This window comes from Tenacibaculum litopenaei, assembly GCF_964514025.1.
Lineage (GTDB): Bacteria > Bacteroidota > Bacteroidia > Flavobacteriales > Flavobacteriaceae > Polaribacter > Polaribacter litopenaei.
Genome location: NZ_CAZEQT010000006.1, coordinates 737660 through 786090, shown reverse-complemented (window position 1 = coordinate 786090; position 48431 = coordinate 737660). Strand labels below are relative to the sequence as shown.

Below are 48431 nucleotides of genomic sequence, written 5' to 3'. Positions count from 1 at the left end.
AAAAACTACTTTACATTAGATTGTGAGGTAGTTTTTTTGTTTTAAGAAGAATAAGCTTTTTTAGCGTTAAAGTTTTGTAAAAGACAATCAAGAGTATAAAGTATACATTCCTTGTCTTTACCAGGTAAGTTATTTAAGTCTATCTAACATAATAGGGGCTTTAAATAAATCAGCGTCTTCATTCTCCCCGCATCTTGACATTTAGCGTTAGTGTAATGGCAAGTTTTAAAAGGAATTTAAATAAGAAACGAGCATATTATTAGCCATTTGTAATGGCAAAATGAGAAGTTATAAGAACTATCTTAATCTTGTAATTGAGGTAGTTTTTTTATGTGGTTTGCAGGAAGAAATAAGCTAAAAATCCCTGAAAATTCGTATTTTTGAGCTGCTATGAAAAGTTGCTATGCCCGCACAAAATTTTTGAAAAATTTGGAAGTTGTTTCTATTCTTATCAAAAACCAAACAGGTTCTTATTTACTAAGAAAATACATAAATGCACTTACCAAGTACGAAAAAAAGACCCAGAGACAGGGAAAGAAGCTTTTCAGTTACCATTATGGGATGCTAGATTGGTAGGTGGTTAATGACAGACCCTGCTGGGCAATACCATTCTCCTTATTTAGGGATGGGTAATAGTCCGGTTAATGGAATAGATTTTGACGGAGGAATTTTTGTGAGAGGCAAAAGGTATTACTGATACGCAATTCGAAAATTGGAAGAATAGAATGAAAAGTATAATAGGAGCAGCTAGATTTAATGATTTGGAAAAATCTAGTGTTCATATAATGGTGCATTTTACAAATGCCCCTATTATGGGAGGTAGTCTACAAGGTAAAACTACAACTGTTTTTGATTATCAAGGTAACGCGTTTTTTGATAATTTAAAAGTAAAAAGTGTACCTATTTTCCATTTCTTCGGGAATGGAAACAATCAAGGTATTGTTGATTTTACACAATTGAGATTCTATTCTAACGAACTTCAAGGTTCAACGATTAAGGTAAAAGGAAAGGAGATTGAAGTAGGTGGTTTTGAAGAAACTTTAAATAAGATAGAAGGCCAAGTTTCGGTAAGTAAAATTGAAATTTGGATTGATTTAACTAAAAATTTTTATACCAACTCACATGAAATTGGACATGCGTATTACTCTATTAAAAACCCTGAAAAAGCTTTTTTATGGAGTATGATAGCGAGTGGTTCAAATTGGTTTAATCAGTCTGGAGCAGGATATTTATTTAATAATCCTTCGGGAATTTCTGCACATAAATTTGAACAAATGACGCCAAGCAGTGATAGAAAAAAATCTTTGAAGCCAACACATTTTTAAAATTATGAGAGTATTTTTAGTTTTATTGTTTTTAGGAATCAATTATAATTATGGTCAGAGTAAAAAAATTGATTCCATAAATGTCAAAATTATAAATAAGAATATTTCAGCTTACAGGTTATATTACTCTAATTATATTGGGTGTCATAAGGAACCCGTTAGATTTTTAAATGAATATTTATTGAATGAAGGTCAAGAGTATGATTTAAAAATTTCTGAGTTAAAATTACCTTATCATACCATTAAAGGTATTACATTATTTAAGATTGAAAATAATTATTATCTACTAAAAAAGAAGAATAGAAAAACAAAAGTGGTTTTTTATGATAATATTTCATACGAGGAGATATTATCTAGAAGGATGTTAGTCGGTTTGGATTATAAAAATAACGAGCTAATTTTTTTTAGTGGTAATGTTTTTAAAACTTGTGTTTTAAATTTATTCGAACTAGATTTAAATGCACCTAATACTTTTACAAAGTATTTAAAAATAAAACTTTTTAATTATGATATTAATAATCTCTATTTTTTAAAAAAAAGAAGAAGATTTATATTTTTTAAAGCCTTTTCTAATAGTTTAAATGAAGATATTATGATAAAAATTAATAAGAAGGATTTTAACGATATTAGAGTCATGTGTAAAGAAAATAAATGGACGGAATTGGGATCTTATAAATGGAGATAATCCCAGATGCTGCGCGAAGGAGCGATAAAGATTAGTGCTAACGCACAAATCCTTTCGTGTGGCGAGTATGAGTAATAAACATTAAATAGAAAAGCTACTTTACATTAGTATGTAAGGTAGCTTTCGATACAGTTTTCACGAAAGGAAAAGCTAAGAATCCCTGAAGTTTGTATTTTTGAGTTGCTATGAAACTTGCTATGCCCGCACACTATTTTGGAAAATTTGAAAGATGTTTTTGTTCTTATCAAAAACTAAATAGGTTGTTTTTTGCTAAGAAAATAGATAAATGCACTTACCAAGTACGTGAAAAGGACCCTGAAACAGGGAAAGAAGCGTTTCAATTACGTTTATGGGATGCTAGGATTGGAAGGTGGTTGACTACCGATCCGAAAGGACAATCGGATATCAAGCCTTTAACAGGTGGAGGAGGAAAAACAATAAATGGTGTTACTTATAAATGGGAAATAAAATTGACTGGGCAAAAATGGAGTACATGGTGTTTATGGGAATAAGACAAAATATAAAGGACAAGATGTTTATTATTTTGATAAAGGCAAAAAGAAATAGAAGTTATGTTAGATGAACTTTATAATGACAACCAAAAAATAGGATTAAAAAAGTTTTTAGAAAAGTATATTATACATTTTGGAGAACAACAAAACGAAAATGTTTACCTATTAAATAATATCTACGATGACGATGGTTTAGAGGATAAAGAAAAGTCCTTTTTAGTAGATTTAAGAAATGATTTTAAAATCATTGATGTATGTGTTCAAAAGAAAATATTTGATGATTTTATCAATGTTATAATTGATGTTACTTATGGAAATGTTTTTCAATCTACGCAAACACCATTTATTTTAGATAGTTGTTTTTTTAGATTATTTTTCGACTTATCTAATGAAAAAGTAATTGATAAAGAGCCATACAATATTGAAACATATTACACTTCTGCATTTTCAGATGACTTAAATGAATCAGTTTAAAAGCTTCCAAACGGTAGCTTTTTGCTTTAAGAAGCCTAAGTTTTTTTGGTTTTGTGGTAGCTTATGGCCATATCTATAAGGTCATGTAATTTAGCTTTTTCTTAGCCATAGTCATGTCAATAAGTTTTAATTCAGTATTATTTTGATCTTTACTCGTTTGTAACCAGCACCGTTGGTAATATGAATAAAAATATACTGAGAAGTATAGCTTGTTAAGTTTAATGTGTCTGTAAGTCAACAGCCCGTGCACTAATGATTAATAAAAAATAGAAATCTCCACACCAATGTTTTCGTTCCTGGTATGAGTACTTCCTTCTAACAGTAATAAATATAACAGCTACTTTACATGAGGCTGTGAGGTAGTATTTTTTACGCAGTTCGTAGGAAAAAACAGGTCAAGTTTCTTTAAAAATCCGTATATTTGAGTCGCTGTGAAAAATTGCTATGCCCGCACACTATTTTAGAAAATTAGAAAGATATAAGGATGATCATAAATATGGTTATTCAGGATATGTTAGAGTGAATACAAGCACAGAATTAGATGTACTTGCAAGAGATGCTGTAATAGCTGTTCCGAGAAAATCTCGTCATTGGCAAACTCCAGCATGAAACACATTTTATAAGGCTAATTGGGTAGACGGTAAAATAATCATAAAACCAGTTATTGCCGCTATAGCAGTTATAAAATATTATCATGTGATAATGGTTGCAAAACAAGACAGTAAATATGTAATACCAAAGGTAGGTAATGTACAGCCACTTGGAAGTTTTAAGTATTAGAATGAAAAATTTAGTAGTATTATTTTTATTTATTTTGACTGTTTCTTGTTTTGAAAGTACAAAACAGACGATTGCTATTGCGAAAAAAGATGGTGCCATTAAATCCAGAGAGCAAAGTAAAGATGACGTTTCATTCGACTCAAAAAGTCTTAAAACCTTTTGGAAGGAATTTAAAGATAGTTTAAAGAATGGAAATACTGAATACGTTTCAGGAGTCATGAATTATCCTATACGCGGTATTTATCCTGTTATATTCAAGTATTCACATGATTGTGATACTATAAGCTATGACAAAAATTCAGAAAAGTTTATTAGCTTAAGTATTAGTAAAAAGAATTTTAATAAGTATTATGATTTTGTTTTTTCTGATGTTCTGAAAGAAATTATTTATCAAACTGACTATAGAGATTTAATTAAGAGAGGAACTAGGAATAATTGTCATGTTTCACAACGTTGCATTCCAAAAACCGAATTAATAGAGTAGATTAATTTGTATTGAATTTCGGGAGTACGGTGGAAGATTTCGGGTTCTAATTCGTACCACTTTTTCAATGCTTCAAATGGCGTGTTTAGCTTCAATTCTCTCCTAAGCCCTCCATGACTTCGACGGGTGTTATATACCTTAAAAAACTTTGTTAGGTGGTCGTCGAGGTGGTTGTCGTTCTTGTACGAGAATCTTTTAATTGTGTGAGTTTTTATAATGTCATTCATTTTTTCAACCATGCCGTTAGTCCTTGGTGTGAAAGGTCTAGTTTTTCGATGGTCGATACTCTGCAACTTACAAAGTTCTTCGAACCTAGAGAGCTTTTTACAGGGATCGCCTTTTTTAGACTTGAGTAAACGGTTGGTAAACTCAAGACCGTTATCGGTTAAGACATGGGTGATTTTGAACGGATAAAAATTAAGACACTTTTGCAAAAAATCTTGTGAGTTCTTCGAGCTTTTGTTTTTGTAAACTTGATAGTATACCATGCGCGTAGCCCTATCTATGGCTACAAACAAATACTTTCTTTTATCTTCTATTCTCGGCAAGTATGTAACATCGATGTGTAAATAACCAGGGGAATAGGCTTTGAATTTCTTAGCCTTTTCCTTTTGTTCTTTAGGTACTCGGTTTACATTGTTCCGCTTGAGGGTTCTGTAAATTGAACTACGAAACTGATACGATTTTTGAGGGAAAAGAAGGAGCGCAAGTTCATCAAGAGGTAACCACGTTGAGCGTCTGACGGAGACTACTAAAGCCTGTTGCACGGGTGTTAAAGAATAGTTAATACTTTTGGGTACACTAGAATTATCGTGTTGATAACTTCTTTTTTTCCATTTTTTAACAGTTGATAAGGATACGGAATACTTTTTCGACAATTTTTCATTTGTCAAAGTACTGCCTTGTATCGCTTTTCTAATATGCGCATTTGTCGTCGCATTAGCGTGATACGTTTGCATTTGATTCTTTTTTTTACAATTTAATTCGGGAAAAATCTATTTCAATGAGCGTTAATGTTAACCAAAACTAAGAAGTTTTTATACAATATGCAAATCAAGGTAGTTTTCAGAGCTTTTAAGAGCAGTCAAGGCACAAGCTCGCTATCGCATAGCCTTTGGCATTTTTTGTGGTTTTAAAGCCATATACAAATCACGAAAAACAGATTTTCAAATAACACAGACCAAAAAAAAATGGGTATCCCTCCCAAGGTCGTGACCCTCCACATTTTTTATTTGGCTGAATTATTTAAAAAGTCTAGAGCCTTGTGATGTAATTGGTTTTAAAGCCAAAAAAATATTTTTTTTTTCAAGAGCAGAACCGCTCAATAACACTTAAAAACAAGTACATCATGAAAGATTACCAGAAAGCAATAATCGAGGAGATTAGTAAAATTGATTACATGGAAATTAAAAAAACCACGGTTTGCGAATCAGGACGTTTGAGAATAAAGTTACATAATTTAAACAAGTGGGAAATTCAAGAGATTGAAGAAGTGCTTGAAAAATACAATGCCAAATACTTCATAAAAGCAGAAGGGGGATTTTTAGTAATAGTTGTGTTTAAATAAATCAAGTAACCATGGGAGTATTATTTACATCAAAGGAGAGAATTGAAATAGTTAAAATTAGCGACGATCATTATGTTGTCATGGCTGATGAATTGGAGATGGTGAGAACGCCTAGGATAGAACTAAACTCAGGATTTAGGAGTAAATGCTATGGGACATTAGCACAAGAGATTGAAGAGAAGCAAAATGAGATTGACACTTTAAAAAGACGTATAAAGCAATATAGAAAAATTAGCAGAGTGTTAAGACTACAAAAATCCAAGGAAAGAGCAATAAGGAAAATGATTGAAAAAACGGTTGAACATCTCAATGTAAAGCTAATTAAACTCAAAGAAAATAGAAGTTTTTAAAAGACAAAAACCCGCTTAGTATCTAGGCGGGTTTTAGTTCTTAGTGCTGTGGCACGTCAGGAGTTGGGTTTGTCACAGGTGGAGTAAAAAGGTACTCGTAGTCCTCGTTGAATTCCGATATTAATTTCAGCTTTAGACCACTGAAAAGGAGTGTGTTGTGTGGATTTTTGATATTCGCTAACAGGAAGCTCCTAAAGAAAAGATTTTCGATTTTATCCTTACCTGACAACACAAAATTCAAGGTTGGATAATAGGGTTTATTTTCTGGTGGTCTCCCAAAAGGAAAACTTTCCCTTAAGGAGACACCTAGGAGGCCGTCAGTAGGTGTCACTACGTGAACCGTACCGTATAAAAATTCATCCTTTTTTAGTATAAGGTCGTCAGACAACCCTCGGGGGTCTCTTGTATTTAAGACAGTGTTGATGGGTTTAGCATCAAACTTCATGTCGTTGAGTTCTATTGTTTTTTTCATGTTATAGATTGTCTATTTTTTGTTTAACATCTGAGGGAAGATAAAAAGCATCATCTGCCTTTTTCTTATAGTGGTTGTTAATGCATACCACCATTACAGTTGTACATACGATAATGATAGTAACCAGTAAAAACAGGAATGCATACGTAAATACTTCTAGTGGTGTCATTTGAATTTAGCTGTTAATTTTCTTAGTGCTTCCATGTCCCATTCACCCGTTTTGTGATAGTCTTTTACAATACGGTTCAGTTCCTCACAACCGTCTTTATTCTCGATAATTTTAAGTGCATCTTCTTCGAAAAGTGATGTTTCTGTTATTTTGTTTACTGGGTAAATAACCTCATTGTAAAAAAGACAGCCACCCATAAAAAGCACACAAAAAGTAAAGCTCACAGATAATATTTTTATAAAAAGATCTGACATAATTACTTGAATTTATTTGATAGTTTATTTAAGGCTTCCATGTCCCACTGCCCAGTATCTTTATGATGCTTGATGATGCGGTGAAATTCATCTTTTGCCCTTCCATCTATGTAAAGAATACGGGCAGAATTTTCGGTAAATATTTCATCGTCAGAACCAAATAAAGGCTTGTAAACAAATTCGTAGTAGGTCCAACAACCAATTAAGAAAACAGTTATATATCCTACTAGCTGACAAACAAGAAGAAGACCATCTAAAAAGATGTTTAATAAATCTACCATGCTAGTCATTTTCAATTACGTAAATGAAGTTTATGATTTGCATCAATACATGATACAGAAGCCACCCTATAAAAAGGACAAAAACACCTGAAACAAAAACCATTTTAAGGGTTTTTAACAGAGCATTAAAAAACGGTTTAGCATTATTTCTCATGGTTACATTTGTTATTACGTGAGCGTAGGTAGCGCACTAGTTCAATTAAAAAGGTTAAAACAAACACGGTTACGGAGGGATTAAGGTCCTCGGTAACTACCGAAGTCGTAATCCCTATAAAATTGCTTAAAAGGGGGTATATAAAGGTTTTCATAATTTATTTGTAGATTTGGGGAACTGTTTAACTTAAAATTTGGAAAGATGTTTTTACTTATTGGAGGACCTGAAATAGCTGTAATAGTTCTAATACTAGAAGTAGCACTTTGTTACACTTTCTACAAGATAGGTAGAAACTCTGCTAAAAAATCAGGTAAGGAGCAATAGCTTTAAGTTCTCTCTTTTCTGAACTTGTAAGCTCAGAATCAAGCCACTGCTTAAGATTTAAAAGTTTTGGGTACAAAATATCGATTCCAACACCTAAAAAATCTACATAACCCCTATCTCCAAACTTATTATGAATTTTATAATAATCAGACTCTGTTATCTCTGAAAACACATTTTTAACAACAGAAAACTGTGTACCAATCGAAGCCATTGCTACATGTAGAGTATCAGCATATTGATTAGCAAGATTGTCCGTAATAGTTGAACCTGATGTGTTCAAAGTAGCACTTTGTTGTTCTTTAAAAAGACCAATAAAAAAGCCTTTTAACGAGAGGACAATACCTAGGATTAAGGCTAATCCCGCAAGGAGTAAAAGACCCCAATCTTTTAAGAAATTTACTAGTTTTTTCATGGTCTAATTTTCTTTATTAAAGCACCTACCGCAAGACCTACAAGCCCTATGATTGTTAACGTTATACCGACCCGACTGGAGTTTTTTTTTCCATCTTCGTCAAGGTCTAAATCAGTCCAGACGATGTGACTTCCGTCAGCTTCGGCTGGTCTAAGGTCTAGGTGAACAAAATTTTTATACTTGTACAGTCCGAAAGCATTTACACCTAAGTTTCTAAGAGAATGATACAAATCATTCTTTTGCTCGATAGCTTCTCTTAAAAGCTCTACTAAGCCCTCTCCCGATAAATCAACTGCGATTCCTAAGGTGTGCTTACCTTTACCGCTTCTACCTTGTGAAAGCTCATGCGCTACGGTTCTGAATGAACTGTTTACCTTAATGGGTTTACCAAGAGCATTTCTTAAAATCTGACAGGCTTGTATGATATTGGGATGAATAGGCACGTAAGTTATCAGGTTCTTTTCCTCCTTAGTGAAATACATAGCTTTTCTGAATTCACCGAGGGTGAAATTCGTTGAAAGCTTCTTATCATCGTTATAACCATCTAAAGGCGGTTTAAGGTGGATATAATGCTTTTTTACATCCGTAGGTTCTTCGATAGAACCATACGGATTTATTGCGCTGTTAGTTGTCGTGGTTACTGGTAGCTTCTTTCTCATTTGTTGAAATGGTTTGCGGGGTTACTCCCCATATTTTCATTCTCTCGTCGTTAAAGGCTTTCAAATGCTTTAAAAAAGCGGACGCCGTTCTGGAAGTTTTGTCCGCTTTTTCTGCATATGAAAGAACTTTACTTATTCCTTGGCTGACGTTTCCAACCTTGCCAAGTAATCCAAATAGTTTTTTCATTGTGGTATTGTTTTATCGTTTTGTAGAAATGTGTTTACCGATGTAACCGCCATTGTTTGCGTGAGGGTTACAAATCCAATTCCAATTCGAGAAGTAGGCTTTGTGATTGTCGATATTTAACATACCGTAGTTCACTCTATCATTCTCACCCGCTGAACTCATTACGATGGTAACACTAACCCATCGTTTACCTGCCTTTGAAGTTACGGGAGCATTCTTTTGCTGTTTTTCGCTACGGAAGATTTTATAGCTCCATCTTTTGCCATTCATGACCTTGAAGCCATGGATAAATACACCGCTATCGCTTCCGTAAGAAGCATGTAATTTTGCTGAACTTTTCTTTTTTCTTTGCTTGTTCCATCTAGGCGACTGCCCTTGGAATGATTGTCGTTGAGACTGATAATAACCTTGTTGCATTGGTCCTACAGGCTGACCGTATTCGTTATAATGTGCCATAGTTATTTATATTTTTTTTTAGGGAGTAACAGCAATGTTCCTCCTATGATTAGTACTGCAGGAGCGACTACGAACAAAGCCCAGTTAGGCACTCCAATTGTTTTTTCTTTCATCCAAGCCTTAGTTTTTGTCCAAAAGGCTTTTATTTTTTCTTTGAATTTTGTGCATTTTTCACATGCCATGATTATTTTCTTTTTTTAGGTTTGACTTTCTTGAATAAGTAGGTAACTCCTGCACCTACTAGACCCACAACGAGAAGCACTAAGGCAATTAACCCGAAGTCACTTTTGCCATCTGTTTTTGGTGGTGGCGGAGTTGTAGGTGGTTTTGAAGTTGATGAATCAGAGGTTGTATCGGTTGTAACGTTTACATCTATCTTCATTTTCTCCAACTCTGCTTTAGCATTTGGTTTCTGAGTAGTGTATTTCCAATAGTCTGTATTATGCATACGCCCCTCTGGAGATTTAATGCGCTCAGTGTATGGATGCTTTACGACAGTATAATTGTAAACGTGCTTAAACTTGTTACGAAGCGCCCACATATAGTCGTTTACGATTTTGTATTTAATCGCTTCGGCAGCTTTGTTTTTTCCACATTTACGTTGTTTTTCACCTAAAAACCAATGATCGTGAACACAGTATCTGAGATACTTGTCCGCCCTTGTTAAACGCTGGGCGAAAGTTCCAATCGACTTATTTTGCATGAAACCAATAGCGGTATTGATTTCGTCTTGAGCTAGTTTGATTTGTTCTTTCATAAGGGCGTCCATGTCCCAATCCGATGCACAACCGTCGAATAAATCAGCAATAAACTTAACAGCATCTTCAATGAAATCTGGAATTTCTATAACTTTTTCTATCGCGTTGATAACTTCATCAATGATTTCATCAATGGAACTCTTAATGCCATCCAAGTCAAGACCGCCTAAATCGAAGTCTACCGGCTTGAAACCTCCCGTCCCGAAGCTCGGGCGGTGAGGGTCATTTTTTAGATAATCTAAATTGTATGTTAACATCTTTTAGATTTTAGTTAATACTTTTTGTTTTTCGGATTAAACAATCCAGTAATAGAAGTCTTTAGCCAAGTCAGCAGACCAACGGAAGTAGCAACCGTCTAACCCAGCAGTTTGAAGGACAACCGCTTGATTGGTTCCGAAAACGGGAACGTTCGTCTTATCATAAGCAACAACACCGAAAATGTTTTCCTGCTCTTGAAGCAAAAGCTCTTTAGACATTACGACTTTCTCATCACCACGGATAAAGTCGATTTCGTCGGGCATTGAAGCCTTGTCGAAAATGATATAGCGTTGTTGTGAGAGGTCGACTTTTAGCTCAGAATTACCGCTGTCTACTTTGGTTTTACGAAGTTGGAAAGGAGTTCCCGCAGTTCTTAAACCTCCTGAGATAGAGATATTGAAAGAAGCATTGTCCAAAGTTTTGAGGTCAACAAACATGTAATCCTTTTCCTGCAAGACAATTTCACCGCCAATACCAACGTCAATGATACCACTAGCAATTACCTCCTTGCTAGACTCTGTCGCATAACGGAAGATTTGTAAACGTTTACCCTGAAGGAACTCGATTTTGTTTTGGAGCTCAATAAGAAAGGCAACCTTTACAGGGCTGATAGTTCTTATTTTAGATTCGCCTTGACGCTCCATTGACAATTCAATTGTCGCATCCTTGTAAATGTTAGAAAGAATTAGGCGTTGTGGTTGGTTGTTGTGGTCGATGGTGAAAGATTTACTTCCCTGACCAGTAACTGGAATGGTTTTCATATCTGAAATGATTTATTTAAAATTTCTGATACAAAAATGCGGTGATAGTGAGAGGATACGCGCGGATAGTCCGCGCGTTGTTTTGTTTGGTTTACAGGAGTGTAATTTATTTTACATTATTAGTCCAATAAGCCTTGTTACCGTAATTGATTTGTAGTTGTTCTATAATTACGGGATCTATTTTAGGTGTTGGAGCAGGTTTTACAGGCTCTTTTTTAGGCTTCGGCTTGTTCTTGTCTTTTTCAAGGCGTATGAATTCCTTGTGTTGTAGTGTTTTAGGAGTTAGATTCCCGTTTTGGAGTTTGAAGAAGTTCTTAACGTCGCTATAAAGTTGTTTGTAAGTAGACCTAAGTACCTCAAAGGTTTTTCCTGAGAAGTAGCTGAAGAAATCGTCGCTAATCACTTGCTTAAATCTCCCTGTTTTGTTTATCATGGATATAACGTGGTCAAAGTATTTATCACCTTCTGCGTATCTAGGATATTGCAAGGCTTTTACTTCTTTAGAAGCCCCCCAAATACGCCCAATGATTGGGCGTTGACCGAATTTTAGCTTAGTCATGTACTTAGTAATGTACTTGGTTGGGTTACTTATCTTTTTCCCTTTTTTATCAACCTTATAGCTCTCAATTCGGGTAGATGGTGGGTTGCGGTGTCCGTGTACTTTCTGAAAAGCGTCTAAATAGCCTAATTTAGAGAGTTGTTTATTCCAAAGGCGTCGTATGTCATCTTTTTCGATAAACTTGTCTAAAAGTAGATGAAAATGGATATTTCCGTTGTTTTGAGGTTCCGCCCTCCATACATAGAATTTAACACCGTGGTTTTTACGCAAGTTGTCAATGTATTTTGTGAGCGCGCGTCTGATAACTTTATCAGAATGTACTTGCTTTGATGGTAGTGTGAGCGTTAAAAAAACTAGATATTGTTGGGATTTGAAATCTACATCTTTTTGGCGTGAGTAGAGAACTGTATTTATCATGAGTTCACACGCTTTAGCACATGATTTCTTGGCGTTGTGTGACAGTGTACCCAACTGCCTAGGGTTGTAACTTTTCTCGACGTAAGAAGGATTTAAGAGCTTTTTATTGGCTTCCTTTTCAGCAAAAGCCTTTGCCTTTTTTAACTGATGCATATCGTGACTAAATCTCAATTTGTCCATGCGGTTGATAAAATCGGGGGTTTCCTTGATTTTATTAAACATGGAAAGGAAAGCAGAGCTTTGCGTCTGCTTTAACTGGGTGGTATCTCCTTTTCTTTGGAAGTCTAGGTAACTGACATCAAAGAATTGGCTAATACCATCGTTTTTGAGAGAAAAAGTGCACGGTGCGTTCATCTGGGGTGTGCGGTTTTGTTTCTCAAATTTTCAGCGACCATGCGGTCTAGCTTCAAATTATCGACAAAACCGTAATGTTTTGACGAGCTCAAAGAAAAAATCCCCTGTCGGGGCTTTTTTAAGAGCCTGACGGGGTTATAAATTCATTTTTAACTGTGGTGACGGTAGAATACTTTTAGGGATTCTATGAGCTTCGTAAGGGGCAAGCATATCATCAATGCTTCGCCAATCAACGAAAATGTAATTCTCCGCTAAGTGTTTTTTAAGTTCAACAAAGTCGGGAGAGTGTTTTAAAGAGTCCTTGTTAAGTGTATCTAGTGTGAAATGTATTTTTACATTTCTTTCACGGAAGTAGGCGTTTATTTGGTTGCAAATAAACTCACGCCTAGCTTCCCAATTAATTGGGCATTTTCTAGGCATGACTATGATAGTTTAAATACTAGTTGGAATTTATTTACTAAGTGAAGTTGACACGTTATTGTGTTGACACAATAAACGTGTTCTTTTTGTTCATTGATGAGTAGAACCTCATATACAATGAGCGTAGGGAGACCTAATTTTTGTTTAACAAATCGGTCTCCCTCTTGGAGTTGGTAGAGTGGTTTACTTGTAGTTTGAGTAAATGACATAGTTTTAATTTTATGTCATTGAAAATTTTCATTTTCATGGGCTCAACGTTGTGATACTTGTCAAATAATAAAATTACGGGATTATCTTATTCATTCCATGCAAAAGAATATAAAGTACCAGTAAAATGTAGTAATGATCATTGTATAATTTTTCATTTTTTATTTAAAGATTCTAGGTGGAAAATTACAATAGGAGGTTTATAACACTCCAAACGCTCGATGCCGCACGAATGAGCGATAAAGATTAATGCTCCTGCATGAATCCTTTCGTGTGCCGAGTAAGAGTAAGCAAAACAACAAAAAATATAAAACCCCGATAGCGCGGACTTGTAGTCCGTGCCCTCTAAGAGTAAGCAAATAATACATATGAAAACTACTTTACATTAGATTGTGAGGTAGTTTTTTTACGCAGTTCGTAGGAAAAAACAGGTCAAGTTTCTTTAAAAATCCGTATTTTTGAGTTGCTATGAAACTTGCTATGCCCGCACACTATTTTGGAAAATTTGAAAGATGTTTTTGTTCTTATCAAAAACTAATTAGGTTGTTTTTTGCTAAGAAAATAGATAAATACGCTTTCCAAGGGCAAAAAAGGCTGGTTTTACAGTCAAGCCTGGAGGAAGTCATCTAAAGATCTTTAATTTAGAAGGAAGAATGATTTCGACAATACCTCATAGTCCTCATGCAAAAGGTACCATAAAAGGTATGTGTGAAGTTAATGTAAGAGAAGCAGGGTTTTATTAATTAATACTAGGTATAATAATGAATAAAGATACGGAAGAAGTTTGGTTATTTAAGCTCTTTTTAGAGAGTGATAATGGAGAAGAATTACATTTCAAAAAGGCGAATGAGTTAATGGATTTGATTATTTTGTGGGCAGAAAAAAATGGATGTCAGATAGGGGGAGGATATAGAAAACCTAATGAAAAAGATTTAGAGATATAATGATTCCCCAGCTCCCATACGAATGAGAAATAAAGACTGTGCTAACGCACGAATCCTTTCTTGGGAAAAGTATGACCTCCTCCCATTAAATCGGACAGCTTAGAATTGGAGAGTTTAGAGTAAAAAATGTTTAAATTTAACTAAATATACTACTTATGAAACGATCAGATTTTGAAAAAATCTACAGTTAAGCCCTTCTAACTTGGAGAAGCTTACACTCTTGGTGTTATAGGTTTAGAGAATTCAAATATGAAGCTAGTTAATGTTCATGAATACCTACATAAAAACACAACTTATTACCTCTATAGAATAGCTAAAGATGGTACTTTTGTGAGTGCAGGTTTAAAGCTCCATTATATATGATTTCAAGTGATGTTTATGTTTTTTTAAATTCAATTGACATAGGTAAGATAAATAGTTTTTTTAGAACTTATTTGTCTGATTTTATGCCAAGTGATGACTTTTTTGAATACCCCAAATATGGAACTCCGATAATGTATGAAACGGACATTTATGAAGAAATGTTAGCGTATATTGTAGGTAATAAAAAAGATTATACATTCTATTTTGATACTGAAAATAGTAAAAGTCCATACAAACAGTCCGTTTTGAGAATAAATAAAGATAATAGTATGTTATTAAGGGTGTCGGTGGACTCGAGTATTGAACAAAAAATAATTGAATTTCTAAAAAAGGAGTTTAATACTGATGATGTTTTTGTTACTTATAACATTCCTCCCATAACATCTAAAGAAGATATTTTAAAAGCTTTATCGCGCCCCGATACCGCGCTAATGAGCAATGAAGAATAAGGTTCCCGTACGAATCCTTTCGTGTAGAGAGTTCGAGTAATAAACTATAAATATAAAAGCTACTTTACATTAAGTTGTGAGGTAATTTTTTTTATACAATTAGCACGAAAGAACAAGCTAAGAATCTCTGAAAATTCGTATTTTTGAGCTGTTATGAAAATTGCTATGCCTGTATTACCAACCAACTGCTGAAAACATAAGAGCTACCCTAATTGTTCATGAGGCATGAGTTCATTGAATTTGGAGATTCGAATTCGATGCATAGATTTGCATATTAGGCGACTATGAATAGTAACTTTTGGAACCGTACTACGGATAACTACAAGAATCATGTTAGAAACGCTTTTAAAGCGTATTTTGATGCCGAGAGCCCCCAAATGTTAAATGAAATAATTATCTGTGGTAAAAAATGATTCATTATGAAAATTAAATTATTATTCCTAATGTTTGTTTTTTTTATATCATGTTCTACTAAAAGTAAGAATAAGTTTAAAAAAAGCAAAATTGAAAATTATGATACTATTTCTATAGTTTATTATGGTAATCTGAAAAATAAAGTAATTGATAAGCAAATTATTAACTTATACAAAAAAACATCTTTTATTAAATTTAATATAGGAGGGGTAATTGATTCTACATCAGAAGATAAAAAGATTAGAAAATTAAAAAAGTTTCTTTTTTCACTCAAGCCTCAGCAATTACTAAATCAATATTGGGATAGTACTAGTAACGGTTTAGTTAGGCGCATTTATTTTATCAATAGTGGTTTTATTAAAGAAGTTAGAATTATTGGTTATCCCAAAGGTTTACCTAATGATTCTTTAATTATTGTAAGTGATAAGCTTCTAAAAATTATTTGTAATGATAAAAATGATAATTGCTCCGCATCTTGACAGCTATCTTTAACGTAATGGTAAGTTTTAAAAGGAATTTAATTAAGTAACGAATATAATACTATTAGCCAATTGCAATGGCAAAACGAGAAATTATAAAAACTATCTTAATCTAGTAATTAAGGTAGTTTTTTTATGCAGTTAGCACGATAAAACAAGCCAAGTTTCTTTAAAAATCCGTATTTTTGAGTTGCTTTGAAACTTGCTATGCCCGCACAAAATTTTGGAAAATTTGAAAGATGTTTTTGTTCTTATCAAAAACTAAATAGGTTGTTTTTTGCTAAGAAAATAGATAAATGCACTTACCAAGTACGTGAAAAAGACCCTGAAACTGGGAAAGAAGCTTTTCAGTTACGATTATGGGATGCTAGAATTTGTAGGAACCTATTATGATAATGCTTCCTTGAGCAATTCTATAATACATTAGATAGAGAGCCATATTTTCTCAAGATTAGAAGGGCAAAAAATCTTTGACGAAACATTTAGAATGTCGAGTTTTGATTAAGAACAGGTACTGCAAATGAAGGAAATGGAGCGTGTTCTTGGTCAATAGGCACTAAATATATAAACAGAGATAAAGGTTATAGTAATGGTAAAACTGTAGTTGAAAACCTATGGAGTGTAGTAGTTGACCACGATTGGTATTCGCACTTGATGAAAAAACAAGGTAGTTTTGTTAGTACACATAGATTGGTTTATCAGAATCAAGTTAAGTCACTTCGTTGGGCAGGAACTACAGGTGAATTTAAAAGATATGTTGTAAATGCATTACACAAGTACCATGTTATGGAAAGTGATGGACTATGACAAGGTATTTATCTGAAAGAATATTTAAAATGGGATAAATATAGATCCCCAATTATGTTAGACGAAATAATTATAGGTGGTAATTAATGAAGTATTTAATTTTTTTTCTTGTTTTGATGTCTTTTTTTTCTTGTCAAGAGAAAACAAAAGGGAATACGACTGCTTCTTTTGTGACTAAAATACAATATCAAATAAAAGAAAGTGTGTGTGATACAACCGTTAAATACGACATAAACTTATTGATGCCAACATTTAGCGAATTTTTTGGAGTGAGAATTTTAAGTGAAAAAGAAAGAACAGTTTTTAAGTATGAAAATGAGCCATATAAGTATGTTTATAAATACGATAGTATAAATAATAAACGGACTGTTTTAGAAGATAGAAAACAGGATTTGGTTTTAAATGATTTTAGTTCAGTTTTTTACGATGTTATTTGCGAGATGATACAGAAAGCAAACATACAGAAAGAGAAAGAATTTAAACCTATGTCGAGTGAGAGTATTGTGTTAAACATAAAAGCAATCGATAAACAAAAAAAAGAAACCCTTTACAAAAAGAGGTTTTTTATAGATGATAACAAGTTTAAGTATTCTAAAAGGCTTTTATCTCTTAACAAATTTATGATATACTATGCGGATTCTTTGAGATTAAATTTTAAAACAAAATCCATTTTAAAAATAAAAGAATCTTTAAAATAAGTCTGAAAGAAATTAGTTTTATGGCCATGTAAGCTTCCTTAAAAACTGATCATTTCAAACAAGAATATCTTATCTAGAAGGATGTTAGTCGGTTTGGATTATAAAAATAATGAGCTAATTTTTTTTAGTGGTAATGTTTTTAAAACTTGTGTTTTAAACTTATTCGAACTAGATTTAAATACACCTAATACTTTTACAAAGTATTTAAAAATAAAGCTTTTTAATTATGATATTAATAATCTCTTTTTTTAAAAAAGAAGAAGATTTATATTTTTTAAGGCCTTTTCTAATAGTTTAAATGAAGATGTTATAATAAAAATTAATAAGAAGGATTTTAACGATTTTAGAGTCATGTGTAAAGAAAATAAATGGACGGAAATGGGATATTATAAATGGAGATAACCCGAGATACGGCGCAAATAAGCAATGAAGAGTAAGATAGATTCCCGTACGAATCATTTCGTGTGGAGAGTTCGAGTAATAAACTATAAATATAAAAGCTACTTTACATTAAGTTGTAAGGTAATTTTTTATACAGTTAGTACGAAAGAACAAGCTAAGAATCTCTGAAAATTCGTATTTTTGAGCTGCTATGAAAATTGCTATGCCTGTATACTATTTTGGAAAATTTAAAAGGTGTTCCCATTGTTATCAAACGCCCAATACGTTGTTTTTTGCTAAGCAAATTGATAAATACGCTTACCAAGGACATGAAAAAAAAATTGAAACTGGAATGGAAGCATTTCAATTACGTTTATGGGATAGTAGAATTGGTAGGTGGTTAACTGCTGATCCTGAAGCTGAGTTCCATAGTCCTCCTGTAGTTATGGGGAACAATCCAATTAGGAAAATTGATCCAGATGGGGTGTCATAAAATGGGCAACTCGGAATAACCTTAAAAATAGTAAATATAAAGATGAGTTTAAATCAAAAAGTGAATTTCGGAGAGCTAGAAGAAAATTAAAGAGGCTTTATAGAAAGGCTAGAAGGAATTCGAGAACTTTAAAGGAATGGATAATAAAATTGATGAAGTAGATAAAGTGTATACCATATTTACTGTAAATGATATTGGAGGGGGAGCTACGGGTCATAAGGAAGGTAATATTGAAATATCTGTTAATCAAAAAACAATTGCTGATTATACGACAAGTCAAGATACAAATACTTTGGCACTTACAGCACCCGAAGGTGCTCATGCTTGGTTGCATCTTATTGGAGAGGAGCCAGAAGATATTACAGAAGTAATACCAAACTTTTGTTTTTATCGTTCAACAGATGAAGAGAGATATAATCAACTTAAGATATTAAGAGAAACGAAAGCGTCTTTTTTTGGAAATCAAGCAATAACTGATTTTATTCACAATGGAATCAAAGGGCTGAAGAATAAAGAGTTTTATAATATTAATCTTCTTAACACAAATTTTATGATGAAATTGAATGGTAAAATGTTTAGGAATGAAAATTTAAACTAAAAAAAGTATGACTATTCAAGAATTGAAAGTGCTAGATATCTTTAAATTTATGATATTAATATTCCTTTGTAAAGGATGTAATACTGTAAAGCCAATTGTTAAGAATAATCAGATTAGCCACAATTGTGAATTGGTAACAAAGAATATTAATGAGAAAAGAAATTTTATTTTTGATAACGAAAATTTTGATTACGAGTATTACATTGATTTTGTAAAAAATGTTAGAGATGGAATCTTTATTACTTTTTTTTATGAACAGAATCCTTATCATAAATATTTAGTTTTAAAAGATTTTAATTTTGATAATAATACAATTACAATAGAAGTAAATAAGAAATTAAAAAATAATAATGAACTTATAGATATTATTAACTCATTCAATTCTGTAAAGAATAAAAAGGAGTTTATTTACAGTCGCTTAGATGAATCTACTAATCAAGTTATTTTTGTCTTTGAAATGAGGAAAAATGGAGAAAGATATATGAGATTTAGTTCTATAGGTAACCTCAATTTTGAATTATCGAAACATAATTTAGAAAATAGTATTGAGTTACAATCTGTTTTTGGTTTAATAGAAGAATGTATGGATGTTTATTGGGACTCTAAATAGAAAATGATTCCCCCGCTCCCAGACGAATGAGCAATAAAGACTGTGCTAACGCACGAATCCTTTCGTGTGGCGAGTACGAGTAATAAACAAAAAATATAAAAGCTACTTTACATTGATTTGTGAGGTAGTTTTTTTATGCAGTTAGCACGAAAAAGCAAGCCAAGTCTCCTTGATAATCCGTATTTTTGAGTTGCTATGAAAATTGCTAAGCCTGCACACTATTTTAGAAAATTTGAAAGATGTTTCGATACTTATCAGGGGCTCCATAGGTCGTTTTTTTTCTAGGAAAATAGATAAAAATGCCAGTCAAGGTCAAGATAAAGATACTGAAACATTGAAGGAAGTATACAGGCAGGTATTTTGTACTTATTCTGAACACAGTATAATGAAGTGGGAGGAATTAGTGCTGGAGGTGGTATAGAAAGTAACTTATTAAGAATAAAATTTTAAGATTATGGAGTTAAAAAGTAAGAACAAAATAGATAAAAACGGTAAAATATTTAGTGATGAATTGATAACTGAAAAGCAAGGTTATGATGCAATGATATACATGCTTGAGTATTATTATAATGCGACCAATTCGAACGATTTGACAGATATTTTATGCGCTGGATACTCATGGGAAGATGGTATACCTCTTGACTCTGCCTATTGGGAATATTGGCTTATTGCTGTGGATGCAATTAAAAACAAAAAAAAATCTCCAAAATAAAAGAGGAATGCTACTCCTTCTTTTGTGACGAAAACTGAACGTCAAATAAAAGTAAGTGCGTGTGATTCAGATCTTAAATACGACATATACTTATTGATACCTAACGAGCGTAGTGCAATTATTAATTTTGGTCGTGGCAAAGGACATGTTGGTTTTATTATTGGTAAAAATTCGAAACGCAATTATATCGGGCGGTAACCAAAGCAATCAGGTGAAGTATTCTGCATTTAGAATCAGTAAAAAGTTTCATTTTGTTTACCCTTCAGATTTCACACCTGATTATAGTTTACTAAGAGTAGATGTTAATGGGAATACAAATTTTAAAAATATAAGATGATGAGATATTTAATGATACTTATTTTTATTTTGGGATGTAAGAAAAAAGCATCTACCAATTTTACCAAAACAAATAGTAATCTACAAGAAGAAGTGTTAGTTAAGAGGTATAAAAACAGGGCTTTAGATTCTTTGTTGATAGGCTATGATTACATTTATACTGATACACAGAAGAACCAAGTTATAGGTATAAAAAAAATAAATGAGATTAATATTAAGTATCTATTTTTGAAACAAAATAATGAATGTTTTGATAGTATTGGTGGCTTAGTTAAATTAAAACCAGATATTGAAATTGATGAGGATGATGAAGGTTATTCCATTCCATTTAAAGTTTATTCTTTAGAAAAGAAGAATGATTATTTCGAAATAAGGATAGATGCCGACTCTAGCAAGTATTGTAAATTTATTACAACTTTTAAAAGCGCATGTGATAATAATACATATGTTTTAATGAAGAAGACTAAAGAACCCCTACACCTTGACATGTAGCTTTAGCGTAAAGTCAAGAAATAAAAGGAAGTGTAAAAAGAAACGATAATTTAATAAGCCATTTGTAATGGCAAAAGGAAAACTATCTTAATCTAGTAATTGAGGTAGTTTTTTTATACAGTTTGCGGGTAAAAACAAGCTAAAAATCCCTGAAAATTTGTACTTTTGAGTTGCTATGAAAATTGCTAAGCCTGCACACTATTTTAGAAAATTTGAAAGATGTTTCGATACTTGTCAGAGGCTCAATAGGTCGTTTTTTTCTAGGAAATTAGATAAAAATGCCAGTCAAGGTCAGGAAAAAGATTTTGAAACTACAAAATCTGTATTCGAGTTAAGAATATACGATCCACGTATTAAAAGTTGGTTGACTACAAGTTTCATGTAGGGAGTATCAGAGATAATTTATTATACTTTTCAAATTCGTATTATGAATCTAGTGCTTCTCCAAGTATTGACATATTTTTTGAAGACAAGATGGCATATGATGCAGTCAAAACACATATTAGTAAGCAGATTGAATTTTACTTTAAAAATTAATTTATATCATGAAAAAGAAAATATTATACCCTTTAATAGCATTAATGACTTTTTTTTTGTTAGTAAAGTATTATAATTACCATAGTATTTATGCTAAGTATGATGAGGAAATTATAGAACTCAGAGATAGAGCTTTTAATTTTTTTATTTACACAGGAGATGAGGATTTGACTTCAGAATCTCATTTAGAAATGCTCGATTTTTATTTGTCTGAAAATGGTGGTAAAAAAATGTTAGAAGATGGTTATAGAGTTGTTAAATCCAAAGATAAGAGTAAATATATTTTTTATGTTTTCGGAAAAGATAAAAAAGATAATAACATGAATTACCTGCCGCTTAATTCATTTAATGAGCGGGAAGAGAGCTCTTTTAAGAAACCCTCTTTTTTAGAGTATCTCACTGGGAACTTTAGAGATTATGACGTAATTCTATTTGAATATAGAAACACGAATAATAGTTTTTTGTATAATGGAAGCTTCTTTAAAAACAAAACCCTGTTTCTGGACGCTAATGGTAGGAAAGTAAAAAAAGCTTTACTGAGAGAGATCATTGATAATATATACAGTATAGAAAAGAATTACTTAGGTAAAAATAGATGGGAAATATCTTATAAGGAAGTAGGTGTAAAGAAAAAGTATCGACAATTATTTTTTAAAATTGACGGGCAAATGATAACTTGTTTGAATTCTCTCGACTTTTCAGAAGAAAAAATAAAAGAATTAGAGGCCGATTTAACCAAGAGTATTTTAAAAAAAATAGACGGAACGAAAGAATTAGATTATGGCTTTTTTTCTATTTTACACCCAGGGCCTCTCCTTGATAGTTCCATTGTTGGAAACAGCGAGAGCTTAAAGAAAGTTAAATAAAACGGATATAGTTTAGCCATTTGTAATAGCAAAACGAGAAGTTATAAAAGCTACTTCATATTAGATGATAAGGTAGTTTCTTTTTCGCTAGTTCGCATGAAAGAACAAGTCAAGTCTCCTTGATAATCCGTATTTTTGAACTGCTATGAAAATTGCTATGCTTGCGCAATAATTTAGAAAAATTGAAAGTTGTTTCTATTCTTGAAAGAGCTTCAATAGGTTAGTATTTATTCTGTTTTTAAGGTTTTGATAGTCATTGATTTATGTGGTATAGGATGACGCGCGAATGATCTATAAAAACTTATTACAAATAAGCAGAAGCAAGTGTTATTGGATAAAGTATATTTATGATGAATGATAAATTAAACAACTTGATACAGGATGAAAAGTTTAAAGAACTTATTTTCTCGAATATCAAAGTTTCAAGACCGATGTCAGTTTCTAAGTTTCTGGAGATATATAAGTTAAGAAAAATTGGATTTGAGAAGAAAAAACTAAAAACGCAAGTAGAGGAATTTGAATGCATAATAAAATCTGCAGAATCCCTTATTGAAGATGAGGATCAGATAGTAGGAGTAACTGTAAAGCTTAGAGAAACAATTATATATTACTATAATAATGATTTTACTAAATTTTTAGGGCAATTATCAAGTTCTCCAGCTCCCGCACGTATGATAGATAAAGAGTAGTCTTCCAAACGAATCCTTTCGTGTGGAGAGTACGAGTAATAAACAATAACTGATAGGGTAGCGTATTAGATTTAGAAAGATAAGTACTTTTATGTTAGGTGTTATTAAGTAAAAATTGAAAATATATAAAGCTGCTTTATGTAAGAATTAGGAGGGAGAGATGCTGTTTTTTGATGAAATCAACTGTTTTTGAGTTGGTTAGTTTCTCTGAGGCGAATAGTTTAGGTTCAATGACTGTAAGGTTACATAGAATTAAAAGGCTGGCTGAAGTGCAAGTGTATGTTGTAGTTTTTATAGTGTTATCGGAATCAATTAACAAAAATCAAATTAAACATTAAAACCTATATAAGTAAATGAGATATCTGTGTATTATTTTTTTCGTATTTCTAGTATCTTGTTGTAAAGAAAAAAAAGCATCGTATAACCAGAGAAGGATGGTTTTTTTACAAAGTTATAGTACTTTAGATTATGAGTTAGATTCTAAGATGAATCAACTAAAACTAACTGAAACATTTATGCTATTAGATGAAATTAGAAAAGAGTCTATCTCTCAAGAAAAGTATTATTTCGATTTGTTTAAATTTCGTTTATTTTTACTAAAAGGGAATAAAGAAGAATCACTCAGGTATTTAGAAAGTATTAAATTGATTAATCCAATGATGTGGCATTTTTATAAAGGAGTCTTGCATGAATTTTTGGAACCAGATTTAACGTTAAGTATTTCTGAGTATAAAAAATCTTTGGAGCTATGTAAAGATGATTTTTTTAGAATTTATTTGTTTTTTTTGATTAATAATGATGTGGATTTATTTTTGGAAAACCTTAAAGGTTATGATATTAAGGCTTTTAATTTTTTTAAGAAGGAATTTGAGCTGAAATCGAATTTATTTCGAGAATCTATATTATTAAATGAAGTTCTTAATAACAGTTTATTTTTACCAGAAAATTAGTAAAATCTCTAATTTCCGATAGTTCGGGCGTGCAGTCCGTGCCCAATTCGAGTATGTAAATCATAAATATAAAAGCTACTTCATATTAGATGATAAGGGTAGTTTGTCTATTGTTAGTTCGCACGAAAAAACAAACCAAGTTTACCTGAAATCATATATTTTTGAATTGCTATAAAAAATTGCTATGCTAGCACCGAATTTTAGAAAATTCAAAAGGGTACCATTATGATTAGAGGTTCGATAGGAGAGTTTTAACGAAGAAAATGGATAAAAACGCCTATCAAGTACGTGGAAAAGACCCAAAGACTGATAAGAAAGTCTTTCAATTAGGTTTTGAGATATGAGGACTGGTAGGGAGGAGGCTGATTTGATTCTTAGTGTAATAAAAAAGAGTAGGGGTGTTTTTTTGGATTAAAGACAAACATTGATGATTTCCCGCTCTCGCCAGTATAGGATTCGTAGTGAATACAAGGATACCAAAGAGCATAATGAATCAGTTTATGAATGTACCTTAACGGTATTACCGTTCTAAACTTAGGGCAATGAAAACCCACAACTAAACTAATCTATAGAAAAACCTAAATTTTTGATACATGAGAAATTTACTTTTGGTTGTTTTTTTAATAGTTATTTCGAAATCGAGTTTTTCGCAGATTGATTTTGAAGCACATATTAATGCTATCCAAAAAGAGGAACTTATATCCGAACTTTTGGAAGGTGAGAGAAATGTGAACAAAAGCAGTGTTGACTATGCTATAGCTTTTCTGAAGGAGAACGGAATTTCCAAAAAATACATTACCAATAGAAATTTACTGAAGAAAATAGAGATGGTGGGCTATAAAGATTCATCATATCTCGACTTTCAAGGAGTACTGTCTTCGAAGTTAAAGATTGCGGTGTCATTGAGGTTTCAAAAATTTGTGAAAGCCGAACATAAAATAAGTAATTCTGGAAGAATTCAGCAGAAGATAGACGGAAAAATACCTCATGGCGCATATTACCGAGGGGTATTGCCTGTTTTGGAAATCGATGATTTGCAGATTGAAATAAATGGTAAAAAAATAGTGATTCCGAGAAATGTGTATGCGAATTACTATGATGTTGCGCTTCCTGGTGACCAGCTTGTTTCAAAGCCAATAGAGGTTTATACATCGGAAGATGGGGAGTACATCTTTATTTACTTCTTTGGAGGAAAGGCTGCCGGAAGATATTTTACCAAACTAATATTCACTAAGGAAAAATACATAACCCATATCACTGCGGGGTATTTCCAATTGTATAGGTGGAAAGCTATGCAAAACCCACATTTTTTGGGGTTTTAAAAAAGGAATATACCTGGTATTTTTAGCAGCATTCGTTAAGGCTACTAAACAAAATGAGAACCTCCTAACAAGGTTACAGGTGGTGTTGCTTTTAGCTCCGTTTTTAAATCAAAAAGTACAAAATATCGATTTTGCGAAAGTACTTTATAAGAGAGCATTATGCGTCAAAAGTAATTTTAAGAGGATTCTTAGCACTATAAACACATAAAAAAATGATAGAAATTCATAGCGTAAATGAGACCTTTGCTGTAGAAAACAAAGCGATACCCCAAATAGCATTTTCGGATGTCCCTCGAGTTTATTATAAACTGACTTTATCAAATACGGAGTGCATTCTACAGTGTGCTAGTACGGTGATAAAACCAGTTGTAAATAGTTTCGCTGACTGGTTGTGTGTCGGAATAGATCAGAAAGTGGTCATCCTTGAAAAATCAAATTTTAAAGTGTTGATAGAAAAGATCTTGGTGTCCAATTTCTATACTTTTGAAGTATTTAAAGGAAAATTACTCATCATTGCGGAAGTAGAATTGTATTTAGTTAATTTTGAGAGCGGAGTATTTCTTGGAGGAATTATGTTGAAAGATTTACTTGTTGACTATGTCATTAACGATGATAGTGTCACAGTAACCTATTGCGATGGTGAATTGGAAGTTTTTTACGAAGAAGACTTTTACAAACATTCCCAGTCTTTGCAAATCAATTCTGAGGAAGCTTAGGGATTTGTTCGCAGCCAATAAGTTAGTAGTAGTGTTCAAAATGTTGATTTTTGTATTTAAATAAAATAGTATGTATAGAATAGTAGTGTGTTTTGCTGTACTGTGTTTGGCCGTATCATGCAAGAAAGAGAAGAAAGCAGAACAACCAGAAAAAGAAATCGAGGAAACTGTGAAAACACAGGTCAAACAGACGTCGGATAAACCAGTTGATTTCTTTGAGATTTTAACCAAAGAACTGCAACCGACATTGAATTTAGTTTCGGTGATGACTCGTGATTTTGATAAGAGTATCGATAATTTTGAAGATGATTTTAAGGAGGGCTTGCGAATACAGCGAGAAGCCCGGTATAGTAATTCCAAGAACAAGGCTTTAGTATATGTCAAAGAGTACCGCTGTAAAAGTCCCGATTTTTTGAAGTATATCAAGCGAGTACTGCGTAAAGGAACCTATACAGAAACTATTGATTTTGATGGGGAATCGCACGATTTGGTAATGCTTTATATCAAAGCACCCCATACCTATTTTGGTAGAGATGAACAAACCTTGTACCTTGCTTATGTAAAAGCGACCTATAATCAGGAATTCATCAATGAAGTTGAAGCTGTTTTTGAAAGCTCGATGAAAGAATAGAAAGCCCCTAGATACCATAAAAAAATCCCGCAAATTACTTGCGGGATTTTTTATGGGTAATAGAAGTAATTAATTACTTCTTGTTTTTAGTTTTTTGTTGCGCGGCTTGTTGCTCTTGCGCTTGCTTCATAGCTGCGTCTAGGCGCTCACGGAACTTACTTTTCTTAACGGGCTTTTTCTTATTCGCTTCTATTTGTGCGTGAATTTTAGCCTCATCAATAACGTAGTTTTTAATAACGAACATGATGGTGATGGTCAATAAGTTCGAAATAAAATAATACAAACTCAATCCACTTGCGTAGTTGTTAAAGAAAAATAACATCATAATAGGAGAGAAGTAGATCATCCATTTCATCATTTTGCTCATATCAGGCATCCCCTCTTGCGGTGGAGCTTGCATATTCGCTTGCTGACTTTGGTTCATTCTCATATAGAAGAAAATAGCAATCGATGCTAATATAGGGAACAAACTTACGTGGTCACCATAAAACGGTATATTAAAAGGTAACTTAAAAATGATATCGTATGACGATAAATCGTTTGCCCATAAAAAGCTCTTTTGTCTAAAGTCAATATTGGTCGGGAAGAACTTAAATAGCGCAAAGAACACTGGCATTTGTAATAAGGCAGGAATACATCCTGACATCATACTCACCCCGGCTTTTCGCTGTACCGCCATTATTTCCTGCTGACGCTTTAAGGCATTTTCATTCCCTGGATATTTTTTGTTGATTTCCTCCATTTCTGGACGAATTACCTTCATTTTAGCACTTGATAAATACGACTTGTACAATACCGGTGAAAGTAAAATACGAACGACAATGGTCATCAAAATAATGATCAACCCGTAGTTTCCTACAAATCCTTTTAATACGTTAAAAACTGGATAAAAAACCCAACGGTTTAAGGTACCGAAAATTCCCCATCCTAAATCAGCAGTCTGGTCTAAGTCAGTTCCTTTAAAGGTTTTTAATAAATTGTAATCGGTAGGTCCGTAAAACCATTCCATGTTGTAGTTCAACTCACCATTGTTTAACGCTAGTGGCGCTTTTAATTCGTAAGCTTTAGTAAATACAGTATCTTTTTCTTTGTCTTTAACCAAGTCTGTAGACGTTACAGTTGCGTTGTTAAAAGGCGTTTCTGAACGTAAAATAGAAGAGAAAAAGTGTTGTTTGTACGATACCCAACTAAGGTCATTGGCAACTTCAGAGTTTCCAGGACGCAAGTATTCAACATCACCTTCTGTTTTGTAATACAACCAAGAATACATGGTGTTCTCAGTTTTCATACTTTTCTCATTGCGGAATGCGTTCAATTTCCAGTCTAAGTTTATTTGTTGCGAAGCGTTAATCACGTTCCCTAAACCTTGCGAGCGTACGGCAAAACCAACGCGGTAATCGTTAGGTTTCATTTCGTAACGGTATTCTAAAAACTTATCTTCCGCTACTTTCAATTTAAGTGTAAGTACTTCGTTTTCTCCGTTTTTAGTTTTTTGAGCTTCGAATACGACGTCTTGAGTATTCAATACGCGATTGTCAGTGGTCCCAAAATTGATATTAAACGTTGCGTTCTTATCTTTTATCAAATACAATGGAAGTGAATCGTAGGTTTTGTAATTTTTGATGAGCGCTTCCACAATTTGTCCACCTTTGTGATCGATGGTTAATTTTAGTACCTCATTCTCGATAGACGTTACACCTTCTTTAGCGCGCATAGCCCCATATGAAAAGGCTCCCAATTTGTTGTTCAGTGCAATTTGACGCAGTGAGTCATTGAGGATGGCAGTCGTATCTTCAGTAGTAGCGGCAGCTTGTGTGCTCGTTTGCTCAGTAGGAGTCGTTGTAGTTTCTGTAGTTTCTGGTTTTGATGAGTTCATCCACCAAAAAAGAATTCCCCCTAATAATAACATTCCTATAAAGGAATTGAAATCGAATTTTTTTTGTTCCATTGATTTGTATTAATAATGTCAACCTGTCAGTTATGCTTCTCTATGTCATAGAAAAACCCGACAAATGTACTAAAACCATCAGTAATTTTATAGGTTTTGTACGGATTAATTTTGTCTGCTTAAGTAGTTCAAAGGTCGTTCCAAAGCAAAAAAAATCCCGCAGTCTCTTGCGGGATTAAATGTTATTTTTTGGAGTGTTTCAATGAAGCTTTGATGAAATCCACAAATAGTGGATGTGGATTCAATACAGTACTCTTGTACTCTGGGTGGTATTGAACACCTACAAACCAAGGATGTGTAGGTACTTCTACGATTTCTACCAAACCGGTTTTGGGGTTTACCCCTGTTGCTTTCATTCCGGCAGCTTCTATCTGTTCTTTGTATTTGTTATTGAATTCATAGCGATGGCGGTGACGCTCGCTAATCAATTCTTCTTTATACGCTTGAAAAACTTTAGAGTCTTGTGTCAATTGACAATCCCAAGCACCTAAACGCATGGTTCCTCCTTTTTCAGTTACTTCTTTTTGCTCTTCCATCAAGTTAATCACTGGGTGTTTCACTTCAGGATTCATTTCAGTTGAATTTGCCATGTCTAACTTGAGTACGTTACGAGCAAATTCAATTACTGCCATTTGCATTCCTAAACATATTCCTAAAAAAGGAATGTTGTTTTCACGAACGTATTGTACTGCAGCGATTTTACCTTCAATACCTCGATCACCAAATCCAGGAGCTACCAAAACACCGTTTAATCCCTGTAAGCTAGCTGCTGCATTTTCAGGAGTGAGTTGCTCTGAGTGGATCCAACGTACGTTTACCTTCGTTTTATTGGCCGCACCGGCGTGGATAAAGGCTTCGGTAATAGATTTATACGAATCGTGTAATTCTACGTACTTACCAACCAAACCTATTTCTATGGTAGAGGTTGGGTTTTTGTGCTTGTCTAAAAACTTGTTCCAAGCTTTGAGCTTTGGCTGTTTACGCGTCGATAAACGAAGTTTTTCTAATACCACGTAATCGAGCCCTTCGTCAAACATCATATTCGGAACGTCGTAAATAGTTTCTGCATCCAACGACTGAATAACGTCTTGTTTTTTTACATTGCAAAACAATGCTAACTTACGCTTAATGGTATCGTTGATTTCGTGCTCCGAACGACATACTAATATGTCAGGGCTAACACCACTTTGCATTAACATTTTTACAGAGTGCTGTGTCGGTTTGGTTTTTAACTCACCAGCAGCAGATAAATACGGTACTAAAGTCAGGTGGATAACAATGGCGTTCTCTTCTCCTAATTCCCATTGCATTTGACGTACAGCTTCGATATAAGGTAGCGATTCGATATCACCGATGGTTCCTCCAATTTCCGTAATGACGATATCGTAATCACCAGTATTTCCTAAAATTTGAATACGGTGTTTAATTTCGTCAGTAATATGAGGAATCACTTGAACGGTTTTTCCTAAAAATTCTCCTTTGCGCTCTTTGTTAATTACCGACTGGTAAATGCGACCCGTAGTCACGTTGTTCGCCTGAGAGGTAGGGATGTTTAGAAATCGTTCGTAGTGCCCGAGGTCTAAATCAGTTTCTGCTCCGTCATCGGTTACGTAACACTCTCCGTGTTCGTAAGGATTTAAAGTTCCTGGGTCTATATTAATATAAGGATCTAGCTTTTGTATGGTAACAGAATAGCCTCTTTCTTGTAATAATTTAGCTAATGATGCCGCTATAATTCCTTTTCCAAGTGATGAAGTTACGCCTCCTGTGACAAAAACGTATTTAGTGTTATTCATGGTATTGTTAGGTTTGGGCAAAAGTAAGAAGTCTATCAATCTCGACAAAGAAAAACTTTAATAAAGAGTAGGTTTTAACAAAGTGATTTTTTTTCAAAAAAAAAGGATACTTGGGTTTGTCAGACTAAAAAACTATTGTATATTTGCCCACGCTTTTAGCAGACGGAATTTCACAAAAGCAAGAATTAATTAAAGAAGATATTTAAGATATATTGTAATGAGTAAAAGAACGTATCAACCATCAAAACGTAAAAGAAGAAACAAGCACGGTTTCAGAGAAAGAATGGCTTCTGCTAATGGTCGTAAGGTATTAGCTAGAAGAAGAGCTAAAGGAAGAAAGAAATTGACTGTTTCATCTGAAAACAGACCAAAGAAATAATGATTTATTATCATTAATATAGAGGTGTTACTTTTTGTTAGTAACACCTTTTTTTATACCTGAATAACTTTTTTTAACTTTATACACAACAATACAACAACTTAAGTAATGCCGAAGAGACAAGACCTTAAATCAATTTTAATTATCGGATCAGGACCGATCGTAATTGGACAAGCATGTGAATTTGATTATTCAGGATCACAAGCATTGCGTTCACTCAGAGAGGACGGAATTGAAACTATTTTGATCAATTCGAATCCGGCGACTATTATGACTGACCCGTCGATGGCAGATCATGTTTATCTTTTACCATTAACCACAAAATCACTCGTTCAAATTTTAAAAGAGCACCCTCAAATTGATGCTGTACTACCGACAATGGGAGGACAAACAGCATTGAACTTGTGTATTGAGGCTGACGAAAAAGGAATCTGGGAAGATTTTGGGGTAGAAATTATTGGAGTAGATATCGATGCTATCAACATCACAGAAGATCGTGAGAAGTTTAGAGAGCTCATGTTGGAAATCGGAATCCCGATGGCGCCACAAGCTACCGCAACTTCGTATTTAAAAGGAAAAGAAATTGCACAAGAATTTGGATTTCCTTTAGTAATTAGGGCTTCGTTTACCCTCGGTGGGGCAGGAGCTTCTTTTGTACACAAAGAGGAGGACTTTGATGAAATGTTAACACGTGGACTCGAAGTATCACCTATTCACGAAGTGATGATCGATAAGGCCTTATTAGGCTGGAAAGAATACGAGTTAGAGTTATTGCGCGACAAAAATGACAATGTTGTAATCATCTGTTCTATCGAGAATATGGATCCTATGGGAATCCACACCGGTGATTCAATTACCGTAGCGCCTGCGATGACCTTGTCTGATAAGACTTACCAAAGAATGCGTGATATGGCCATCCATATGATGCGCTCTATCGGAGATTTTGCTGGAGGATGTAATGTGCAGTTCGCAGTTTCTCCTGATGAAGAAGAGCAAATTATCGCCATTGAAATTAATCCACGTGTATCGCGTTCGTCAGCATTGGCGAGTAAAGCTACTGGATACCCTATCGCAAAAATCGCTTCTAAGTTAGCTATCGGTTATACCTTAGACGAATTGGATAACCAGATTACCAAATCTACTTCAGCATTGTTTGAGCCTACCTTGGACTATGTAATCGTAAAAATTCCACGTTGGAACTTCGATAAGTTTGAAGGTTCTGATAGAGAATTAGGATTGCAGATGAAGTCAGTAGGAGAGGTGATGGGAATTGGACGTTCTTTCCAAGAAGCATTGCACAAAGCTACACAATCGTTAGAGATCAAGAGAAATGGAATCGGTGCTGATGGTAAGAGCTATACCGATTACGCACAAATCAAAGAGAAGTTGCGTTATGCCTCTTGGGATCGCGTGTTTGCTATTTACGACGCTATCCAAATTGGAATGCCGTTAAGCAAGATCCACGAAATCACGAAAATTGATATGTGGTTCTTAAAGCAATACGAAGAATTGCACGAGCTAGAAAAAGAGATTTCAACGTATACAATTGATACTTTAGACAAAGACTTATTATTGGAAGCTAAGCAAAAAGGATATGGTGATCGTCAAATCGCACATATGCTAGGATGTTTAGAAAGCCAAGTATATAATAAAAGAGAAGAACTCGGCGTAAAGCGTGTGTACAAATTGGTAGATACCTGTGCGGCAGAGTTTAAAGCACAAACACCTTATTACTATTCTACCTTTGAAAATGCCATTGAAACGGCTGAAGGTGAGGTGACTATAGCGAATGAAAGTGAAGTTTCTGATAAGAAGAAAATCATAGTACTAGGGTCTGGACCTAACCGAATCGGTCAAGGAATTGAGTTTGATTACTGTTGTGTACACGGAGTACTCGCTGCTTCGGAAAGTGGTTACGAAACTATTATGATCAACTGTAACCCTGAAACAGTATCGACAGATTTTGATACGGCTGATAAGCTTTATTTTGAACCTGTTTTCTGGGAGCATATCTACGATATCATCAAGCACGAAAAACCAGAAGGAGTAATTGTTCAATTAGGAGGGCAAACCGCCTTGAAGTTAGCTGAAAAACTCGATCGTTACGGAATTCCTATCATCGGTACTAGCTATAAAGCCCTAGACTTAGCGGAAGATAGAGGTAGTTTCTCAACCTTATTGAAAGACAATAATATTCCGTATCCGCGTTTTGGTGTAGCAGAAACTGCTGATCAAGCCCTAGCATTAGCTGACGAATTAGACTTCCCAATTTTGGTGCGTCCGTCGTATGTATTAGGAGGACAAGGAATGAAGATCGTTATCAACAAAGAAGAGTTACTCGAACACGTTGTTGATTTACTCAGAAAAATTCCAAATAACAAGTTGTTATTAGATCACTATTTAGAAGGAGCTATCGAAGCAGAAGCAGATGCGATTTGTGATGGTGAAAACGTGTATATCATTGGTATCATGGAGCATATTGAGCCTTGTGGAATTCACTCAGGAGATTCAAATGCGACGCTACCTGCCTTTAATTTAGGAGAGTTAATTTTAGAACAAATTAGAGAATATACCAAAACAATTGCCTTGGCTTTAGACACTGTTGGATTGATCAATATTCAGTTCGCGATTAAAGACGATAAGGTGTATATTATTGAAGCGAACCCTCGTGCGTCACGTACGGTACCGTTTATTGCGAAGGCCTACAAAGAACCTTACGTAAACTACGCAACCAAAGTAATGCTAGGAGAGAAAAAGGTTACGGACTTCGATTTCAACCCACAATTAGAAGGTTTTGCTATTAAACAACCAGTATTCTCGTTTAATAAGTTCCCGAATGTAAACAAAAAGCTCGGACCAGAAATGAAGAGTACGGGAGAGAGTATTTTGTTTATCGAAAACTTGCGCGATGATCAATTCTACGATTTATACGCACGACGTAAAATGTACTTAAGTAAATAAGCACTTGCTAGTATATAAAAATAAAACCTCATTGTTAAGCAATGAGGTTTTTTTATGGTGAAAAGAGATTTCTCTATCTTAAGCGATGTCCATATCGTCAAAACGAACAATTTTTTGTACGTTGTTACGAAGTAGGTAATTTTTGATAATCGTTCGTGCTAATGCTTTGTTTTCGATAGGGGTAAGCATTGATTTTAACACGTCGAGCTGATTCTCTTGAAAGGCTAAATTGGTAAATGTATATCCGATAACCTCATTGTTTTCTATCAAAATCACGCTGTGTTCTTCAGGAGTTCTTCCTTTATCCACAATCATGAAATTGTGATTGTTAAACTCTTTAACCGAGTTTTTACGCTTGCGGATAATATTGTATTTCGGTCGCATACCATCTAGGTCTAAGTGGTATTTTAGGCGAGTTAACAAGGTGTTTCCGGTTTCTTGATAACTGACCTCGTGCACCCGCTTTAAAACCTTTTCCGCTTTGGAGGTTTTCTTTAAAAATTGCTTGTTGACCTCTTGCTTTATATTGGTGCCTCGTCCTATAAAGATGATGTTGCCTTCTTCATTATGAACGTAATAAACACCGAGTTTTTCCGGTAATTTGTCGAGTATCTTAACGATGCGCATTTTTTCGTGACGATTGTCAAAATACTTTACCGTTTCCTGAATGATTTCTTTGTTGTTGTCCTTGTCTATAAGGAGCTTAAAAAGCTTTACCGTTGCCAGTGCATCTCCGTTTGCACGATGCCTGTCCGTGACCGGAATTCCCAAATGCCTGCACAGTTTTCCTAAACTAAATGACGGTGCGTCTGGAATCAGTTTCTTACTGAGGCTAACGGTACAAAGTGTGTTTTTCTGATAATCGTAACCGAGGCGACTAAATTCAGTTTTTAAAATTCTGTAATCAAAACTGGCATTGTGTGCTATCAGTATACAGTCTTGGGTCATTTCAATAATGCGTTTGGCAATCTCGTAAAATTTCGGAGCATTGCGTAGCATTTTGTTATTAATCCCTGTTAGTTTTACCACAAAGTCCTGAATTTCACGTTCAGGATTGACCAAGCTGATAAACTGATCAATAATTTCGTGACCGTCGTATTTATATATGGCAATCTCTGTAATGCCCTCTTCATTAAACTTACCTCCGGTAGTTTCAATATCTAATATCGCGTACAATTCTTTCCCTTTTTTAATTGCTTACTCCATAAAGCTAAGCATTATAATTCCTAACACCAAATATTGAGCTACCAATTCTGACCATATTGCTTCCCTTTTCAATGGCCAATTCGTAATCACCGCTCATACCCATCGATAGTATTTCGAGGGGGTGTTGCTGTTCTTTAAGTGTTGTAAATAAGTTGTTTAGGTTGGTGAATTCTTCTCCAATTTGTGTTTGATCATCTGTGAAGGTCGCCATTCCCATTAATCCAACAACGCGTATGTTAGAAAGAGAATTTTGTAAGTCCGATGCTAAGATCTCTTGAATTTCATCAAAACTCAGCCCAAACTTGCTGTCTTCTTTCGCAATTTTTGCCTGTAATAATACGCGAATAACACGTTGGTGTTTTGCTGCCTGCTTGTTGATCTCTTGCAGTGTTTTAATACTGTCAACGCCGTGGATTAAATCGACAAAGTGTGCCATGTACTTAACCTTGTTACGCTGTAAATGCCCAATCATATGCCACTGAATGTCCTTCGGAAGAGCGTCGTATTTTTCTACCATTTCTTGGATTTTGTTTTCTCCAAAAATGCGTTGCCCAGCCTCGTAGGCCTCCTGTAAGTCACTGATCGGTTTTGTTTTTGATACCGCAACGAGCGTTACCTCTTCTGGGAGGGCTTCCTTGATGCGTTTCAAGTTCTCTTTAATCATATTCTGTATTGCTAAAATTCGTAAATCGTAATGGCGCTGCGTAACTTCGGTTCGATATAGGTGGTCTTTGGAGGCATAAGTGCCCCTCCGTCGACGATACTTTTTAATTCATCGATGTTCGTCGGGAGCATTCCAAAAGATACTTTAAAACTACCTTCATCAACTTTAGTCTTTAATTCCAGTCCGCCTGACTTGTTTTGCGAATAAATAATTTTTTTACTGTTGCGTATATCTTCAATTCCCAAGATGGGTTTTAGCACTGTCTGATATAGAATTTGAGCGTCTAATTTGCTCAGTGCATCACTGAATTCATAGGCCGACTTTCGGAGGGTCAAGGCGTAAAAATTACCGTCCAAATACATGGTGAATTGATGCTTTTCTTTGGGTTTGTACAGTTCTAAACCTTTGTTTTCGATTTTAAAAATAGTGTCCAATTCCATCAAAAACTCTTCTGAACTCAATCCGTTTAAATCGCGAATAAACCTGTTGAATTCATAGATACATAACTGACTCTCGGGAAGTAGGTAGCTCATAAAGAAGTTATAAGCTTCCGTTCCGTCATGTGACGGATTGTTTTTGGCTAGGTTTTCGGCTAGCATACATGAGGAAGTCGAGCGGTGATGACCGTCGGCTATGTAAAGCGTGTCGATGTTTCGAAATGCTTCAGTTATTTTTACTACGTCCTCGTCGTCGTTAATAACCCATAAAAAATGCAAGTCCTTGTCCGTAGTTGTAAATTCGTATTCAGCACGCTGTGCTTGGTATTTTTTGACGATATCACTAATGACATCATTGTCGGGATAGGTGAGGAGCACGGGCTCTGCATTGAATCCTGTATTTTTGAGGTAGTCTTCAAACAATAGCTCACGTTCGTGCAAGGTACCTTCGTGCTTTTTGATAATATCGTCGTGGTAATCTGCCACCGAGGTTGCGGCGATGATACCGCAAAATGTTTCATTAGGGGTAATCTTTTTGTACAAGTAATACGCCGCTTTGGTGTCTTGTGTAAAATACCCATCCTCTTTGAATTCCAAATACCTGTTATGCACTAATTTAAAGCGTTGTTCACCCGTTACCTTGTCCTGGTGATACTTGTAACCAGGGTTAATAACGTGCAAAAAAGTATAAGGATTAAAGTCTAATTTTGCATTTAGGTGATCCGTTTCGTAAATCTCATACGATTTAGAAGAAACGAGAGCTACCTTGTCACGAGTAGCTCTTACCGCTTTAAAAGGTTTAACTTTTGCCATAGTTTATTCAGCGAGTAACGCAATAATTTGTTTTGATAAATCACTTCCCGATTTTGTTTTTGCTTCTTGAGTTAAGGTAGCAATATTGGGTGTAAGTGATAGGTCGGTATTCATTAAAAGTTGAATTTCTGGCCTTGGCTGACTCTCGAATACATCGAGTCCAGCAAAGCGAACTTTTCCACTCTCAATAGCGTTTACTAAAGCCACTTCGTCAATTAATCCTCCAGCAGCGGTATTCACGATCCCAACACCATCTTTCATATGCTCAAAGTGTTCTTGGGTAATTAAGTGACTGTCTTGGTTTTCGATGTGCAAGGTTAAGAAATCCGCTTGCTTTAATACTTCTGCATAAGGTTCTGTCGCAACTTGAATGTCTATTTGTTGCCCGTTGTAGAAGAGTACAGCAATTGATTTTTCTTCGCTGTAGTCTCCACTAAAAATAACGTTCATTCCCATTCCTAGTGCTAAGCTAGCTACCTGTTCAGCATCTGCAGTATCACCGATGATACCCAAGGTTTTTCCTCGAAGTTCAATACCTTCTGAGAACTCTTTTTTAAGTGCATTAAAGCGGAGTTCTCCTTCGAGTGGCATTTCGCGGTTTGCTTGTGGTAAAAATCGCGCCATCCCCAAAAGGTGGGCAAATACCAATTCTGCAATGGCATTCGCAGTTCCGTCTGCACTGTGAATTACGTGAATTCCGTTGTCAGCTGCAAACTCGACGTCTATATGATCGAGGTTAGTACCTTGATGCGCTATTAATTTAATACTCGGGCAAGCCTCGAGCAGTTCGGGATGTATTGTTGTATTCTTGGTAATGATGAGGGCATCGATGCCTTCGTCATTGATAAAATTCTGAAGTTGCTCCTGTGCAACCTTAGTAACTACTACTTCAAATCCTGCATTTTCCAAAGCGCTAATTCCGCTTTGCGCCAGTCCGTCATTTGCTAATATCTTCATTATCTATACTCTAATACGTTGTATAAACGCGTTGTTTTATTATTGTGCTTTGCGTTCGAACTCTTGCATGACATCTACCAATGCTTGAACGCTGTGCAAAGGTAATGCATTATACATACTTGCCCTATATCCACCCACACTTCTATGTCCGTGCAATCCATTGATGTCAGCTTCTTGCCACATCGCATCAAATGCGGTTGCGTGATCCGGATTGGTCAATTGGAAAGTAGCATTCATGATGCTGCGATCTTCCGGAGCTACCACGCCTTTAAATAGGGGGTTTCGGTCGATTTCAGCGTATAATAAAGCTGCTTTTTTCTCATTTACTTTTTCTATAAACGGAATTCCTCCGAGATCTTTTAACCACTGCAAGGTAAGCATAGAAACGTACACAGCAAACACAGGAGGGGTATTAAACATACTATCCTTGTCGATATGTGTTTGATAATTGAGCATCGATGGTATAGCGCGCTCAACTTTTCCTAACAGCCCTTCCTTTACAATGACCAAAGTGGTTCCGGCAGGCCCCATGTTTTTTTGAGCTCCAGCGTAAATCAAATCAAAGTTTGTAAAATCGAGACTTCTGGAAAAAATATCAGAACTCATATCGCAAATTAAAGGAACCTCAGTTTTTGGGAACGATTTCATCTGAGTACCGTAAATAGTATTGTTGCTGGTACAGTGAAAATAGTCGGCATCGGTTGGGATGTCGTAATTTTTTGGGATATAGTTAAATCCCTTGTCCTCTGATGAAGCAACTTCTACCAAGTCACCAAATAATTTGGCTTCTTTTATGGCTTTGCTACTCCAAGTTCCGGTATTTAGATACGCTGCTTTTTTATTCAATAAATTATACGCAGTCATCAAAAACTGGTTGCTGGCTCCTCCTTGTAAAAATAAAGCGTGATAGCCTTTTCCTTCCAAGCCTAGTAATTCTAAAGCCAGTGAACGCGCACGCTCAATGACATCTACAAAAGGCTTACTTCTGTGTGAAATTTCTATCAGTGATAAATTGTCATTATTAAAATTTACCACGGCTTCTGAAGCTTTTTGCAATACCTCTTCTGGTAAGATACAAGGTCCGGCGCTAAAGTTGTGTTTTTTCATAGGGTGTTATGTTGTGTTGTTGTTTTTGTTTAAAGTTTGTGTAAAAATTCCAAGGTATTTACACCATCTGCGTAGTCCCATAGCTCAGGGAATTGAGTTTTTCCGAATGGTATATGCCCCGCAGCAGTATCTGAACTTACTACGCATTGAATTTGTTCAGCGTCGTCTGCTAATTTTTGGAGTAAACTATCTTTGGTATCGTAATACTCGTAAAATACAGAAGCTATTGGAGAGGCGTAACTCGCATCTTCTTTGATCATTAAAAAACCATTCTCTAAAATGTCAAATTCACTCATGAGGTATACGGCTTTGTTGTAGTCGTAATTATTGGCGTATTTGGCGTTATTTATAATTTCATGGCGGTTGTACATTCCTCTAAAGAAAGCATCAAAATCATAGTCTTTAGGTACAAAGAGCTTGGAAACAGAGCGGCATCCTAACCCGAAATAACGAAAAACGTCTTCACTGAGTTGTTCTAAGTCATCACTGCTTTCCGTACCGCTGAGCACGGCTACTGAATTTCTGTTTTTTCTGATGATACTCGGTTTGTCTTTGAAATAATGTTCAAAATAACGTGCCGTATTATTGCTTCCAGTGGCAATCACAGCGTCGAATTCAGGGAGCTTTTCTTCCGTAAATTGGATTTTTCCCTTTAATTCTGGACAAACATACTCCAAGTACTTAGCTAAGAAAGGGAGTAAATGCTTATCGTTTGACGATTGTTTTACGGTAATAGTATGCCCTGAAATAAGAACCGATAAAAAATCGTGAAATCCTACCATAGGGATGTTTCCAGCCATAATAACAGCGATGTTTTTCGGAGTATCGATGCCTTTCTCAAAGGGTGCTGTCCACGTTTCTAGAGCCTCTTTACTGAGAGCTTTAGACCAATTTTCCGTTGCGAAAAGCAAATTTTCTTGGGTAAACCAAGTATTGCGTTCTGCTGCAACTTTTAATTGATGTTTGAATCCATCAAAAAATAGATCATTAAATTGTATCTCTTCTTTTTGAGTGATACCTTCACGACTAAACTGACTTAAAAACCTTCCGAGTTGGTAAAACGCTTCTACGCGTGTTGTATTCGTATCCATTTATATTGGTTCTAAATTAAATTGGAACTATTTTTGTGCCTGCAAAGTTACAAAACTGAAAGAGATTTATTATGGCAATTATAATAACTGATGAATGCATAAACTGCGGAGCTTGTGAGCCAGAATGCCCTAACACGGCTATTTATGAGGGTGCAGAAGACTGGAAGTATGCAGATGGTACCGATTTAGAAGGAGATATCGTATTACCGAACGGAAATAAGGCGAATGCTGAAGATGAGCAAGAACCGATTTCTGATGAAATATACTACATCGTTGCCGATAAATGTACAGAGTGTAAAGGATTTCACGAAGAACCACAATGTGCGGCAGTATGTCCTGTAGATTGTTGTGTTCCAGATGATAATAATGTGGAAACGGATGAGGAGCTTTTGGCAAAACAACGTTTTATGCACAACGATTAAAAGAGAATCAAATGATTGATACAGAGCCTGAGAATGTTAATTCTCAGGTTTTTTTATGTCTTTTTGTAATGCTGCTAAAAAATTACGACTGATGAGTATAAACTAAAAACAAACATGAGATTAGCAACTGTACTCGTAGCACTAAGTGTAGTGCTCAGCGCCTGTAAAAAAGAAACAAAACAAAAAGAGCAAATTCCCGAAAAAGTAATTGCCCAAGCAAAAGCGCCTACGTATCCTGAAAGTTTAGCAAAAGTGTTTGAAAAGCACGGAGGAATCGCTACGTGGAAGAAAGCGAAAACCATGAGTTTCAAAGTGAATGACCAAGAACATACCGTCGATTTACACACGCGTAAAACAGTGGTGAATACCGATGCCTATTCTTTGGGATTTGACGGAGAAAATGTGTGGTTACATCAGCAAGATTCTACCGCTTTTAAAGGAAATCCAGAATTTTACTACAATTTGTACTTTTATTTTTACGCAATGCCATTTGTTTTAGCCGATGATGGAATTGTCTACAGCGAGGCAAAACCCTTAACTTTCGAAGGAAAAGAGTATCCAGGTGTTAAAATTTCGTACAAAGCCAATGTGGGTACCTCTCCCGATGATAATTATTTTATATATTACAATCCCGAAACTTTTCAGATGGAATGGCTAGGATATACCGTGACGTATTTCTCTAAAAAACCTTCAGATTCGTTTAATTTAATTAAATACGACCAATGGGAATCTGTTAATGGACTCTTGTTGCCCAAAGCGATTACGTGGTATAAAAAAGATGAGAACGGAAATCCTGATGCTCCAGCGAGAGCTCCTATAGAGTTTTCTTCGGGTTTAGTTAGTGAAGCTGCTTTGGCTCACAGCTTTTTTGTAAAACCGAAAGAATAATTAAAACTACATATAAATGACCTCCCCAAAATACAAGTGGAAAAAAGAATACAGCTGGGTGCTGTTAGCCAATGTAATTTACCTGATTTTATTTTACGTATTAACGAAAATGTATGCCGCTTAAGCTATGGAATTAGTCGATTGGATAGTATTGAGCGCTACGTTACTTTTTATCGTAGGCTACGGAATTTGGAAAACAAAAGGAAACAACAGCGTAGAAGAGTATATTAAAGGAGGAAATTCAAGTAAATGGTGGACAATTGGGTTGTCAGTAATGGCAACTCAAGCGAGTGCCATAACTTTTTTATCAACACCAGGACAGGCTTTTCACAGCGGTATGGGCTTTGTTCAATTTTATATTGGACTCCCTATTGCAATGGTGATTATTTGTTTGGTGTTTATTCCGTTGTACCACAAATTAAAGGTGTTTACCGCCTATGAGTACCTGGAACAGCGCTTTGATGGAAAAACCAGGATGCTGACGGCTTTCTTGTTTTTGGTGCAACGCGGATTGGCTGCAGGAATAACAATTTATGCTCCAGCCATCGTATTGTCAACGGTGTTAGGGTGGGATCTGATCACTCTAAACATATTAATCGGAGTCTTAGTAATCTTATATACCGTATCAGGAGGAACGAAGGCCGTAAGTGTTACTCAAAAACAGCAAATGGCAGTTATTTTTGCCGGGATGTTCGTAGCATTTTATGTCATTTTAGATAAGTTGCCTGAAGGAGTTGATTTTTCGAGAGCTCTTGACATTGCAGGAGCGAGTGATAAGATGAATATCTTAGATTTTTCTTGGGATTTAAATAACCGTTATACCGTTTGGACGGGGATTTTAGGAGGAACGTTTTTAATGCTTTCCTACTTCGGAACGGACCAAAGTCAAGTACAGCGCTATTTATCGGGAAAGTCGAGTAAAGAAAGTCAACTGGGGCTTATCTTTAACGGTTTACTAAAAGTGCCTATGCAGTTTTTTATCCTACTCGTAGGAATCATGGTTTTCGTGTTTTATCAATTTAACAGCAGTCCTTTACACTTTAATCCAAAAGCAGAACAAGCCGTTCGAGTATCTAAACACAGTGCCGCTTACGAAAAGCTAGGAGAGGAGCATAAGAGCATAGAACGTCAAAAGAAAACCTTGCTAACTGCTTCCTTAACACCGGAGGTAAAAGCCAGTTTAAAGCGTCTGAATGCAAGGGATGCCGAATTAAAAGCTGAGGCTAAAACATTGATTAAACAAGCCGATGATACTGTGGTTTTGAATGACAAAGATTACGTGTTTATTCAATTTATTTTAAAATACTTGCCCACGGGATTAATAGGTTTGTTGTTAGCCGTAATTTTGTCGGCAGCCATGTCATCTACAGCTTCTGAGCTCAATGCGCTGGCCTCTACAACAGCCATCGATTTGTACAAGCGAAATGTTTCACGAGATTACGATGAAGCGCATTATGTAAAAGTCACAAAGTTATTGACGTTTGGTTGGGGTATTTTGGCCATAGTTGTTGCCTGTGTGGCCGATCTATTTGACAATCTAATTCAGTTAGTAAACATTATAGGGTCCTTGTTTTACGGAAATGTTCTCGGAATTTTCTTGTTGGCCTTTTTTGTTAAATTTACCAGAGGGAATGCGGTTTTTGTCGCTGCAATTATTACGCAGTTCGCAATTTTTATCCTCTATAAAATTGACTATTTTTCCTTTTTGTGGTTGAATGCCGTAGGTTGTATCATCGTCATGGTATTGGCGGTTTTCATCCAAGCTTTAATGGAGGGTAGACAAGGCTCGTTAGTGGAATAGCGATACCTAAACTATTAGAATTCTCAGAAGAATGAATTTTGAATCGACTTTGTATTTTCAGAATTTATTCAAAATATAAAATAAAAAGCGGAAAGGTACCTTTTCGCTTTTTGCTTTTTCTCCGTGAGTAGTTGGTAAGTGACTGAGCTAAAATTCGATACTGATCAATAGCTTTCGATCCCCTTTTTCATGGATATTTTCAGTAAATTTGATAAAAATTAGTTAGAAAAATTCATTCGAGAAATACATGATATCAATTCGCACAGCAACAATATCTGATTTGCCTAGATTATTAGATTTTGAACAAGATTTAATAACTGCAGAAAGACCTTTTGAGCCCACCTTTAAAAAGGGGACCATACATTATTACGATATCGAGGCAATGATTCACGCAGTAGAAGTATTGGTTTTGGTGGCCGAAGAGGCCGGTGAACTCATCGCTTCAGGGTATGCTAGGATAGCCGATTTTAAAAATTATTACAAATACGACAAGTTTGCCTACCTCGGGTTTATGTATACCGTTCCGGAAAGCAGGGGGAAAGGAGTAAATAAAATGATTATGGAGGCCTTACTCAGCTGGTGTAAAGAGCGAGGAATGGAGGAGGTTCGACTGGATGTGTTTGCTGAAAATGCAGGAGCGATAAGGGCCTATGAAAAGGTTGGATTCAAACAACATTTGATAAAAATGAGACGATCATTATAAGAAAAGCGTTCCTCTGTGAGGAACGCTTTTTGTTTATAGCTTAATGAGTTTTGTTTTCACTATAGGTTGGTTTTCATAACGGATATGAACGAGGTAGACACCGCGTTGCAAAGTACGCAAGGGGACCTTTTCAATATCGGATGCTCCCAAGGATTGTTCCCATACCTTTTGTCCTAAAGTGTTCATCAGGAATACTGTGCCTTTCCATCGCTGAGGATTTGCAAATTGGACGTATTGCTTTGCTGGGTTGGGGAAAAGCGAAATACTCGTGTTGGCATTTTCTTTTTGCAGAGCCTTTCGCTGTTGCCCAATGGCAAAAGTTCGGCTGGTGGCAGTATAGGGTTTTACAGCTCCTGTCCATCCGTTTTTCCATGCTCCGTAATGAACAATGCGGTAGGTGCCTGCATCGACATTGGTGGGGATTTTCCATTGGATGTAAATTTTTGAATTGGCAATGCCACTGCGTTTCCATTCCATTTTGGTCGAATTGTCACGATCTTCATATCGGGTAATCCACGAGCCTTCAATGAGTTGTTGTACTGCTAAATAACTGCCATTGGTTCTGGGATTGTTATTCGGATGTCCTCCCCAAAAGCTAACGTTTACAGTTTGATTGGCAGTGTAAAAAGAAGTAGCGTCTTGGATGGTACTCCCAAAAGATTTAAAGAGCGGTTTGTCATCAAACAATATAGGAGCCGTTTTGTCGAGGCCAATAAAGGACTTTACTGGTGCTTGAGGTTCCGGAACGGGCCAAGGATTGGCCAAAGGCGTGCGAATTTTTGTAGTCAAGCGTTCAAATTCTTGTTGATAGGCAGCACAGGTCCAAGGGCCAAAATGTGTGCTGGCACCTTCGTATTGTTGAGAGGCGTATTCTTCACGAGTCGTTACATAGCCAGCATAGGCATCTGCATACCCCGTGAATACGGTGTATTGTATACCGGTATCAGGCACATCACTCACGGCTTTACGCATGCGTCTTCCTGCCATTACCGTAAATTCACCTGGAGCTGCTAAAATTCCTAACTGACCAATTTTTAGCAAACTGGTAGGGAGTATTTTTGGGGTTCTTGGGTTGGCGTCATTAGCGCCAATATTGAAGAGTATATCAATAGGTTTTTCCATATGACACTGAGCATTGGCACATCCGCTGGTAGGGTTGCTTCGAGTTTCACCCTCACGTCCTATGCCACTTCTACCATCTTCTGCTCCAGCTCGGAATGACAAGCCCAATGCTGCTTTACAGGTTTGACGCCATTCACCATCGGTGAATTTGGGCGCTATGGACAGCTTTGAATAATCACTGTACCTAGTAACGGCAACCACTGAACCGGTTAATTGAATGGTGGCACTGTTAAATAATTCGTAGGCTTTTTGATACTGACGCATCCCAATTATGGCTGCGCTTTCTTCTTCTGTAGCTCCTGGTCCTGAGGCATCTGTTCGCGGGTCGTCAGGGGCAGGTTGACGGAGGTTTGGTGACATGTCACCCGCATTGGAATTGGCGAATGCCGCGATAAATTGTGGGTGTGAAGCCCGGTATTGTGTACCTTGGAGTCGCTCGAATTCAAGAGCAGCGTACCCTTTGTTGTCACCACTACAAAACTTGTACGTTTTTGTCAAATTAGTGGGGTGCACAGCAAACCATGAAAGCATTCCTACAGGACGATTTCCTTGGATAAATTTGAGTACTGTCATTTCTTGGTCGATACTAGGGTAGGCATTGGCGTCTTTGTTGAGCTGGTAAGCCACTAAAGAGCGGTTGATACTCGCATTCGTTAAATAGCCGTTGTTATAGTAAATTCTTCCAGGGCTCATGTGCTCATGCGCTTGCTTTATCGCTTGGACGATACCGGAAATGAGAATGGAAAAATTGGTTTTGTAATGTCCACCGGTAGCTGTGTTGTACAGTTCGTAATGTGAATAACCACCCGGTGACACATGGGTGTGTGTTGCGCTGATAATCAAGTTGCTGTCGGTGTAAAGTGTTCCGAACTCATTGCGCAGTGCTTGCAGTACAGCTTGATTGACCGATTGAAACACGGCTCCTTTGTCGATGTTGACAAAGACTACCGGTTTCCCGTTGGGTTCTTTGACAATAAAAGCGCGAGCGTACTGCCGGTCTTTGATTCCCGAATTACTAAAAAAAGGGTTTCCGTAACCGAAAAAGTTACTTTGTGCAATTTGACCAGTGATATCGGAGATCCCGATACCAATTTCATAGTTATTGGTTTGTCCCTGTAGGTGAATAACCGCAAGGAAACAAAGGCTTGTGAGCAGCCTTTTCATTAGAAGGGTTGAGTAAATCATTGGGTTAGTGATTTTTAGTTACTCACTAAGTTAAATGATAGTTGTGTTATTGTTAAAAAAAGTGTATAAATTTTACTTATAGTGAAATAATTTGGACTAATAGTTGTTAAAATGAAAAAGCCTGCAAAAGCAGGCTTTTCTTGAGGTATATAGCAAAAGCAACGAATTACTTCATTTTTGCTAAAAACTCTTTATTCATTTTTACATAGTCAGCATTTCCCGCTTTCTCAGCACCCGCCAAAGATCCTTTAGCAGCCTTAATAGCTCCTTTTTTATCTCCTGCTTTAGCTAAGATTAATGATTGTTGACGCAAGTACCAAAATCTTGGCTGTTCTTTAGTCATGTCAACGGCTTTGTTAATCCAAGTTTTTGCTTTGTTAATGTCTTTTCCTTCAGTTAAGTAATACACAGCCGCCGCGTAATAATCATTAGGCGAAGGTCCATTCATAATTTTTGTAATGCTCGCTTCTACACCTTTGTCAGTTGGTGTTGTAAACGTAACTCCTACATAAGCATTTTCCCACAACATACCTATTGCTGCTGAATTGTTGGTGATATCATCAATAGTAATGGTAAAAGTTTCTATTTTCACGGGCATAGGTACCACTTTGGCTGTGGTAGTTAAAGCAACTTTTGACGCGTCCCATTTTCTAGGAGTTCCCCAGTTATTGGTGTCGTTATAAAAAATTACCTCCCAAGAATCTTTATTGGGTTTGGTGTAGATTGCATAGCTTCCTTTTTTTAATTCTTTTCCATCAATAGTAACATCGTCACTAAAAGTGATTTTAGTGTTAGCATTTGCTCCGGTACGCCAAAGCTTCCCAAAAGGAACTAAATCGCCAAATATCTTTCTTCCTTTCATCCCAGGACGAGAGTATTCAACAGATACATCTGTTAGACCAACTTGTTGCTCCAATTTGGAAGATGGACTTGAAGCAGGTGTTTTCACCTGTGCGTTAAGCAGACTTGTACAAGCCAGCGCTACCAAACTTAAAAGTACTTTTTTCATGTTATGGTGTGTTTGATTAAAAATTTAGCTAAAATTACAACGAAATATGCCTATTAATGTTAACAAAAACTTAAAATAAGGTAGTGTATATTTGCAAGCATGAAAAAATTGATTGCAGAATTTATCGGTACGTTTTCATTGATTTTTTGTGGTACAGGAGCCATGACCATCAGTGAGGTGACCCAAGGGGCAGATTTAACCCATATTGGCGTAGCCATGACTTGGGGACTTATAGTAATGGCCATGATATACGCTTTTGGTGAGAGCTCAGGAGCACATTTTAATCCCGCAGTGACCGTTGCATTTGCCTACGCAAAAAAGTTTGATTGGAAACGAGTTCCAGGATACATCACAGCGCAGTTTTTAGGGGCGCTATTGGCAAGTGTAGTTCTTTGGATACTTTTTCCGACAAGTGAATTTTACGGAGCTACCTTACCGGCGATGGATGCTTGGAGAGCGTTTGTGTTGGAGTTATTGCTGACGTTCTTTTTAATGCTAACTATTATCAATGTTTCGACAGGAAGTAAAGAAACAGGAGTGATGGCAGGAATTGCTATTGGAGGGGTAGTGCTGTTAGAGGCGATGTTTGCCGGTCCGATGACCAAGGCATCTATGAATCCGATTAGATCCCTAGCTCCAGCAATAGTTTCTGGTCATTACGAGCATTTATGGTTGTATTTGACAGCCCCGTTTTTAGGAGCGTTGTTAGCCGTGATATCCTGCAAATTGGTAAAAGATGACCAGTGTTGTGCGTCGGGTTGTTAGAAGAAAGTAATAAAATTAAAAAAAGGAAGTACCACAGTACTTCCTTTTTTTTAATTACTGTATTTGCGTTTTCTGAGATAATTAAAACCAAAACCGAAAAGCCCCAAAAGGAGTAAAGGCATTCCTATATTAAACAGCTTCCAAGTGTCAGCTGATTCGTAGGCGGCTTTTTTGTCTAATAGTCTTACTTTGATAGTCTTATTTTTTAACGGAAGTAATCCTGCATCATCCATGAGATAATCAATGGCATTACTTAAAAATTCCTTATTTCCATAATAATCACCTGTCCATTTATCTTTCGCTAAATCCATGGGTTTACCTTTGAGCATTTCGTTTTTGGCCAAATCTCCATCGGCGATGACTATCATTTTGTTCGGACCGCCTTTAGCTAGGTAGTCTTGAGTTTTAAAA

The 48431-nt window shown here is 35.5% G+C and carries 53 protein-coding genes (1 of these 53 cut by a window edge); 29 read left to right on the top strand and 24 right to left on the bottom strand.

Annotation, left to right across the window (positions count from 1 at the left end; all coding sequences use genetic code 11):
* The first annotated feature begins 725 nt into the window (after positions 1-725).
* From ACKTS5_RS12210 to ACKTS5_RS12190, 5 genes are all read left to right on the top strand, one after another.
* Positions 726-1325, top strand: coding sequence for a hypothetical protein (locus ACKTS5_RS12210; protein WP_408044158.1), 600 nt, complete (start codon positions 726-728; stop codon positions 1323-1325).
* A 4-nt stretch (positions 1326-1329) separates the two neighbouring features.
* Complete coding sequence (locus ACKTS5_RS12205) at positions 1330-2010, top strand: hypothetical protein (RefSeq protein ID WP_408044157.1); 681 nt, start codon at positions 1330-1332, stop codon at positions 2008-2010.
* Between the two features lie 260 nt (positions 2011-2270).
* Entirely contained in the window at positions 2271-2522 is a 252-nt protein-coding gene (locus ACKTS5_RS12200) for a hypothetical protein (protein ID WP_408044156.1), read from the top strand.
* 60 nt (positions 2523-2582) lie between these two features.
* Complete coding sequence (locus tag ACKTS5_RS12195) at positions 2583-2996, top strand: hypothetical protein (protein ID WP_408044155.1); 414 nt, start codon at positions 2583-2585, stop codon at positions 2994-2996.
* 781 nt (positions 2997-3777) lie between these two features.
* Positions 3778-4260 carry a hypothetical protein gene (locus ACKTS5_RS12190; RefSeq protein ID WP_408044154.1) on the top strand — a complete coding sequence of 161 codons (483 nt, stop codon included), beginning with the start codon at positions 3778-3780 and terminating at the stop codon, positions 4258-4260.
* On the opposite strand, the gene ACKTS5_RS12185 is transcribed toward ACKTS5_RS12190, so the two are convergent.
* Positions 4215-5219 carry a DDE-type integrase/transposase/recombinase gene (locus ACKTS5_RS12185; protein WP_408044153.1) on the bottom strand — a complete coding sequence of 335 codons (1005 nt, stop codon included), beginning with the start codon at positions 5217-5219 and terminating at the stop codon, positions 4215-4217. The two genes, ACKTS5_RS12190 and ACKTS5_RS12185, sit on opposite strands and share 46 nt — an antisense overlap.
* A 389-nt stretch (positions 5220-5608) precedes the next feature.
* Here ACKTS5_RS12185 and ACKTS5_RS12180 point away from each other — a divergent pair, with 389 nt between their 5' ends.
* A complete protein-coding gene (locus ACKTS5_RS12180; RefSeq protein WP_408044152.1) occupies positions 5609-5827 on the top strand; it encodes a hypothetical protein in 219 nt (72 codons plus the stop codon).
* An 11-nt stretch (positions 5828-5838) separates the two neighbouring features.
* Positions 5839-6177, top strand: a complete 339-nt coding sequence (locus ACKTS5_RS12175) for a hypothetical protein (protein ID WP_408044151.1) — start codon at positions 5839-5841, stop codon at positions 6175-6177.
* Positions 6178-6217: 40 nt separating this feature from the next.
* Here ACKTS5_RS12175 and ACKTS5_RS12170 read toward each other — a convergent pair whose 3' ends face one another.
* The 12 genes from ACKTS5_RS12170 to ACKTS5_RS12115 all read right to left on the bottom strand — a co-directional run bounded on the left by ACKTS5_RS12170 (position 6218) and on the right by ACKTS5_RS12115 (position 13072).
* Positions 6218-6649, bottom strand: coding sequence for a hypothetical protein (locus ACKTS5_RS12170; RefSeq protein WP_408044150.1), 432 nt, complete (start codon positions 6647-6649; stop codon positions 6218-6220).
* 1 nt (position 6650) lies between these two features.
* A complete protein-coding gene (locus tag ACKTS5_RS12165) occupies positions 6651-6818 on the bottom strand; it encodes a hypothetical protein (RefSeq protein WP_408044149.1) in 168 nt (55 codons plus the stop codon).
* Positions 6815-7072, bottom strand: coding sequence for a hypothetical protein (locus tag ACKTS5_RS12160; RefSeq protein ID WP_408044148.1), 258 nt, complete (start codon positions 7070-7072; stop codon positions 6815-6817). The genes ACKTS5_RS12165 and ACKTS5_RS12160 overlap by 4 nt, the downstream gene beginning before the upstream one ends.
* A gap of 2 nt (positions 7073-7074) precedes the next feature.
* Complete coding sequence (locus ACKTS5_RS12155) at positions 7075-7353, bottom strand: hypothetical protein (protein WP_408044147.1); 279 nt, start codon at positions 7351-7353, stop codon at positions 7075-7077.
* A gap of 452 nt (positions 7354-7805) precedes the next feature.
* Positions 7806-8243, bottom strand: a complete 438-nt coding sequence (locus tag ACKTS5_RS12150) for a hypothetical protein (protein ID WP_408044146.1) — start codon at positions 8241-8243, stop codon at positions 7806-7808.
* Positions 8240-8902, bottom strand: coding sequence for a D-Ala-D-Ala carboxypeptidase family metallohydrolase (locus tag ACKTS5_RS12145; protein WP_408044145.1), 663 nt, complete (start codon positions 8900-8902; stop codon positions 8240-8242). Before ACKTS5_RS12145 ends, ACKTS5_RS12150 begins: the two co-directional genes overlap by 4 nt.
* On the bottom strand, positions 8868-9089 hold the full coding sequence (locus ACKTS5_RS12140) for a hypothetical protein (protein ID WP_408044144.1): 222 nt from the start codon (positions 9087-9089) through the stop codon (positions 8868-8870). The genes ACKTS5_RS12145 and ACKTS5_RS12140 overlap by 35 nt, the downstream gene beginning before the upstream one ends.
* A 12-nt stretch (positions 9090-9101) precedes the next feature.
* Positions 9102-9545 (bottom strand): hypothetical protein, encoded by a 444-nt coding sequence (locus ACKTS5_RS12135; RefSeq protein WP_408044143.1) that lies wholly within the window; start codon positions 9543-9545, stop codon positions 9102-9104.
* Positions 9546-9729: 184 nt separating this feature from the next.
* Positions 9730-10560 carry a hypothetical protein gene (locus ACKTS5_RS12130; RefSeq protein WP_408044142.1) on the bottom strand — a complete coding sequence of 277 codons (831 nt, stop codon included), beginning with the start codon at positions 10558-10560 and terminating at the stop codon, positions 9730-9732.
* 36 nt (positions 10561-10596) lie between these two features.
* Positions 10597-11322: a hypothetical protein gene (locus tag ACKTS5_RS12125; protein ID WP_408044141.1), complete on the bottom strand. Its 726-nt coding sequence runs from the start codon at positions 11320-11322 to the stop codon at positions 10597-10599.
* 106 nt (positions 11323-11428) lie between these two features.
* On the bottom strand, positions 11429-12652 hold the full coding sequence (locus ACKTS5_RS12120; RefSeq protein ID WP_408044140.1) for a rolling circle replication-associated protein: 1224 nt from the start codon (positions 12650-12652) through the stop codon (positions 11429-11431).
* Between the two features lie 135 nt (positions 12653-12787).
* Complete coding sequence (locus tag ACKTS5_RS12115) at positions 12788-13072, bottom strand: hypothetical protein (protein WP_408044139.1); 285 nt, start codon at positions 13070-13072, stop codon at positions 12788-12790.
* Between the two features lie 968 nt (positions 13073-14040).
* Here ACKTS5_RS12115 and ACKTS5_RS12110 point away from each other — a divergent pair.
* The 15 genes from ACKTS5_RS12110 (at position 14041) to ACKTS5_RS12040 (ending at position 26766) form a co-directional block, all read left to right on the top strand.
* Positions 14041-14223 (top strand): hypothetical protein, encoded by a 183-nt coding sequence (locus ACKTS5_RS12110; RefSeq protein ID WP_408044138.1) that lies wholly within the window; start codon positions 14041-14043, stop codon positions 14221-14223.
* A 359-nt stretch (positions 14224-14582) separates the two neighbouring features.
* Positions 14583-15035, top strand: coding sequence for a hypothetical protein (locus ACKTS5_RS12105; RefSeq protein WP_408044137.1), 453 nt, complete (start codon positions 14583-14585; stop codon positions 15033-15035).
* A gap of 419 nt (positions 15036-15454) precedes the next feature.
* Positions 15455-15928 (top strand): hypothetical protein, encoded by a 474-nt coding sequence (locus ACKTS5_RS12100; protein WP_408044136.1) that lies wholly within the window; start codon positions 15455-15457, stop codon positions 15926-15928.
* An 893-nt stretch (positions 15929-16821) separates the two neighbouring features.
* Complete coding sequence (locus tag ACKTS5_RS12095) at positions 16822-17433, top strand: hypothetical protein (RefSeq protein ID WP_408044135.1); 612 nt, start codon at positions 16822-16824, stop codon at positions 17431-17433.
* 592 nt (positions 17434-18025) lie between these two features.
* Positions 18026-18307 carry an RHS repeat domain-containing protein gene (locus ACKTS5_RS12090; protein ID WP_408044134.1) on the top strand — a complete coding sequence of 94 codons (282 nt, stop codon included), beginning with the start codon at positions 18026-18028 and terminating at the stop codon, positions 18305-18307.
* Between the two features lie 136 nt (positions 18308-18443).
* Positions 18444-18905 (top strand): hypothetical protein, encoded by a 462-nt coding sequence (locus ACKTS5_RS12085; protein ID WP_408044133.1) that lies wholly within the window; start codon positions 18444-18446, stop codon positions 18903-18905.
* 7 nt (positions 18906-18912) lie between these two features.
* Positions 18913-19515 carry a hypothetical protein gene (locus ACKTS5_RS12080; protein ID WP_408044132.1) on the top strand — a complete coding sequence of 201 codons (603 nt, stop codon included), beginning with the start codon at positions 18913-18915 and terminating at the stop codon, positions 19513-19515.
* Between the two features lie 454 nt (positions 19516-19969).
* Positions 19970-20227 carry a hypothetical protein gene (locus ACKTS5_RS12075; protein ID WP_408044131.1) on the top strand — a complete coding sequence of 86 codons (258 nt, stop codon included), beginning with the start codon at positions 19970-19972 and terminating at the stop codon, positions 20225-20227.
* A gap of 333 nt (positions 20228-20560) precedes the next feature.
* Positions 20561-21055, top strand: coding sequence for a hypothetical protein (locus tag ACKTS5_RS12070; RefSeq protein ID WP_408044130.1), 495 nt, complete (start codon positions 20561-20563; stop codon positions 21053-21055).
* A 545-nt stretch (positions 21056-21600) separates the two neighbouring features.
* Positions 21601-22458 (top strand): hypothetical protein, encoded by an 858-nt coding sequence (locus ACKTS5_RS12065; RefSeq protein WP_408044129.1) that lies wholly within the window; start codon positions 21601-21603, stop codon positions 22456-22458.
* A 347-nt stretch (positions 22459-22805) separates the two neighbouring features.
* Positions 22806-23147, top strand: a complete 342-nt coding sequence (locus tag ACKTS5_RS12060) for a hypothetical protein (RefSeq protein WP_408044128.1) — start codon at positions 22806-22808, stop codon at positions 23145-23147.
* 434 nt (positions 23148-23581) lie between these two features.
* Positions 23582-24097 carry a hypothetical protein gene (locus ACKTS5_RS12055; protein WP_408044127.1) on the top strand — a complete coding sequence of 172 codons (516 nt, stop codon included), beginning with the start codon at positions 23582-23584 and terminating at the stop codon, positions 24095-24097.
* Positions 24098-24690: 593 nt separating this feature from the next.
* Complete coding sequence (locus ACKTS5_RS12050) at positions 24691-25419, top strand: hypothetical protein (protein ID WP_408044126.1); 729 nt, start codon at positions 24691-24693, stop codon at positions 25417-25419.
* Between the two features lie 212 nt (positions 25420-25631).
* Entirely contained in the window at positions 25632-26135 is a 504-nt protein-coding gene (locus tag ACKTS5_RS12045) for a hypothetical protein (protein ID WP_408044125.1), read from the top strand.
* A 70-nt stretch (positions 26136-26205) separates the two neighbouring features.
* Positions 26206-26766, top strand: a complete 561-nt coding sequence (locus ACKTS5_RS12040; RefSeq protein WP_408044124.1) for a hypothetical protein — start codon at positions 26206-26208, stop codon at positions 26764-26766.
* A 73-nt stretch (positions 26767-26839) separates the two neighbouring features.
* Here the strand turns inward: ACKTS5_RS12040 and yidC are convergent, their stop codons facing one another.
* Positions 26840-28714 carry a membrane protein insertase YidC gene (yidC, locus tag ACKTS5_RS12035; protein ID WP_408044123.1) on the bottom strand — a complete coding sequence of 625 codons (1875 nt, stop codon included), beginning with the start codon at positions 28712-28714 and terminating at the stop codon, positions 26840-26842.
* A gap of 182 nt (positions 28715-28896) precedes the next feature.
* Positions 28897-30510, bottom strand: coding sequence for a CTP synthase (locus ACKTS5_RS12030; RefSeq protein WP_408044122.1), 1614 nt, complete (start codon positions 30508-30510; stop codon positions 28897-28899).
* Between the two features lie 217 nt (positions 30511-30727).
* Here ACKTS5_RS12030 and rpmH point away from each other — a divergent pair, with 217 nt between their 5' ends.
* Positions 30728-30889, top strand: coding sequence for a 50S ribosomal protein L34 (gene rpmH / locus ACKTS5_RS12025; protein WP_408044121.1), 162 nt, complete (start codon positions 30728-30730; stop codon positions 30887-30889).
* 108 nt (positions 30890-30997) lie between these two features.
* Positions 30998-33850 carry a carbamoyl-phosphate synthase large subunit gene (gene carB, locus ACKTS5_RS12020; protein ID WP_408044120.1) on the top strand — a complete coding sequence of 951 codons (2853 nt, stop codon included), beginning with the start codon at positions 30998-31000 and terminating at the stop codon, positions 33848-33850.
* A gap of 78 nt (positions 33851-33928) precedes the next feature.
* On the opposite strand, the gene ACKTS5_RS12015 is transcribed toward carB, so the two are convergent.
* The 6 genes from ACKTS5_RS12015 to ACKTS5_RS11990 are packed head-to-tail and all read right to left on the bottom strand — an operon-like array spanning position 33929 to position 40125.
* On the bottom strand, positions 33929-35026 hold the full coding sequence (locus tag ACKTS5_RS12015) for an exonuclease domain-containing protein (protein WP_408044119.1): 1098 nt from the start codon (positions 35024-35026) through the stop codon (positions 33929-33931).
* Positions 35027-35060: 34 nt separating this feature from the next.
* The gene (locus tag ACKTS5_RS12010; protein ID WP_408044118.1) at positions 35061-35720 is read right to left on the bottom strand and encodes a YggS family pyridoxal phosphate-dependent enzyme; all 660 of its coding nucleotides are present in this window, start codon (positions 35718-35720) and stop codon (positions 35061-35063) included.
* 11 nt (positions 35721-35731) lie between these two features.
* Entirely contained in the window at positions 35732-36970 is a 1239-nt protein-coding gene (locus ACKTS5_RS12005) for a DUF1015 domain-containing protein (RefSeq protein ID WP_408044117.1), read from the bottom strand.
* A 3-nt stretch (positions 36971-36973) separates the two neighbouring features.
* Positions 36974-37927, bottom strand: a complete 954-nt coding sequence (locus tag ACKTS5_RS12000) for an NAD(P)-dependent oxidoreductase (protein WP_408044116.1) — start codon at positions 37925-37927, stop codon at positions 36974-36976.
* Between the two features lie 39 nt (positions 37928-37966).
* Positions 37967-39034, bottom strand: a complete 1068-nt coding sequence (gene serC, locus ACKTS5_RS11995) for a 3-phosphoserine/phosphohydroxythreonine transaminase (protein ID WP_408044115.1) — start codon at positions 39032-39034, stop codon at positions 37967-37969.
* 29 nt (positions 39035-39063) lie between these two features.
* A complete protein-coding gene (locus tag ACKTS5_RS11990; RefSeq protein ID WP_408044114.1) occupies positions 39064-40125 on the bottom strand; it encodes an acyl-CoA reductase in 1062 nt (353 codons plus the stop codon).
* Between the two features lie 71 nt (positions 40126-40196).
* Between ACKTS5_RS11990 and ACKTS5_RS11985 the strand changes: the two genes are divergently transcribed.
* From ACKTS5_RS11985 to ACKTS5_RS11970, 4 genes are all read left to right on the top strand, one after another.
* Positions 40197-40547 carry a 4Fe-4S dicluster domain-containing protein gene (locus ACKTS5_RS11985; RefSeq protein WP_408044113.1) on the top strand — a complete coding sequence of 117 codons (351 nt, stop codon included), beginning with the start codon at positions 40197-40199 and terminating at the stop codon, positions 40545-40547.
* Between the two features lie 114 nt (positions 40548-40661).
* Positions 40662-41435 carry a DUF6503 family protein gene (locus ACKTS5_RS11980; protein ID WP_408044112.1) on the top strand — a complete coding sequence of 258 codons (774 nt, stop codon included), beginning with the start codon at positions 40662-40664 and terminating at the stop codon, positions 41433-41435.
* Positions 41436-41562: 127 nt separating this feature from the next.
* Positions 41563-43236: a sodium:solute symporter gene (locus ACKTS5_RS11975; protein ID WP_408044111.1), complete on the top strand. Its 1674-nt coding sequence runs from the start codon at positions 41563-41565 to the stop codon at positions 43234-43236.
* A 247-nt stretch (positions 43237-43483) separates the two neighbouring features.
* The gene (locus tag ACKTS5_RS11970) at positions 43484-43939 is read left to right on the top strand and encodes a GNAT family N-acetyltransferase (protein ID WP_408044110.1); all 456 of its coding nucleotides are present in this window, start codon (positions 43484-43486) and stop codon (positions 43937-43939) included.
* A gap of 33 nt (positions 43940-43972) precedes the next feature.
* On the opposite strand, the gene ACKTS5_RS11965 is transcribed toward ACKTS5_RS11970, so the two are convergent.
* Both ACKTS5_RS11965 and ACKTS5_RS11960 read right to left on the bottom strand, forming a co-directional pair.
* Positions 43973-46246, bottom strand: coding sequence for a neutral/alkaline non-lysosomal ceramidase N-terminal domain-containing protein (locus ACKTS5_RS11965; RefSeq protein WP_408044109.1), 2274 nt, complete (start codon positions 46244-46246; stop codon positions 43973-43975).
* Positions 46247-46412: 166 nt separating this feature from the next.
* On the bottom strand, positions 46413-47255 hold the full coding sequence (locus tag ACKTS5_RS11960; RefSeq protein ID WP_408044108.1) for a DUF2911 domain-containing protein: 843 nt from the start codon (positions 47253-47255) through the stop codon (positions 46413-46415).
* Between the two features lie 99 nt (positions 47256-47354).
* Between ACKTS5_RS11960 and ACKTS5_RS11955 the strand changes: the two genes are divergently transcribed.
* Positions 47355-48020 carry an aquaporin gene (locus tag ACKTS5_RS11955; protein ID WP_408044107.1) on the top strand — a complete coding sequence of 222 codons (666 nt, stop codon included), beginning with the start codon at positions 47355-47357 and terminating at the stop codon, positions 48018-48020.
* Between the two features lie 50 nt (positions 48021-48070).
* Here the strand turns inward: ACKTS5_RS11955 and gldG are convergent, their stop codons facing one another.
* On the bottom strand, positions 48071-48431 hold the final stretch of the coding sequence (gene gldG, locus ACKTS5_RS11950; protein WP_408044106.1) for a gliding motility-associated ABC transporter substrate-binding protein GldG. The gene runs 1283 nt beyond the window's last position; 361 of the gene's 1644 nt are visible here — the last part of the coding sequence; the start codon falls outside the window, past its right edge; it ends in the stop codon at positions 48071-48073.

Excerpts from the sequence above, each read along its gene's own strand:
- ACKTS5_RS12210 (WP_408044158.1), top strand. The coding sequence starts at position 726 with ATGAAAAGTATAATAGGAGCAGCTAGATTTAATGATTTGGAAAAATCT.
- ACKTS5_RS12205 (WP_408044157.1), top strand. The coding sequence starts at position 1,330 with ATGAGAGTATTTTTAGTTTTATTGTTTTTAGGAATCAATTATAATTAT.
- ACKTS5_RS12195 (WP_408044155.1), top strand. The coding sequence starts at position 2,583 with ATGTTAGATGAACTTTATAATGACAACCAAAAAATAGGATTAAAAAAG.
- ACKTS5_RS12190 (WP_408044154.1), top strand. The coding sequence starts at position 3,778 with ATGAAAAATTTAGTAGTATTATTTTTATTTATTTTGACTGTTTCTTGT.
- ACKTS5_RS12185 (WP_408044153.1), bottom strand. The coding sequence starts at position 5,219 with ATGCAAACGTATCACGCTAATGCGACGACAAATGCGCATATTAGAAAA.
- ACKTS5_RS12180 (WP_408044152.1), top strand. The coding sequence starts at position 5,609 with ATGAAAGATTACCAGAAAGCAATAATCGAGGAGATTAGTAAAATTGAT.
- ACKTS5_RS12175 (WP_408044151.1), top strand. The coding sequence starts at position 5,839 with ATGGGAGTATTATTTACATCAAAGGAGAGAATTGAAATAGTTAAAATT.
- ACKTS5_RS12170 (WP_408044150.1), bottom strand. The coding sequence starts at position 6,649 with ATGAAAAAAACAATAGAACTCAACGACATGAAGTTTGATGCTAAACCC.
- ACKTS5_RS12165 (WP_408044149.1), bottom strand. The coding sequence starts at position 6,818 with ATGACACCACTAGAAGTATTTACGTATGCATTCCTGTTTTTACTGGTT.
- ACKTS5_RS12160 (WP_408044148.1), bottom strand. The coding sequence starts at position 7,072 with ATGTCAGATCTTTTTATAAAAATATTATCTGTGAGCTTTACTTTTTGT.
- ACKTS5_RS12155 (WP_408044147.1), bottom strand. The coding sequence starts at position 7,353 with ATGGTAGATTTATTAAACATCTTTTTAGATGGTCTTCTTCTTGTTTGT.
- ACKTS5_RS12150 (WP_408044146.1), bottom strand. The coding sequence starts at position 8,243 with ATGAAAAAACTAGTAAATTTCTTAAAAGATTGGGGTCTTTTACTCCTT.
- ACKTS5_RS12145 (WP_408044145.1), bottom strand. The coding sequence starts at position 8,902 with ATGAGAAAGAAGCTACCAGTAACCACGACAACTAACAGCGCAATAAAT.
- ACKTS5_RS12140 (WP_408044144.1), bottom strand. The coding sequence starts at position 9,089 with ATGAAAAAACTATTTGGATTACTTGGCAAGGTTGGAAACGTCAGCCAA.
- ACKTS5_RS12135 (WP_408044143.1), bottom strand. The coding sequence starts at position 9,545 with ATGGCACATTATAACGAATACGGTCAGCCTGTAGGACCAATGCAACAA.
- ACKTS5_RS12130 (WP_408044142.1), bottom strand. The coding sequence starts at position 10,560 with ATGTTAACATACAATTTAGATTATCTAAAAAATGACCCTCACCGCCCG.
- ACKTS5_RS12125 (WP_408044141.1), bottom strand. The coding sequence starts at position 11,322 with ATGAAAACCATTCCAGTTACTGGTCAGGGAAGTAAATCTTTCACCATC.
- ACKTS5_RS12120 (WP_408044140.1), bottom strand. The coding sequence starts at position 12,652 with ATGAACGCACCGTGCACTTTTTCTCTCAAAAACGATGGTATTAGCCAA.
- ACKTS5_RS12115 (WP_408044139.1), bottom strand. The coding sequence starts at position 13,072 with ATGCCTAGAAAATGCCCAATTAATTGGGAAGCTAGGCGTGAGTTTATT.
- ACKTS5_RS12110 (WP_408044138.1), top strand. The coding sequence starts at position 14,041 with ATGAATAAAGATACGGAAGAAGTTTGGTTATTTAAGCTCTTTTTAGAG.
- ACKTS5_RS12105 (WP_408044137.1), top strand. The coding sequence starts at position 14,583 with ATGATTTCAAGTGATGTTTATGTTTTTTTAAATTCAATTGACATAGGT.
- ACKTS5_RS12100 (WP_408044136.1), top strand. The coding sequence starts at position 15,455 with ATGAAAATTAAATTATTATTCCTAATGTTTGTTTTTTTTATATCATGT.
- ACKTS5_RS12095 (WP_408044135.1), top strand. The coding sequence starts at position 16,822 with ATGAAGTATTTAATTTTTTTTCTTGTTTTGATGTCTTTTTTTTCTTGT.
- ACKTS5_RS12090 (WP_408044134.1), top strand. The coding sequence starts at position 18,026 with ATGAAAATTGCTATGCCTGTATACTATTTTGGAAAATTTAAAAGGTGT.
- ACKTS5_RS12085 (WP_408044133.1), top strand. The coding sequence starts at position 18,444 with ATGGATAATAAAATTGATGAAGTAGATAAAGTGTATACCATATTTACT.
- ACKTS5_RS12080 (WP_408044132.1), top strand. The coding sequence starts at position 18,913 with ATGACTATTCAAGAATTGAAAGTGCTAGATATCTTTAAATTTATGATA.
- ACKTS5_RS12075 (WP_408044131.1), top strand. The coding sequence starts at position 19,970 with ATGGAGTTAAAAAGTAAGAACAAAATAGATAAAAACGGTAAAATATTT.
- ACKTS5_RS12070 (WP_408044130.1), top strand. The coding sequence starts at position 20,561 with ATGATGAGATATTTAATGATACTTATTTTTATTTTGGGATGTAAGAAA.
- ACKTS5_RS12065 (WP_408044129.1), top strand. The coding sequence starts at position 21,601 with ATGAAAAAGAAAATATTATACCCTTTAATAGCATTAATGACTTTTTTT.
- ACKTS5_RS12060 (WP_408044128.1), top strand. The coding sequence starts at position 22,806 with ATGATGAATGATAAATTAAACAACTTGATACAGGATGAAAAGTTTAAA.
- ACKTS5_RS12055 (WP_408044127.1), top strand. The coding sequence starts at position 23,582 with ATGGTTTTTTTACAAAGTTATAGTACTTTAGATTATGAGTTAGATTCT.
- ACKTS5_RS12050 (WP_408044126.1), top strand. The coding sequence starts at position 24,691 with ATGAGAAATTTACTTTTGGTTGTTTTTTTAATAGTTATTTCGAAATCG.
- ACKTS5_RS12045 (WP_408044125.1), top strand. The coding sequence starts at position 25,632 with ATGATAGAAATTCATAGCGTAAATGAGACCTTTGCTGTAGAAAACAAA.
- ACKTS5_RS12040 (WP_408044124.1), top strand. The coding sequence starts at position 26,206 with ATGTATAGAATAGTAGTGTGTTTTGCTGTACTGTGTTTGGCCGTATCA.
- yidC (WP_408044123.1), bottom strand. The coding sequence starts at position 28,714 with ATGGAACAAAAAAAATTCGATTTCAATTCCTTTATAGGAATGTTATTA.
- ACKTS5_RS12030 (WP_408044122.1), bottom strand. The coding sequence starts at position 30,510 with ATGAATAACACTAAATACGTTTTTGTCACAGGAGGCGTAACTTCATCA.
- rpmH (WP_408044121.1), top strand. The coding sequence starts at position 30,728 with ATGAGTAAAAGAACGTATCAACCATCAAAACGTAAAAGAAGAAACAAG.
- carB (WP_408044120.1), top strand. The coding sequence starts at position 30,998 with ATGCCGAAGAGACAAGACCTTAAATCAATTTTAATTATCGGATCAGGA.
- ACKTS5_RS12010 (WP_408044118.1), bottom strand. The coding sequence starts at position 35,720 with ATGATTAAAGAGAACTTGAAACGCATCAAGGAAGCCCTCCCAGAAGAG.
- ACKTS5_RS12005 (WP_408044117.1), bottom strand. The coding sequence starts at position 36,970 with ATGGCAAAAGTTAAACCTTTTAAAGCGGTAAGAGCTACTCGTGACAAG.
- ACKTS5_RS12000 (WP_408044116.1), bottom strand. The coding sequence starts at position 37,927 with ATGAAGATATTAGCAAATGACGGACTGGCGCAAAGCGGAATTAGCGCT.
- serC (WP_408044115.1), bottom strand. The coding sequence starts at position 39,034 with ATGAAAAAACACAACTTTAGCGCCGGACCTTGTATCTTACCAGAAGAG.
- ACKTS5_RS11990 (WP_408044114.1), bottom strand. The coding sequence starts at position 40,125 with ATGGATACGAATACAACACGCGTAGAAGCGTTTTACCAACTCGGAAGG.
- ACKTS5_RS11985 (WP_408044113.1), top strand. The coding sequence starts at position 40,197 with ATGGCAATTATAATAACTGATGAATGCATAAACTGCGGAGCTTGTGAG.
- ACKTS5_RS11980 (WP_408044112.1), top strand. The coding sequence starts at position 40,662 with ATGAGATTAGCAACTGTACTCGTAGCACTAAGTGTAGTGCTCAGCGCC.
- ACKTS5_RS11975 (WP_408044111.1), top strand. The coding sequence starts at position 41,563 with ATGGAATTAGTCGATTGGATAGTATTGAGCGCTACGTTACTTTTTATC.
- ACKTS5_RS11970 (WP_408044110.1), top strand. The coding sequence starts at position 43,484 with ATGATATCAATTCGCACAGCAACAATATCTGATTTGCCTAGATTATTA.
- ACKTS5_RS11965 (WP_408044109.1), bottom strand. The coding sequence starts at position 46,246 with ATGATTTACTCAACCCTTCTAATGAAAAGGCTGCTCACAAGCCTTTGT.
- ACKTS5_RS11960 (WP_408044108.1), bottom strand. The coding sequence starts at position 47,255 with ATGAAAAAAGTACTTTTAAGTTTGGTAGCGCTGGCTTGTACAAGTCTG.
- ACKTS5_RS11955 (WP_408044107.1), top strand. The coding sequence starts at position 47,355 with ATGAAAAAATTGATTGCAGAATTTATCGGTACGTTTTCATTGATTTTT.